The organism is Enterobacter sp. UPMP701 (assembly GCF_053709515.1).
Genome location: NZ_JBSKJN010000004.1, coordinates 230,188 through 287,858 on the forward strand (window position 1 = coordinate 230,188; position 57,671 = coordinate 287,858).

Below are 57,671 nucleotides of genomic sequence, written 5' to 3' on the forward strand. Positions count from 1 at the left end.
CCCACTTAACTTACTGATTATTAACTACTTACTAGTCCATTCATCAATCATATTCGCCCAATCTTGTAGCATCTCAGCCCTCTGCTCACGATATTCTGCCTTGTTATAAACAGCTCGTACCCCTTTTTGTTCATGGGCAAGGCTCTTCTCAATCCAGTCAGTATTGTACCCGGCCTCATGTAGCAAGGTGCTGGCTGTACGCCGTAAGTCATGGGGACCAAACTTAGGCAACAACTCCCCTTCTTTCTGAGCCAGGCGATACGTCAGTGTCAAAACCCGGTTTAAAGTAGCGCTACTCATTGGCGCATCGGAATCGTACCGCGAAGGAAGGATAAAATCAGAGCTACCGGCAAAGGTTTTGAGAGCAATCATAATATCCATTGCCTGTCTGGAAAGAAAAACCAAATGTGGATTACGTCGTTTCATCCTTTCCTTTGGTATCGTCCATAATGCCTCACTAAAATTGATCTCGTTCCAGGTTGCGTTAGTAAGCTCACTTTTACGTACCATCGTTAACAGCAAAAGTTTAACCGCTGCTCTGATTGATGGCGTCGTTCCTACCCGTTCCATGTACCGATACATCAGACCAATTTCAATTGGCGTCAATGCCCTGTCTCGAGGCTCAAATTTCGCTATGCTTGCAGGCCGTACCAGATCAGCTGGATTCTCCACCTTCTGACCGCGCTCAATAGCCCAGCGATAGACTTGCAATACAATCTCTCTGGCGTGTACAGCTGTCGCCGGTGCCCCTCTCTCGACAATGTTATCGGTTAATGCGCGTAAGTCTTCATATGTAATCTCACTAAGTTTCTGCTGGGAAAATTTTGACTTCAACTCCCTTTGATATACCGAACGCCGCATATCACGCGTCGATTCAGCCATTTGATAACCGCGTAACCATTTCTCAGTCCACGCACCAAAAGTCTCCGCATCTTTAATACGCGCTTTATCTCTGGCTTTTTCCCTCGCAGGCGATATTCCACTGGCAACCATTTTTTTGGCTTCATTGAGCCGTTCACGCGCTTCTGCAAGCGTGATCCCTCCAACACCATAGCGGCCAAAAGTAACGGTCTCCTGTCTTCCGTTTATTGAATAGTTATAACGAAATGAAATAGTTCCAGCCGGAGTGACCGCAACATACAGACCATCACGGTCATTAACTTTATAGAGTTTCTCCTTCGGCTTAAGGTGACGCAGCCTGGTGTCAGTCAACATGGTTTATTGTTTTCCTTTATCAAAAATACCATGTTGTAAAAAATTCAGAAAAGTTGTTTAACTCTCTGTTTTTAATTGAGTTATAAAAAATAAATACCATAACTCAACCGAAATTTATCACATGGTACTTTTTCAAACCTGAATTCGAAACCAGAGAGTACCATCAAAAATTCCATTGAAAAAACCGTGCTTCCCGTTGCTAACAGCTGCCAGAAAGTGCCAGACACAAAAACAAAAAAGCCCGCAGTTACGCGGGCTTAGAGGTACTTTACTGCTTTTACGTGCAGGCTGTTGCCAGACGTTAAATCATTCCCACTCAATCGTAGCCGGTGGCTTACCGCTGATGTCATACACCACGCGGGAAATACCGTTCACTTCGTTGATGATGCGGTTAGACACGCGGCCTAAGAAGTCATACGGCAGGTGCGCCCAGTGCGCGGTCATGAAGTCGATGGTTTCCACCGCACGCAGGGAAACAACCCAGTCGTACTTACGGCCATCGCCCATCACGCCGACGGAGCGAACCGGCAGGAACACGGTGAACGCCTGGCTCACTTTGTTGTACAGGTCAGCTTTGTGCAGCTCTTCGATGAAGATAGCGTCCGCGCGACGCAGCAGGTCGCAGTACTCTTTCTTCACTTCGCCCAGCACGCGCACGCCCAGACCCGGACCCGGGAACGGATGACGGTAGAGCATGTCGTACGGCAGACCCAGCTCCAGACCAATCTTGCGCACTTCATCTTTGAACAACTCGCGCAGCGGTTCAACCAGACCCATCTTCATCTCTTTCGGCAGGCCGCCCACGTTGTGGTGAGATTTGATGACGTGTGCTTTACCGGTCGCGGAGGCCGCGGATTCGATCACGTCAGGGTAGATGGTACCCTGCGCCAGCCACTTCACGTCTTCCAGCTTCAGCGCTTCTTCGTCGAACACTTCAACGAACACGCGGCCGATGATCTTACGCTTGGCTTCCGGATCGTTCTCGCCTTTCAGCGCGTCCAGGAAGCGCTGCTCGCCTTCCACGTGAACGATGTTCAGACCAAAGTGGTCGCCGAACATGTCCATGACCTGCTTCGCTTCGTTCAGACGCAGCAGACCGTTATCCACGAAGACGCAGGTCAGGTTTTTGCCGATGGCGCGGTGCAGCAGCATCGCGGTCACGGAGGAGTCCACGCCGCCGGAGAGGCCGAGGATCACTTTGTCATCGCCAACCTGCTGACGGATACGCTCAACGGCGTCGTCGATGATTTTTGCCGGAGTCCACAGGGCTTCACACTGGCAGATGTCACGCACGAAGCGCTCCAGCATGCGCATACCCTGACGGGTGTGGGTTACTTCCGGGTGGAACTGCACGCCGTAGAAGCGTTTTTCTTCGTTCGCCATGATCGCGAACGGGCAGCTTTCGGTGCTGGCAACGGTCACGAAGTCAGACGGGATGGCGGTAACTTTGTCACCGTGGCTCATCCACACGTCCAGCAGCGGTTTGCCGTCTGCGGTCAGGGAGTCTTCGATACCGCGCACCAGGGCGCTGTCGGTGACCACTTCTACCTGTGCGTAGCCAAACTCACGCTCGTTAGAGCCTTCTACGTGGCCGCCCAGCTGCATTGCCATGGTCTGCATACCGTAGCACACGCCGAATACCGGCACACCCGCTTCGAACACGTACTGCGGTGCGCGCGGGCTGTTCGCTTCGGTGGTACTTTCCGGGCCGCCGGAGAGGATAATGCCGCTTGGATTGAATTCGCGAATCTGTGCTTCCGTGACATCCCACGCCCACAGCTCACAGTAAACGCCCAGTTCACGCACGCGACGCGCCACCAGTTGAGTGTACTGAGAACCAAAGTCCAGGATGAGAATGCGATGTTTATGAATGTTTTCCGTCATTGACGCTAATTCCGAGGCAAGTGAAACAAAAACAGAGCGCCCGGCAGAAGCCGGGCGCGGAAACTTATCAGGAGCCCAGACGGTAGTTCGGGGACTCTTTGGTGATCGTCACGTCGTGAACGTGGCTCTCCTGGATACCCGCACCGCTGATGCGTACGAATTCCGCTTTGGTACGCAGCAGGTCAATGGTACCACAGCCGGTCAGACCCATACAGGAGCGCAGGCCGCCCATCTGCTGGTGAATGATCTCTTTCAGACGGCCTTTATAAGCAACGCGACCTTCGATACCTTCCGGTACCAGTTTGTCTGCGGCGTTATCGGTCTGGAAGTAACGGTCAGAGGAACCTTTGGACATCGCGCCCAGGGAGCCCATGCCGCGGTAAGATTTGTAAGAACGGCCCTGGTAGAGTTCGATTTCACCCGGGGATTCTTCGGTACCGGCCAGCATGGAGCCAACCATCACGGCAGCGGCGCCTGCGGCGATGGCTTTGGCGATGTCACCAGAGAAGCGGATACCGCCGTCAGCGATAACCGGAATACCGGTGCCTTCCAGCGCTTCAACCGCGTCAGAAACAGCGGTGATCTGCGGCACGCCCACGCCGGTCACGATACGGGTGGTACAGATAGAGCCAGGGCCGATACCCACTTTCACCGCGCTGCAGCCAGCGTCAGCCAGGGCACGAGCGCCTGCGCCAGTGGCCACGTTGCCGCCAATGATCTGCAGCTCTGGGTATTTCGCACGGGTGTCGCGAATACGTTGCAGAACGCCTTCGGAGTGACCGTGTGAGGAGTCAATCAGCAGCACGTCAACGCCCGCAGCAACCAGCGCGTCAACGCGCTCTTCATTACCGGCACCTGCGCCAACCGCAGCGCCAACGCGCAGACGGCCATGCTCGTCTTTACAGGCGTTTGGTTTACGTTCTGCTTTCTGGAAATCTTTAACGGTGATCATGCCGCGCAGGTGGAAGTTCGCATCCACAACCAGCGCTTTCTCAACGCGTTTTTCGTGCATTTTCGCCAGCACCACGTCGCGGGTTTCACCTTCGCGGACCGTCACCAGACGCTCTTTTGGCGTCATGTAGACGCTGACAGGCTGGTTCAGGTCAGTCACGAAACGCACGTCACGACCGGTGATGATGCCGACCAGTTCGTTGTCTTCAGTCACTACCGGGTAGCCAGCAAAGCCGTTACGCTCGGTCAGGGCTTTCACTTCGTGCAGGGTGGTGGTTGGCAGAACGGTCTGTGGGTCCGACACGATGCCGGATTCATGCTTCTTCACGCGGCGAACTTCTTCCGCCTGACGCTCGATAGACATGTTTTTGTGGATAAAGCCAATGCCGCCTTCCTGTGCCAGGGCGATAGCCAGGCGCGCTTCCGTCACGGTGTCCATTGCCGCGGAGAGCATAGGAATGTTCAGACGAATGGTTTTCGTCAACTGCGTGCTGAGGTCGGCAGTATTCGGCAGAACGGTGGAATGAGCGGGAACGAGGAGGACGTCGTCAAACGTCAGTGCTTCTTTAGCGATACGTAGCATGGGCAATATCTCTGACCTGGGTGGTTAAATATTGCCGTGGCATTATACAGAGCGTAACCGATTGCATCTACACTTTTTTATAAAAAAGCTTGCGATTGCCTCTCAGCAGGTTACTATCGACTGAATAACTTGCTGATTTAGAATTTGATCCCGCTCACATGTTATCCTCTCAATCCCCCTCAATTTATACTGTCAGCCGCCTCAATCAGACGGTGCGTTTGCTGCTTGAGCAGGAAATGGGGCAGGTCTGGATCAGCGGCGAAATTTCTAACTTCACGCAGCCGTCCTCCGGACACTGGTACTTTACCTTAAAAGACGACACCGCCCAGGTGCGCTGCGCGATGTTCCGCAACAGCAACCGTCGCGTGACGTTCCGTCCTCAGCATGGCCAGCAGGTTCTGGTTCGCGCCAATATCACCCTGTATGAGCCGCGCGGCGACTATCAGATCATCGTTGAGAGCATGCAGCCTGCGGGCGAAGGCCTGCTGCAACAGAAGTATGAACAGCTAAAAGCCAGGCTCTCTGCCGAGGGACTGTTCGACCAGCAGTTCAAAAAACCGCTGCCCTCACCCGCCCACTGCGTTGGGGTCATTACCTCGAAAACCGGTGCGGCCCTGCACGATATTTTGCACGTACTGAAGCGTCGCGACCCTTCCCTGCCCGTCATCATCTACCCGACCGCCGTTCAGGGTGACGATGCGCCAGGCCAGATTGTGCGCGCCATTGAGCTGGCCAACGCCCGTCAGGAGTGCGACGTGCTCATCGTCGGGCGCGGCGGCGGCTCGCTGGAAGATTTATGGAGCTTTAACGACGAGCGGGTAGCGCGGGCAATCTTTGCAAGTCAGATCCCCGTGGTGAGCGCCGTCGGTCACGAAACGGACGTGACGATCGCGGATTTTGTCGCGGATCTGCGTGCACCTACGCCGTCCGCGGCGGCAGAAGTGGTCAGCCGCAACCAGCTGGAGCTGCTGCGTCAGATTCAGAACGGCCAGCAGCGCCTTGAGATGGCGATGGACTACTTCCTTGCCAACCGTACCCGCCGCTTCACCCAGCTTCATCATCGCCTTCAGCAGCAGCATCCGCAGCTGCGCCTTGCGCGTCAGCAGACCGTGCTGGAACGCCTGCGTCAGCGCATGAGCGTTGCGGTGGACGCGCAGCTTAAGCGCGCGGTATCGCGCCAGCAGCGCGTGACCCAGCGCCTGAACCAGCAGAACCCGCAGCCGAAAATTTATCGCGCGCAAACGCGGATCCAGCAGCTGGAGTATCGTCTGGCGGAGACAATCCGGGCGCGCCTGAGCACCACCCGCGAGCGTTTTGGCAATGCGGTGACCCATCTTGAAGCGGTCAGCCCCCTCTCCACGCTGGCGCGCGGCTATAGCGTGACGACGGCGACGGACGGCAAAGTGTTGAAGCAAACCAAACAGGTGAAAGCCGGGGATGTGCTTACCACCCGCCTCTCCGACGGCTGGGTGGAGAGTGAAGTGAAAGATATCAAACCGGTGAAAAAGACGCGTCAGCGTAAAACCGGATAATACTTCGCCAGTTAATTACTATACTGCTGCTATTCCCTTTTTTAATAAGGAGAGCAGCATGCCCCATCTTCAGAGCGTTATTCCCCCTTATATTCTTCGTCGTATTATCGAAAGCGGTTCCGAGCCGCAGCAGCGCTGCGCCCGTCAGACCTTAACCCACGTCCAGACGCTGATGGCCCACATGCCCGGCAAACCCGCCGCGCCCCACGTGAATAAAGCCGGACAGCTGGAGCGCGATATTTACGACGCGAAGCAAACCCAGGAGCTGCCGGGTACGCAGGTGCGTTACGAAGGCCAGCCGTCGAACGGCGATGTGGCGGTGGACGAAGCCTACGATTATTTGGGTATTACTCATGATTTCTTCTGGAAAGAATATCAGCGTGATTCGCTCGATAATAAAGGGCTTATTTTGACCGGCACCGTGCATTACGGTCGGGAATATCAGAACGCCTTCTGGAACGGTCAGCAGATGGTATTCGGCGACGGTGACGGGGAAATATTTAACCGCTTTACCATCGCCATCGACGTGGTGGCGCACGAGCTGAGCCACGGCGTGACCGAGACCGAAGCCGGGCTTATCTATTTTGAACAGTCGGGCGCGCTGAACGAATCTCTTTCCGACGTGTTTGGCTCGCTGGTTAAACAGTACCATCTGAAGCAAACCGCCGATAAAGCAGACTGGCTGATTGGTGAAGGACTGCTGGCGAAAGGGATCAACGGCAAAGGGCTGCGCTCAATGTCTGAACCCGGCACCGCCTATGACGATCCGCTGCTCGGCAAAGACCCGCAGCCTGCGCACATGAAAGATTTCATTAAAACGCGTGAGGATAACGGCGGCGTGCATCTTAACTCCGGCATCCCCAACCGGGCATTTTATCTGGCTGCGACGGCGATCGGCGGCTACGCCTGGGAAAAAGCGGGTTATGCCTGGTACGACACGGTTTGCGATCGCAATCTGGCGCAGGATGCGGATTTTGATGCCTTCGCAAAACTGACGATCGCGCACGGGGAGAAACGCTCCGGCAGCGGCGTTGGGGCGGCTATAAAACAAGCCTGGGAACAGGTGGGAGTGCTGTAAATGCAGGTTCCGGAACTGACGGATGACGCCGTGGTTGAGCTGGCCCGGGAAGGCGGCGTCGCTTTTATCCCTAAGCTGAGCGGCCAGCGTACCATCGCGCTCTCTTCGCTTAATGAGGCCCAGCGCCAGCGCCTGGTGAGCATTCTGGAGCAGGCTTTCCCTCGCGGCCAGCCGCCCGGGCAAGCCTCTTCCCCCGGTAGCGGTGACCAGCGCTATTTTCGCATCCAGATTATCTGGACCGGCCAAAATCAGGCGCACTACGCCGATATCATCGTGCTGGTACCCGAGCAGGAAGCGCCCGAGTCGCTGGTAGAGCTATGGAAAAAAGGCGAAGGCTGCGTGTGCGATTAACCTTCGGCCCGAACAAACTCCACGCGTTTTTTAGAGATAAGACCGTGGCCGTTCTGGCAGAAATAGTCCACCGCCCCGCAGGCTTTTAATACCTGGAGTGGCTGATGACACTCCGGGCAACGGGCTTCGAGCGCAATATCTTTATTACAGTTTTCGCAGTGCGCTACCCCGTTCAGGGGCTCCAGCGGCGCCTGGCAATCCGGGCAGGTAATCGTCATGGTGACTCCTTCAAAGCGTTCAGGTCTGCGATAATTTTACCACGTCGCGTTCAGTGCGGGCCACGTAACTGTTGCTGCAAGGTCAGCAGCAGCGTCACCTCCTCGATCCTGCGGCGCGTCGTGCGGCTCACCTCGTGCGGATCGCGTTCAAAGAGACTTTTTGCCCCCAGAATATGCTCTGCAAGACAGTGCTCGTAGATCGTACCGGGAATATGCCAGCGCTGAATATCGTTGCCCTCAATGAGCTCCAGCACATCTTCTGCGCCGCGTCGGTCGTGGCTGACGATACGCCCGTCACGCAAATAGAGGCGTAAGCCCTTTTGCCCACCCGCAGGTCCCGCGTATTTGTTAAGCCAGATGTCCACCGGCACGCCGCTGATGCTTCCCTGCAAATGCGCCTCGCCTTCCGCCGTGGTCAGATCGCCTTTTGCAATATCGCGGCCCAGACGGTCTTTAGCCGTGACGACCTGCAACGTCATATCATCATTCCCGCCCAGATAGCGCACCGTTTCGCGCAGCATCGCCAGCACGTGCGTACCGATATCCAGAATCACGCCATCAGGGTGGCGAAGCGTTCTCGTATCCGGCTCTCCGGTCGCGAAATTGAGCGCGATGGGTTCCCCTGCGGCGTTATATCCGCTCGGCTCCTGCAAAAAGCCCTCGATTCTGGCGATGTCAGAAAAATGGCCGACCAGCGACTGTTTCACCGTTTCGATGCGCGCCATCCAGTGGTCGAGCGCCAGCACACGGGAGGCGACGTCGGAGTTTGCCAGCAGCATGTTGAGCTTTTCGATTTGTGGAAGCGTGGCGACGATCGGTTTTTCAATCACAATCCGCGGAACCGGCGAGGCAATCGCCTGCTCAAGCACCACAAGATGGTGAAGTGATGCGGTGGTGATGAACAGGGTATCCAGCGGGGTGGCTAAAAGCGCCGCAAGCGAGGCGCAGCGCGTAACGCCTTCTGGGTGCTTTGTGGGGAGAACATCAAACCCGAAACAACGAACCGGGCATTCAAACAGGTTACGCAATGCGGGCAGATAGGCTGTTTCCACTACCGCGCCAAGACCAATAAATCCTAACTGCATGGTTTCACCTCAGGAAGTACAGTGCCGGGGCATAACGCCGCCCCGGCAAGTTCGAGGTTTATGAGGCGCTAGCTGCCGGTTTAGTTTGTGCATTTTCCAACATGCGGCGCACCGGAACAATGAGGACGATCAGTACCGCAGCACAAATCAGCAGCGCGATGGAGCAGCGCGCGAAGAGATCCGGCAGCATATCCAGCTGGTCGGCCTTCACGTGGCCGCCAATCAGGCCCGCGGCCAGGTTACCCAGCGCGCTGGCGCAGAACCACAGCCCCATCATCTGGCCGCGCATTCTTTCCGGTGCCAGCAGGGTCATGGTCGCCAGACCGATCGGGCTCAGGCACAGCTCACCCAGCGTCAGCATCAAGATACTGCCCACCAGCCAGAACGGCGACACGCCCGCCCCACCGTTGCTCAGCACGTTCTGCGCTGCCAGCATCATCAGGCCAAAGCCCGCGGCCGCGCACAGAATGCCGATGACAAATTTGGTGATGCTGCTCGGGCGAATGTTCATGCTCGCCAGCTTCGGCCATGCCCAGCTGAACACCGGGGCCAGCAGGATGATGAACAAGGCGTTGATTGACTGGAACCACACCGCCGGGATCTCGAAATCACCGATCATGCGGTTAGTGTAGTCGTTGGCAAACAGATTGAACGAGGTTGGCTTCTGCTCAAACGCGGACCAGAAGAACGCGGCGGAGACCAGCAGAATAAAGCAGACCAGCAGCCTTGCGCGCTCTTTCCGGTTCAGGCCCGCGAAGATGAACAGGTATATGAAGTAGAGGGCAACAGAGGCCGCAATCACATACACCAGTACGCTGGCTACCGCGACCGGGTTAATGACAATTACGCCCTGCGCGATCAGCGTCACGATCGTTGCCACGCCTGCCGCCAGCGCCAGCAGCCAGACGCCCACGCCGTTGCGCTTCACCACCGGGCTGTTCCAGGTTGAATCGAGGCCGACTTCGCTGTCGTAGCGCTTCATCGCCGGAACGGCAAATACGCGGAAGATAATCAGCGCCACCAGCATCCCGATGCCGCCAATACCAAAGCCCCAGTGCCAGCCGTGGGTTTTAATCAGCCAGCCGGAAATCAGCGGGGCGATGAACGAGCCTATGTTGATACCCATGTAGAACAGAGAGAAACCGCCGTCACGACGCGCGTCGCCTTTTTTATACAGGGTGCCGACCATCACCGAGATACAGGTTTTGAACAGACCAGAACCAAGCACGATGAACATCAGGCCGATAAAGAACAGGTTATTGCCCATGATGGCCGACAGCGCGATCGAAAGGTGACCGAGCGCAATCAGGATCGAACCGTACCAGACCGCTCTCTGCTGGCCGAGCCAGTTATCGGCCAGCCAGCCTCCCGGCAGCGCGGCCAGGTACATAGTGCCAGCAAAGATACCGACAATCGCCGAGGCGTTTTCGCGCGCCAGGCCCATCCCGCCGTCATAGACGGTGGCGGCCATAAACAGGATCAGCAGCGGACGGATGCCGTAGAACGAGAAACGCTCCCACATCTCGGTAAAGAACAGCGAGCCGAGCGGATAAGGGTGGCCGAAGAAGGTTCGGCTCTCTTTTTGATTAACAGAGGATTGCATAATTCTCCCGAAAGGTATGTGTCGTGCTTGTAAACACCAGCAAGTACGCCGGCCAGTTACGTATCTGACCGATTTTTTACTTGCGGCGAAAAGTTAGTTAACCATTTGATAACCAGTCGCTAGTTTTGTCTAGTACCGGACCACGGACTTTAAGATGAAAATTCGACGATTGTCTACTTTCTTAGATTTAAACGTGGTTGAAAGTGAATAGTGATTGACATCACACAGAGAGAACCGGCGGTATGACCAGGCAAAAAAAGCCCGCGATAAACGCGGGCTTACGTGAAACAGGTAAAGCTTATTTGCTTTTCTTAATGTGCTTAATCAAACGCTTACGCTTACGCATCTGGTTTGGCGTCAGGGTGTTGCGCTTGTTGGCAAACGGGTTTTCACCTTCCTTAAACTGGATACGGATAGGCGTGCCCATCACGTCCAGTGATTTACGGAAGTAGTTCATCAGATACCGCTTGTAGGAATCCGGCAGGTCTTTCACCTGGTTGCCGTGAATCACCACGATTGGCGGGTTATAGCCACCGGCGTGGGCATATTTCAGCTTCACGCGACGACCGCGCACCAGCGGCGGCTGGTGGTCTTCCGCAGCCATATTCATGATGCGGGTCAGCATGGCGGTGCTCTGACGACGGGTGGAGCTGTCATATGCTTCGCGCACGGATTCAAACAGGTTACCGACGCCGCTGCCGTGCAGTGCAGAGATAAAGTGCACGCGGGCGAAATCGATAAAGCCCAGGCGGAAGTCGAGGGTCTCTTTCACCTGCTCACGCACCTCATTGCTCAGGCCATCCCATTTGTTGACCACGATGACCAGTGAGCGCCCACTATTGAGGATAAAGCCGAGCAGAGAGAGGTCCTGATCGGAAATGCCTTCACGCGCATCAATGACCAGCAGCACCACGTTGGCATCTTCAATCGCCTGCAGGGTTTTGATAACGGAGAATTTTTCCACCACATCGGTGATTTTCCCGCGCTTACGCACCCCGGCGGTGTCAATGAGAACATACTCACGCTCATCGCGCTGCATTGGGATGTAGATGCTGTCACGGGTGGTGCCCGGCATGTCGTAAACGACCACACGCTCTTCACCCAGAATACGGTTAGTAAGCGTAGACTTACCTACGTTTGGACGACCCACGATGGCCAGCTTGATCGGCAGATCCTGCGGGTTGAAGTCGTCTTCAGGCTCTTCTTCTTCGCCCTCTTCACCATCTTCAAACTGCGCCCAGTATTCAGCGTCTTCGTCTACTTCTTCCGGCGGGTTCACTTCATCAACCCACGGCAGCAGAACGGTTTCCAGCAGGCTGGTCACGCCGCGGCCATGTGATGCCGCAATCGGGTAGATTTCACCGAGGCCCAGAGACCAGAAATCCGCGACGGCCTGATCGGCATCGATACCGTCAGTTTTGTTCGCCACCAGGAACGTTGGCTTTTCGCGTGAACGCAGGTGTTTAGCGATTGCGGAGTCCGCCGGCATCAGGCCAGCGCGCGCATCCACCATGAACAGCACGACGTCCGCTTCTTCAATCGCCAGCAGCGACTGTTCCGCCATGCGGGTTTCTACGCCGTCTTCTGTGCCGTCAATACCGCCAGTATCGATACAGATGAACTCGCGTCCTTCCACCTCTGCACGACCGTACTTACGGTCACGCGTCAGCCCCGGGAAATCCGCAACCAGCGCATCACGGGTGCGTGTTAAACGGTTAAAAAGAGTGGATTTTCCAACGTTAGGGCGCCCGACAAGCGCGACCACAGGTACCATGTTTGAAGCCTCATAAAATTCAAATAAACGTCGCTTTCGCGGCGTTTTTAAAAATGTCAAAACGGCTCCTGAGTGAACAGGAGCCGTTTAGTATACTACAACCGCCGGGTAATTAACGCGTGATCGCGTACAGCGTGCCGTCTTTTGCCTGAATCAGCAGTTTGCCGTCAGCCACAACCGGGTCGGTCAGGAAACCAGAGCTGTCGACTTTTTGCTGTGCAACAAAGCGGCCGTTATCCGGATCGATCCAGTGCATATACCCTTCGCTGTCGCCAACCACCAGGCTACCGTTATACAGCACCGGTGCGGTCAGCAGACGGTGCAGCAGATCGCTTTGCGTCCACAGCGTCACGCCACCTTCGGTGCTCAGCGCCAGCAGGCGGTCGTTCTGATCCACCATATAGATGCGGTTACCGTCGACGATGAAGTCATTTACAGAGCCCAGCTCACGTTTCCACATGATCTGGCCGCTGCGCAGATCCAGCGCGGTCAGGTTGCCGTTATACGCCAGCGCGTAAACCACACCGTCAACGATGACCGGGGTCGTATCCACGTCGCTCAGACGGTCAATTTCCGTGGAGCCAGTAGCCTGAGAGATACGCTGCTGCCAGATCATCTGGCCCTGCTGCATCAGCACGGCGCTCACGCGACCGTTGTCACCGCCGACAATGGCAGCACCAAATGCGGTCGCAGGTGCGGATTCACCGCGCAGGGAGAGTGCAGGCATATCCAGGTTCACGGTCCATTTCACCAGACCGTCCGCTTCGTTCAGCGCCTGCAGCTGGCCGTTGCTGGTATGAATCAACACCAGGCCGTCGCTTACGACCGGGCGAGACAGAGACTCACCGGCCACAGTTGTTTGCCAGGCAATGGAACCGTCGCTGCTGTTCAGCGCATATACCTGCGCTTTTTCGCTGCCCACGTAGACGTGACCACCAGAAACGGTCAAACCGCCAGACAGCAGTGCAGGTTTACGTGAGAACCAGCCGTCTTTTTCCGCCAGGTTAACGGACCAGACTTCTTTCCCGTCATCGGCGTTCACCGCTTTCACGGTACCTTTGCGGTCAGCGGCATAGACAACGCTGTCTGCATACGCCGGATGAAGGTTGGAATAGAAATCACCAATCCCACTGCCCACGGAGACATCCCACGCGGTGGAAGGGGTAAACTGGTTTTCAACCGTCGGCAGTGGGGACATTTTCACAACGTCTTCTTCGCCACTGAACAGTGAACAACCACTCAATAACGTAACAGAAAGCAGTCCTGGCAGAAGTAATTTACGCAATTGCATCGGGTCCCTCTCAGACGGACAAATTATTTATTTTCATCTGCATCATTTCGCTCAGCGCAGGTGAAGCTTTGCTCTCTACGCCAGCTTGCCACGCTTTACGCGCGCCCGCTTTATCACCTTTGCTCAGCAGTGCTTCACCGCGCAAATCGGCGACGATGGCCGCAAAACCTTCACCTTTGATGGTATCGAGCGTTTTCAGCGCGTCATCCGCTTTTTTCTGCTGAACCTGAATACGTGCCAGGCGCAGATTGATCACCGCTTTCAGGTTTTCATCGCTTGCGGCAGCAAGGCCCTGAGAGAGCTGAGCAACGGCTTTATCCAGTTCGTTTTTATCAACGTACTGCTGAGCCACTTCCAGCGCAGCCAGTGCACCGTAGGTGTTTTTGTTGTCAGCCGCAAATTTCTCTGCCGCAGCCAGCGTTTGCGGCTGGTCGGCACGAATCGCGCTAACGGTATTTTCATAGGACAGGGACGCGCCGCGCGCGGAATCCGCCTGATGGTTGTTCCAGTAACGCCAGCCCACCAGCGCACCCACACCTAAAATAACCCCAACAACCAGCGCTTTGCCGTTTTCAGCAAAGAAGCGTTTAATCGCGTCGACCTGATCGTGTTCGTTCTCGTACATTTCCACGCCGTCTTTCTCCTTAGCCCAATAGAGTGCGCAAGTGCGCCGCAACGCCGTCCTGCGTTACCGTTGTTTGCTCACCAGAGCGCAGATCTTTCACCACAACTTCGCCGTTAGCCACTTCGGACTCACCCAGCACCAGTGCGATATTTGCGCCCCACTTATCGGCACGAGCAAACTGTTTTTTGAAGTTGCCGCCGCCATGGTTGGTCATCAGCTTAACGCCCGGCAGCGCATCGCGCACACGTTCGGCAAGCTGCATCGCCGCAGACTGCGTTTCCGCGCCTGAAGCCACCAGGTATATATCGACAACGGAATCTGCTTTAAATTCCGGATTAACTGCCTGAACCAGCAAAACAAGTCGCTCAAGACCCATCGCGAAGCCAACAGCAGGTGCTGCACGACCGCCAAGTTGCTCAACCAGACCGTCATAACGACCGCCAGCACACACGGTGCCCTGCGAGCCGAGGCTGGTGGTCACCCACTCAAACACGGTGCGGTTGTAATAGTCCAGACCGCGCACCAGACGCTGGTTCACGGTGTAGGCGATGCCTGCCGCTTCAAGCAGCTTGCACAGACCCGCGAAGTGTTCGCGAGAATCGTCGTCCAGGTAGTCACCCAGCGCAGGGGCATCATTTAACAGCGCCTGCACGTCAGGATTTTTGGAATCAAGCACGCGCAGCGGGTTGCTGTACATGCGGCGCTTGCAGTCTTCGTCGAGCTTCTCTTTATGCTGTTCCAGGAACGCCACCAGCGCATCGCGATAGTTCGCGCGTGCTTCCAGAGAACCGATTGAGTTCAGCTCCAGCGAAACATGCTCAGAGATGCCGAGGGCGCGCCACCAGCGGGCCGTCAGCATAATCAGTTCGGCGTCGATGTCTGGCCCTTGCAGACCAAAAACTTCCACGCCCAGCTGGTTGAACTGGCGATAACGACCTTTCTGCGGACGTTCGTGGCGGAACATCGGGCCGATATACCACAGGCGCTGCTCCTGATTGTACAGAAGACCATGTTCGATGCCGGCGCGTACACAGCCCGCCGTACCTTCCGGACGCAGGGTCAGGCTGTCGCCGTTGCGGTCCTCAAAGGTATACATCTCTTTTTCAACCACGTCGGTCACTTCGCCGATCGCGCGTTTGAATAACGGGGTCTGCTCTACAATCGGCAAACGGATTTCGCTGTAACCGTAGCTGCCGAGCACCTGCTTCAGTGTGCCTTCAATGCGCTGCCAGATGGCGGTTTCGCCAGGCAGGTAATCGTTCATGCCGCGGATGGCTTGAATGTTTTTTGCCACGTTTATTCTCTTTCTATATACAAAAAAAACCCAAAGAATGGGTTCAATCATACATGGGAAGCGGCACGCTTCCCATCACGTTATTTTTCAACCTGCTGAACGTTGATGCGCTGTGTCTCGTCCATCATGGCGGCTTTGGCGCGGATGCGGGCTTCAAGCTGGTCAATCATGTCGCTATTATCCAGACGATCTTTGCGAACGCCATCTTCATAGAGACCACTTTTCTTGTTACCGCCGGTGACGCCCAGGGTTGACACCAGCGCTTCACCCGGACCGTTCACCACGCAGCCGATGATGGAAACATCCATCGGAGTGATGATGTCTTCCAGACGCTGCTCCAGGGCATTGACCGTACCGATCACATCAAACTCCTGACGCGAACAGGTTGGGCAGGCAATGAAGTTGATCCCACGCGAGCGGATACGCAATGATTTCAGGATATCGAAACCGACCTTGATCTCTTCTACCGGATCCGCCGCCAGCGAGACGCGCAGGGTGTCACCGATCCCTTCAGAGAGCAGCAGCCCCAGACCGATCGCAGATTTTACAGAGCCGCTGCGCAGGCCGCCCGCTTCGGTGATCCCGAGGTGCAGAGGCTGGTCGATCTCTTTTGCCAGCAGGCGGTAAGATTCTACGGCAAGGAACACGTCGGACGCTTTTACGCTGACTTTAAACTGATCAAAGTTAAGACGATCGAGATGATCGACATGACGCATCGCGGATTCGAGCAGCGCCTGCGGCGTAGGCTCGCCGTATTTTTCCTGCAGGTCTTTTTCCAGGGAACCGGCATTCACGCCAATACGGATAGGAATATTTTTGTCACGTGCGCAGTCCACCACCATGCGGATACGCTCTTCGTTACCAATGTTGCCCGGGTTAATACGCAGACAATCAACACCGTATTCGGCCACTTTCAGCGCGATACGGTAGTCGAAGTGGATATCTGCAACCAGCGGAACGCTGACCTGCTGTTTGATCAGCTTGAACGCCTCAGCGGCATCCATGGTAGGCACGGAGACGCGAACAATGTCCGCGCCTACACGTTCTAATGCTTTGATTTGCTTGACCGTCGCTTCCACATCGGTGGTGCGCGTGTTGGTCATCGACTGAACGGCGATAGGTGCCCCATCGCCGACTGGCACATTCCCAACGTAAATCCGTTTCGATTTTCTACGTTGAATCGGAGCCTGGTTATGCATGAAAAATCTCCCGCGTTGCCCGTCTGTTACTGTGCTGCTGATTGTTCGGCATTAACGGTAAGACGTGCAACCTGGTTAGTTCTGATAAAGCGGCTCAGGTCGACAGGTTTTCCTTGATACTGAATCTGTACCGCTGCCGGAGCGCCGATTTTAAGTTTGTAAGGTGCCTGACCCGTTAGGTTTAACGTGCCATCTTTCCGCTGCAGACCGCTGAACAGTTTTTTGCCTGTCGCGTCAGTGACTTCCAGCCAGCAGTCGGCAGTAAAGTTCATCACCAGCGCGTTAGGATCGGCTGCAGGTGCAGCGGTGGCCGCCGGGTCGGTCGGCAAAGACGCTGCGGTGTTATCCGCAGGCTGAGTGGCCGCAGGCGCGTTCGTTGCGGTATCCACGTTTGCCTGAGAAGGCGCAACAACCGCGTTTTGATCCTGAGCCTGAGATGCAGCGGTGTTCGCCGTAGCTGCCGGAGCCTGCGCCGCATCGGATGCCGGAGCCGCAGTCTGCGGTTCGCTTGAGGTATCTGCACCGTCAGTATTCAGCGGCACGCTCTGTGCGCCACCATTTCCAGCCTGATTGAGTTCAGCGGAGGATTGATCGGCCATGGTGGTGATCTCTTCCTGCTGCGCCTTGTGGTTTTGCCACCACCATGCGCCGGTCAGGCCGACAACAACAAACAGTACCAGCCAGGTAAAGCTCATCAGCCAGCCATCACGTTTTTTACGACGTTTTCCCAGGGAGAAGGTCTGCATCGGCGCAACTTTGGCTGCACGAACAGGTGCCTGCTTCTCCATCATCGGCAGTAATTCGTCTTCAGGGATGTGCACCAGTTTTGCATAAGAGCGGATATAGCCGCGCAGGAAGGTTGAAGCCAGATCGGCAGGCGCCTTATCTTCTTCAATATCGCGAACCGTGGAAACCTTCAGGCACAAGCGTTCCGCAACGGCTTGCTGGCTAAGTCCGAGTTGTTCACGGGCGTTGCGAAGACGAACGCCAGTGGAGAGTGCTTCATGTTGGTCGTGAGTGGCTTCAGTATTCATTCGCTACAACTACTGGTACGTGAAAAATAAGGGTTCAGGTGCCGGTGAGTCACAATGCCACCCGCACCGCGAAACTTCTGGTCAGTTAACCTTAAACAGACAGTATAAGACTGTCAGCCGGTAGATGACAGTGCAGCTCTGCCCGCCTGGCTAAACTGTTGTTACGTCGTTACATACTGCCCGAAACTCATATGAAACGCACCGTAATTATTAATCAAACATCACGAATCTGACTGATTATTCAGTCAGAATATGCATCACAGCGTAGATAATGCGCCGTGATGCATAATAATCAAACAGCTTTAACCGCAATGGTCTCGCCCTGCATGCGTTTACGCAGGGTACGTTTGGTACGGTCGATGACGTCACCAGCCAGCTGTCCGCATGCAGCATCAATATCATCACCGCGGGTTTTACGCACAATCGTGGTGAAACCGTACTCCATAAGTACCTTGGAGAAACGGTCGATACGGCTGTTCGAGCTGCGGCCATACGGCGCGCCCGGGAACGGGTTCCATGGGATCAGGTTGATTTTGCATGGCGTATCTTTCAGCAGTTCAGCCAGCTGATGCGCATGCTCAGTACCATCGTTAACGTGGTCAAGCATCACGTATTCGATAGTGACGCGGCCCTGGTTCGCGTTGGATTTCTCAAGATAACGACGCACGGCAGCGAGGAAGGTTTCGATATTGTACTTTTTGTTGATCGGTACAATTTCGTCACGAATTTCATCGTTTGGTGCGTGCAGGGAGATGGCCAGCGCAACGTCAATCATGTCGCCCAGCTTATCCAGCGCAGGCACAACGCCTGAGGTAGACAGCGTCACGCGACGCTTGGACAGGCCAAAACCGAAGTCATCCAGCATGATTTCCATCGCCGGCACCACGTTGGTCAGGTTCAGCAGCGGCTCGCCCATGCCCATCATCACCACGTTGGTGATAGGACGCGTTCCGGTGACTTTTGCCGCACCCACGATTTTCGCGGCGCGCCAGACCTGGCCGATAATTTCAGATACGCGCAGGTTACGGTTAAACCCTTGCTGAGCCGTAGAGCAGAATTTGCACTCCAGAGCACAGCCAACCTGAGAGGAGACGCACAGCGTGGCGCGATCTTCTTCCGGGATGTAGACGGTTTCAACGCGCTGATCGCCTACCGCAATCGCCCATTTGATAGTGCCGTCTGCCGAGCGCTGCTCTTCCACGACTTCCGGCGCGCGGATTTCAGCCACTTCTTTGAGCTTGTTGCGCAGCACTTTGTTGATGTCGGTCATCTCATCAAAGTTGTCGCTGCAGTAGTGGTACATCCATTTCATTACCTGATCGGCACGAAACGGCTTCTCACCCATCTCTTTAAAGAACTCGCGCATCTGCTGACGGTTCAGGTCCAGCAGGTTAATTTTTCCATTTTTATTGGGAACCGCAGGAATGGCGACTTCGGAGGTATTCACTAGTTCAGACATAATTTTTTCCGGCCTCGTTGTTACACGTTGTGGCCCATGGAGGGTTGAATAGAAACGCCCCGGAAAGCAGTCTGCTCGTCCGGGGCGTTGCATTGTACAAAGTCTGGCGCAGGGATGCCACGTCTGGACGTGGCATTTACGAAAATAATGTGTAAACGAAACCGTTAAATTAACGGGTACGTGGACACACTTCGCCTTCAGCGAAGAAGAACGCGATCTCGCGGGCAGCAGATTCAACGGAGTCGGAACCGTGGGTGCCGTTCTCGGTGAAGCTGTCCGCGTAGTCAGCGCGCAGAGTACCTGCCAGCGCGTTGTCCGGGTTGGTTGCACCCAGCAGATCGCGGTGACGCTGTACCGCGTTTTCGCCTTCCAGTACGGAAACCACGATCGGACCGGAGGTCATGAATTCAACCAGACCGTCAAAGAATGGACGGCCTTCGTGCTCAGCGTAGAAACCGCGAGCCTGCTCAACGGTCAGGTGCAGCATTTTGGTGCCAACGATCTTAAACCCTGCTGATTCAAAGCGAGCGAAGATGCTGCCAATAACGTTTTTTGCCACCGCGTTTGGTTTGATGATGGAAAAAGTACGTTCAATAGCCATGATAACCTCTGAAAAATGTTCTGTTGTTTTGCATACCTGAGTATGGTGTGGCGCGGATTATAAAGAGCAATAGCGCCATTGCCTATGGTTCTGCATAACATTTTTTTAAAATGAGACGAAGATTAGCAACAGGCCGAATTTCGCATACCGAAGTGATGGTGTAAACAGAGCGGACATTGCTTTTCATCAGACCTGAATGACCAGAAATGGCGGTGACACGTCAGGCAAACTGCTTCATATGCCGGTGTAGCCACGATTTTCGCTGGTCCGTCTGCTTCTGACACTTTTATCGCTTCATGCTGACATACCGCTTCACAGCCACCGCAGCCGGTACAGCGCCCGGTGTCCACCACCAGCGCGGCGTTCTCAAAACGAATCGCGTTTTCCGTGCAGCTTCGCCAGCACGCGCCGCACAGCACGCACCGATCGACGTCGAGAGCGATATCTGACTCGCTAAACGTTAAGAATGCCATGCGCAGCTCACGCGGCCCCGGGGAAACGCGACAGGTTTTCACATCCTCGTGGGGAACGTGCATAAGCGCGCGACGAGCAACATTCACCTCGTTGATCGGTATGAGCTTAAACCCCCACTCCACCTCACCACGTCGACGGAGCGCAAGATTAAGCCGGGCAAGCGCCAGCAACCAGTCAGGATACTGATCTGCGTCGATACTGATAAAACGAACCTGGTGTTGCGCGTGCCACAGCAGCAGCTCATTTACCGTGGGCGCACGTTCTGTAAAAGGCCCAACAAGGGTATCTCCACGCAGAAAGCGTTTTCGCGGTGCGATGCCAGTAATGGCACCGGTCGGGCAGACAAACAGACAGTCACCGCATTCAATACAGCGATTTTCATCAACCGAGACGTCGGTCTCCGTAAAAGAAAACGCCTGCGCAGGACAAACGTCCGCACAGGCGCAACAGGAGGCGCGGCGAAAACGGCGACGGACGCACGCATGCGTCACGTCCATCACCGGGGCAAACGGTAATCCGCCCATCAGCCAATACTGAAGAAAACGAAGCGCAGCATCAGCTCGCCCGCGATCAGCAAGGCGCTACCCAGCAGAAGCGTGCCGCGCACTGCTTTCAGGCCACCAGCAGCAAAGCAGAGCATGCCCGCAACGGAAACGCACCAGCTCAGTAGATTTACCATGCGCAGTTGCTCCAGCATCTGTAGCGGAGCGTGAGGGAACGTCACTGCGGTGTTGTCCATGGCATTCATGTCTGCCAGCCAGACGGGCTGCATCACCAGACGCACAAGCACCAGCAGCGTGATAATGACCACCGCCGCGCGCAAAGTAGTTTTGGATTGCATCCCAACGGCCATGCAGGCTGAACCAATAATCCCTACCGAGCCGATAAACAGTACCAGCGTGTTAATATGCTGCCAGGTCGCTACGGACGTATGCATGTAGATCTGCGCCATGCAGAACACGTCTACCAGACCGACCAGACCCGCCACAGCTAACAGCATCTTCCAGCCTGGCTTTTTGGCAAACATCAGCAGCGTCGCGAGGCCCAGCGCCGCCAGGTAGAGGCTGGCAAAGACGATTTCACGGCTCAGCCAGGAGCTGGAGACGTGGCGTAGCGCGTTCAGGGCATTGAGCGGATACCCCATATGCAGCGCTGAGGCTAGCAGCCCCAGGCTCGCCAGCACAAACGCCCCGGCAGCCGGCAGCAGCGCGCTGCGTTGCGTGCTTCCGAACGCCAGCCACAGCGTAACGCCAACCGATCCTTGCAGGAACAGCGTAAAAATCAGCAGCGGTAACTCATGCATGACGTTTCCCCTCTTTCTCTGCGCCCTGATGCGCTTTGATCACCAGGTTCGGTTTTGTAATCGAGGAATCCGGCAAACCCTTCACGTCACAGACCGCACCGTATTTCGCCCGGAGTTCATCAATCGGCCCGAATTTAATCGCTTCAAGGGGACAAGTTGCCACGCAGACAGGCTGCTCGCCCTTCGCCTGCAAATCCACGCAAAAATCGCACTTGGACATCTGCCCGGTCAGCTCGTTGAGCTGTGGCGCGCCGTAAGGGCATGACCACGCACAGTAGCCGCAGCCAACGCATTTATCCGTATCAACACGTACGATGCCGTCGCCCGGACGCTTGTGCATTGCGGTGGTCGGGCAGTTTTTGGTGCAAATGGGGTCCGCACAGTGGTTACAGGAAATGGAGAGTGTGTAGGCAAAAACGTTGTTGCTGACGCCGCCCTGCCCGGTTGGGATGAAATTCCCGCCGTTGACTTCGTACACGCGTCGGAAACGACGTCCGACCTCAAGATTATTTTTATCTTTGCACGCCACCTGGCAGGCCTTGCAGCCCGAGCAGCGGGAAGAGTCGATGTAGAAACCCAGCTGTTTATCGCTCACCGGCGCGTAGTGTTTAAACTGACTCATGCTTTCGCTACCTCCACCAGCATGGTTTGATGAGAATTCCCTTTCGCAAGCGCGGTAATGCGGGCTGAGCTGAGCACATTCGCGCAGCCGCCTTTATCGATACCCTGCTCGTCCGGCTGCCACCAGGCGCCTGCCTGCATGGCAACCACGCCCGGAATGATGCGCGGCGTGACCTCCGCCGGGATCTCACAGATGCCGCGCGCGTTATGGATACGCACGGTATCTCCCTGCGCAATGCCGCGCTTTTGCGCGTCCTGCGGGTTAATCCACAGCTTTTGCTGCTGAGCTTCAATCAGCCACGGGTTGGCATACTGGGTAGAGTTAGCGCGGTTTTTCCCTTTCCAGGTGATCAGCTGAAGCGGGAAGGTTTTCGCCAGTTCGTCTTCCGGCCCCTCATGGGCAGGCACGTAGTGCGACAGCGCCGGAATTTCCGGGTGCTGCATGTCGTACAGACGCTTCGAGAAGATCTCGATTTTCCCGGACGGCGTCGGGAACGGATGATTTTGCGGATCGCGGATATTGTCCTCGAAAGCGACGAACGGCGCGCTTTTGAAAAGGTGCTGACGCGTCTTCTGTAGCGTCGCGAAGTCCGGCAGATTCTCCTCCGGCATGGACAGCCGCGTCTGTTCCCAGATGTGCTCAATCCACGCTTTTTCATCACGGCCCTCGCTGAACGCTGGCTCAATGCCGAGCTTCGCGGCAACCTCACGCAGCCAGTCGTAATCCGAACGGCGCTCGAATTCAGGTTCAATTAGCTTTTCGGACAGGATCAGATAGCTTGCCGTGCCCCAGGTTTCGCCGATATTCCAGCGTTCCATAAAGCTGGTTTCCGGCAGGAGAAGATCGGCGTATCTGGCGCTCGGCGTCATGAACAGGTCGCTTGCGACGATAAACTCGATTTTCGACTCGTCTTCCAGCACGCGCGTCGCCTGATGTAGATCCGGGTTCTGGTTAGCCAGATAATTGCCCGCCAGCGAGAACAGGATGCGGATATTGCTATCGAGCTTATCCGCATCTTTCAGGCCGTCTACTGGCGTGACCTTAGAGGCATCGTCGGCGGCCTGTACCCAGTTCATCACCGAAATTTTGGCTTTTACCGGGTTATCCGGCATCTCTGGCCCGGCCGCAAATTTGCGGTTTGCGCAGCCGCCATAGCCTGCTGCCCAACCGCCTTTCACCCCGACATTCCCCGTTAACGTGGCCAACAACGTCGAGCCGCGCGCGGTGCGCTCGCCGCAGTTATGGCGCTGCGGCCCCCAGCCCTGGATCAGCGCGGCGGGTTTGGTAGATGCGTAGTCGCGCGCCAGCTGACGAATGGTCTGCGCAGGAACGTGGGTGATTTTCTCAGCCCACTCTGGCGTTTTCGCCACGCCATCTTTTGCGCCGTTCAGGTATGCCATCAGGGATTCATTGGCCGGAACGCCTTCCGGCATGGATGCTTCGTCAAAGCCCAGGGTATAGCGCTCAATAAAGTCGCGATCGTGCAGGTTCTCCGTGACGATCACATACATCATGGCGTCCATCAGGGCGTTGTCCGTTGTAGGAAGCAGCGGGATCCACTGATCGGCCAGGGATGAAACCGTGTCTGAATAGCGTGGATCGACAACGATAAAGCGGGTGCCGTTTTGCTTCATCTTCTGGAAGAAGTAGTTGCTGTGACCAAAGATCGTTTCCGTCGGGTTATGCCCCCAGAGGATGACAAGCTTTGTATCCAGCAGCGTATCCAGAGAGCTGCCACTGGCGGCGGTACCATAGGTATATGGCGTTGCCGCCGCCGTGTTGCCCATACTCACCGAATGATAGCTTTCGAGGTAGCCGCCGGTTAAATTGAGCAGACGACGGACCATCTTATCGCCGGAAAATGTCCCGCCAGAAACCGCCGTACCCACATGAACATAGCGCGAAGCCGCGCCGTATTTTTGCGTAATCGTTATTAATTGGTTCGCAATAAGCGTGGTGGCTTCATCCCAGGTAATACGCTCGAATTTTCCTTCGCCACGTTTTCCTACGCGTTTCATTGGATATTTAAGCCGATCGGGATGATAAACAAATTTCCGGTAAGCCCGGCCACGCACGCAGGCGCGCATAACCGGCATTTGCGGATCCAACGCATTATCCGGACGCGTTGAAATTCGGGTGACAACGCCCTCACTGACATGAGCACGAATATCACACTTACCGCCGCAGTCAAACGTACTACAGGTTTGCACCACCTTTTCTTCAGGCGTCGCGTGTGTTGCCGCCGCACTCTTTGCCTGTGCTTTACCGGTTGTCGCGAAAAAAGGAAGGGCGGCGAGCGCCGACCCTGCCTGAATAAAATGACGCCGGGATAGCGCGGGAATAAGCCCCTCTCCCTGATTTTTATTTTTCTTCATTGCTCGTTCCTTCAAATAAAAACGCATTCTCGTTTTTTTTCAGGAACGAATATTGATAATTATCAAGCTAACTCTTTAAGGGTAATACTTAACGGTCTAATTCAAAATTTACCGTCGCCGTCTGGCCTGTTTCATCCATTACAAGCAATTGGTATTCACCTGGTGAATATAATTTTAATGAATAATTATAATTCCGGCCTTCTAACGGCTCTCCATTTAAAAACCACCAGCGCCCACCTTCTCCTCCTGTCGTAATAACAGAAAGCGTCACATTGCCTTCCCCAGGGAGTCGCTTAATAACAGCCCCCTCTCTGATACCCGAAATCATAAGCGGTGCCACATTATTATTATCCAGCGGTGGACAGACCGTTGATCTCGCAGGGAGACGCGCCGCCCTTTTTTCCGCTGCGGGCAGCCACGGCTCCAGCGGCAGCGGCCAGACATCCAGAACGTTCTCTTTTGCGTTAGGGCAATCTGCCGCAACGCGTTTGCCTTCTTTATCCACCCAGATCGGGAAACGAATGCCGCGAATGCCTTCCTGTTCCGGCAATAGCAGCGTGGGCGGCTCACTCCCTTCCAGCAGCCAGGTCGAGAGGCGGCGTCGACAGTTTTCACTACCTTCCGGCAGCGACTGCCCACCCGGCCAGCAGATGACGCCCCGCCCGACACTTTCCGGGCGCGGATCGCGCGGCAGACGGGCTTCGTCTAACGTAGAACGTGACTGAAGCAGGTTATTAACCTGATTCAGAAGCGGAACCGCACTAGCAAAACCAAATTGCCCCGCTACGGGCGTGCCGTCCGGCCGTCCGGTCCAGATGCCAATCACGTAACGGGCATTCAGACCGATGGCCCAGGCATCCCGGTAGCCGTAGCTGGTTCCCGTTTTCCACGCCAGCGGCGCAATTTGCGGCAGCGCGCTGTCCGGCAGCGGCTGTGCCTCATTCGCCAGAATACGGCGAATAATCCACGCCGAGCCTGGCGATAACAGCGGACGTTCAGTCAGCGGGTCGCCAGGCTGTAAACGTAATCTTCCCGCCTTACCGTGTCGGGCAAAAGCGCTGTAGGCAGCGGCGATATCCGCCAGCCGCGCGCCTGCGCCTCCGAGGATCAGGGAGAGATTGGGCTGCGCGCCCGCAGGCAGGATCAGCGGCAGCCCGGCGTTGCTCAGCATCCCCGCAAAACGTTTTGGTCCGTAGGCTTCCAGCACCTGTACCGCTGGCAGGTTGAGAGAGCGCACCAGTGCTTCACTCATGCTGACCGGCCCGTGGAACCCGCTGTCAAAATTTCCCGGACGATAATCACCGGTTTTTCTGGGGACGTCCTGAAGCAGCGAGGCAGGGTGGATCAGGCCATCGTCCAGCGCCATGCCGTAGATAAAGGGCTTTAATACCGATCCCGGAGATCGGATCGCATTGACCATATCCACATGGCTAAAACGACTGTCATCGTTAATATCTACCGAACCTACCCAGCCGCGTACTTTCATGTCGGTATGATCGACGACGATCATCGCCAGCGAACTGCGCGCAGGCAGGCGGGATTTCCAGTTCAACGCCAGCTCTTCCATCTGCCGCTGCAATCCGGCATCCAGCGTGGTGACAATTTTCGTATCGCGGCTTTTGCCAAGCATCATGCGCGCAAAGAGCGGCGCCAGCTGTGGCATCTGCCGGGGAGCCAGCCATACCGGCTCTTCACGGGACTCCTTCACCTGCTTTGCTGACCAGACACCCTGGGTCATCATGCGGTCGAGCACTTTGTTGCGTGCCGCTTCGGCCCGCTCCGGCCAGCGGTCCGGGCGCAGACGGCTTGGCGCCTGCGGCAGCACGGCCAGCAGCGCCGCGTCGGAATAGCTGAGCTGTGAAGGGGGTTTCCCAAGGTAAGTCCAGCTTGCCGCCCCCACGCCCTGCAGCGTACCGCCAAACGGGGCGCGGTTGAGATAGAGTGTAAGAATGTCGCGCTTAGAGAGGTGCCACTCAAGCTGCATCGCCCGCCAGAGCTGGCGAATTTTGCCGCCAAAGGTGCGCGGGTGCGGATCCAGCAGGCGCGCCACCTGCATGGTAAGCGTACTTCCTCCCGAAACCACTCTTCCGGAGCTGAGATCCTGCCAGGCAGCGCGCAGGACAGAGAGCGGGTTTACGCCAGGATGATCCCAGAACCAGCGATCTTCGTACTGGATCAAAGCCTCAAGATAAAGGGGAGAAACCTCTTCAATGGTCACCGGGTAGCGCCAGATACCTTCGCTGTCGGCAAAACGCCAGAGCGGCGCGCCCTTCTCGTCCACCACGACTCGTGCGGGGTTAACCTCTTTCAGAGGCAACGGCCACAGGCGGTCGGCGACGACAATCAGCCCCCATAAAACGAGAAGCGCTCCCGCCAGCCAAAGCCAGCGGGAGCGTGTCAGACGTGCCATTCGCATATTATGGAACAACAATCAGCGGGCCGCTGGCCGCCCCCGTTGCCCGCCACTGCGGAACATACATAGACTCTACCATCGGAACCGGCACCTGGTAGGTTCCCGGCGTCACGGCACGGGCCAGATAAACCAGCGTAACCGGCTGACCTTCATTTACCGGCACGGCAGCCACAAAGCGGTCGTCGCGGAATTCCATATGCTGAATGTCCGCCTGCTGCATCTGGCTGAGCAGGTTTTGCACTTCGCTGCCGCTGTCCTGCAGGCTGGCGCTGCTGCTCGCCAGGTTCTGGTTTTCAAGCTCCAGACCTGCCGGGAGGAGATCCACCACCAGCGCGTCCGGCACGTTCTGGCTGGCTTTCACTTCAAGCCAGACCAGCACCAACTCACCGCTTTTCAGCGAAGAGAGCGACTTGCTGCTGCCATCGGTTGCCAGGATATGACGTTCAACCTGCAGCACGTTAGAACTCGGCTGAGGGGCATATTCCGGATATCCGGTGCTGTCCAGACGTACCCACAACGGTGCCGTGCCGGTATTGGTTACCTGCAACGCGCCAAGCTGGTCGCCACTTACGTTTTGTACCTGCGCCTTATCCCCGCCGGATGCGGCATCAGACAGAGAGGTTTTCGCCTGCCATGCGCCTGACAGGGTTTGCAGCGAACGTCCGGCCAGGAACAGCGCATTGCTCTCCTGGGTGGACAGCCAGCGCTGGCTAAAGGCCTGTTCAGAAAGAGCATTCAGCAGCGTATTTTGCGCATCCGGCAGCAATTTATACTCCTCCAAAAGGGAGAGCATCAGCGCGTTATCGCGAAGCGGGCTGCCATAATCGGCCATCCAGGTTTTGCTGTCGTTGCGCGGCGTTTTAAGTGCCAGATCCAGCGCCTGCTGGCTGCGCGGCGCATCGCCCATCAGTTTGAGCGCCATACCCAGCTGCATCAGCGGCAGCCCGGAAGCAGCCTGAGCGTGACGGTCCCAAATTTCACGCAGCGCGCCAAGCGGCGCTTTTTGCTGACGCGCCAGCACCAGCGCGGCATACGCCTGTACGGCAAATTTGCTGGCCTGGGTGTCGTCGCTGTAGCGAATAGACATCATGCCCGGATCCTGCAGGTAGCGCAGCAGACGGCTATTGGCGTTGTTCACCGCATCTGCGGGTACGCTGTAGCCCTGCTCGCCCGCGCGTACCAGGAAGTCAGTCACATAGGCGGTCAGCCAGTACTCTTCCGGGCCGTTTTTATCCCACAGCGCAAAACCTCCATCATCACGCTGCATCTGCAGCAGGCGAGAGATCCCGATATCAATGGCAGCACGGCGTTTATCGTCCGTGTCGCCTTTAATGCCAAGCGCCGTTAACTGCGCCGCGTTGGTATAAAGTGACGGGAACAGGCCACTGGTGGTCTGCTCCAGGCAACCATACGGATACGCCTGCAGTTCACGAATATAGCGCGCCAGGTTGAGCGGTGGTTTGCCGCTCAGCAGCAGTTGCCCCTGCAGGGTGGCAGGAGAGAAACCGTTGATATGCTGCGCCGGTGCGGTCCAGGACTCGCCGGGATTCAGCATGGCACCGGTATTCACCGTCTGCGCCGGGAACGCCGGACGCACGCCGATTTTCCAGCTCTTCTGCTGCGGTGCGAAAGTCTCGCCCGGAAGCTGCAGACCGGTCACCTGAGCGGTCACCTCACCGTCACCATAACCCTCCAGCGCGCGCACCGGAATAAACAGGGTGCTGCGTGCGCCAGGCGACAACTTAACCGGCTGCGGCTGCCCGCCTTCCAGCGCCAGTTTGCCTGTCGCGGTCAGTGAGATATTCAGCGTTTGCGGCTTGTCGGTCAGGTTGGTGATGTCCAGCGTCAGCCGTGAGGTGTCCCCACTTGCCAGGAAGCGGGGGGTATTCAGCTCGGTAATGACCGGCGCGGCCACCACTACCTTGCTTTCACTGCTGCCGAAATCATCTTCCGTCCAGGCCTGCGCCATCAGACGCAGCTCACCGTTGAAATCACCAATCGGCAGCGTAATCGTGCCTTCACCGTTGGCATCCAGCGTAACCGGCTGAGCCTGCTGGGCAATAATGGTCACGTGGTTCACCGGCGGTTTGCCGCCGCGCTTGAGTTCATCGCCGTCACCACCGAAGCGCAGCGCGGCCATACGGCCCTGCCCTTCAATGACCTGGCCATAGATATCGTAGATATCCGCGCCGTAACGCTTCTGACCGAAGAAAGCCTGCCACGGATCCGGCGTGACGTAATCGGTAATGTTCAGCACGCCGCTGTCCACCGCCGAGACCAGGACGTTCACTTTCTGCGGAACCGCCCCCTCTTTCACGCTGGCTTTGACCTTCACAGAAAGCGTCTGATTCGGACGCATTTTCTGCGGGTTATCGAGCGCTATGTTCAGACGGCGATTTTCGTCTCCCATCGGCAGATGCAGCAGGCCGACCGCGCGTTTTGGCGTGGCGGATTTGGATTTATCGCCGGGACGAACCACCAGCGTGCTGAGGTAGAGATCGTGACGTTTCCAGGCTTTATCTACAGGAATGGAGAGATCCAGACCGTTTGCCGGCACATCGATCTCTTTCCACCACAGCGGCCCTTCGCTGGATTCGATCATTGCATAGCCTTTGCCTGCGGCTGGCGCTGCAATGTGAAGGTTGATGGTATCGCCTGGCTGATAGGCTGACTTATCCAGTTTCAGCGTCACGCGGTCAGGGCGCGCCGCACCCGTTCCGTCGCTGTTATCCTGCCAGCTGTAACCTGCCCAGAAGCGCACGCTGCTGACCATCTCATCAGGCGCTTTCACTTCCAGACGGTATGAGCCCCACTCCACCGGGAAGGTGACTTTACCGGTTTCATCGGCCTTGAGGCTAAGCTCCTGCTCGCCCTCAACCAGATCTTTTTGATCAAACTGAGACTGCCAGCCTTCGCTCTCAGACCAGTTCCAGAAGTAGTCGCGGCGCTCACGGATCAGACGAACCTGCAAACCGGACACCGCTTTTTTCGCGCCGCTGGCATCGGCATAGACGATGTCGAAGCTGGCGTTGCCGTTCTCGTCGACAATCGGCTGGTTGACGGTGGTATCGGTGCGGTAGTCGTAGACGGCCTTGCTGGCGAATTGCGGACGAATCCCCGGAAGTTCAGCCGCAGGCCAGATAACCTGCTCAGCGCGACGCGTTACCGGACGACCGCCCGACTCCAGCAGGCTGGCCTGCAGGATCAGTTGCAATGGAGAGTGCACCTCTTTCCACTGGCTTTCGGTGGTGACCTGACCACGTCCCTGTTCGTCCAGCGTAAGCTGCACTTCATCCAGGCTACGGCTCAGGTTTTCCTCGGCGATATCACCAAACTGGAAGCCAGGTAGCGCAGCAACCGCCTCACGTAACGGACGCAGGAAAAGCTGGCCCTGCAGCGAGTTGCCGCTGGCAGGCGCGCCGTAGAGGTAGTAGCCCACGACGTTAAAATCCACATCATCCTGCGGGGAAACCGGTGCTTTTTCTCCCGTCAGATTCAGCGCCATGCGTTCAGGCATGAAATCTTCAACGTGGAAGTCCCACATGCGCTGCTGGTTATCGCCCGTGTTGGCGCGGATATGCCACATGCCAGTCTGCGCGCCGCTATCAAGCGGGTAGTTGAAGCGGTAGAGGCCGTTCTCAGGCTGTACAACGACCGTGCGCGCGACCTGACCGTCCGGGCGCAGCACGTCAAGTTTGACTGGCTGGTCGGGAAGCGGTTTCCCGTCGCTGTCGCGCAGCAGGCCGTTGAGGATCACTGTTTCACCCGGACGATAGAGATCGCGCGGGCCAAACATAAAGAATTGCTTGCTGAAGCCGGGGCTACCGGCGATGTCGAACTCCGCCAGATCGAGCGCTGGCAGCTTGAGATCGAGCAGCGTGGTCTGGCCATCTTTGCTCGCCAGGATCAGCGCGGCTTCTTTGTCGGTTTCAAGCTTTGCATGGCCGTCGGCGTCGCTGTTGGCTTCGGCGAGGGTCTGACCTTTGTCATTCAGCAGCGTCACGGTCACACCGGACTGCGCCGCACCGTTTTCCAGACTCTGGGTGAAAATGTCCAGCCGGTTATGATAGCGGTGAGCGGACAAACCGATATCGCTCAGGGTAAAGAGCGTTGCGGCATTGCTGTAGTTGTAGTGCCCGGCCTGATTCATGACGGCGATATAAACGCCGGACTGCTGAAGCGGCTTGATATCTTTAAGCGGCAGCAGCAGTTTCTCACGTGTGTTGCGCGCCGGATTGAGGTCAAAACGACCGGTATAAACCAGTTCCGCCATCTTCAGCAGATTGTCAGATTCCCAGTTAGTCAGCGAGTTACGGTACTCCCACTGGCTGACAAACGAGGCCAGCGATTCCGGCTTCACGCGGTAGAAGTTAACATCCACATTGTTAACGTTAAGCGCCATCACCGGCAGACCTTCCACCACCTTACCCGGCAGCAGCGAGCCGCGGCTGGCAAAACCGACCGTCGGTTCAATATCTCGCGTGGTCAGGGCTTTTTCATAGTCAATGCCAAAGGTCGCCTTATTCAGCGCCTTCAGGCCGCGTTCAACGGTGACGACCAGATTACGGTTTGGCTCCAGATGGCGCAGGCGCAGCTCTTTCAGGTTAGGCGCAAGTTCCCACGCCCCGTCAACCTTACCGCTTTTCTTATCCACGACATGCACCGTCTTCGCGAAATCCTGTTCGGGATCCAGCGGTACAGAGAAGGTGAGCACCAGCGTGGCGGCACCGTCGAGCTGCACTTCAGAGGCATCCAGCAGGGTCAGCGCTTTTCCCTGACTCCGGGCGGCCAGTTTAGCCAGCTTTTCAGCGTCGGGCTTTTCCGCAGCCTTCGGTGTTGATGAGGTGGATGCCGCAGGAGCCGCAGCCTGGGTCTTATCGTCGCTGTTATCACAGCCGACAAGCGTAAACGTGGTGAGCAGCGCGAGAGAGATCGCGGCTAAGCGAAACGGTTTCATCCTTTGTCCCTGGCCTGAGGGGGCCTGTTGGTCGTCGTCCGGATAAGTATTATCCGCAAGTTTCGTTTATACAAAAAGTCTAATTTTAGGATCTGGAAAGCGCCTCGCAGAATGACATCACGCCGTTACACCGGGATGGAACCTCGATCACAGCGCATAACGTCACATGTTACCTTTCACGTCATTTGTTTTTAAAACAAGAAGATAGCTGGATAAACTCGCCTGAGGACTGCTAGTTTTATGACCATGACGCACCCCGAGTGCGCGGTTCAATAAGAGAGAAAGCCATGAAACGAGCCGTGAACGCCCTACAAAATTTCGGAAAATCATTGTACGGACCGGTACTTATCTTACCGATCGTCGGTCTGTTTATTGCCTTTGGTAACGTGCTGGGTAACGGTAATCTCGCAGAATACTTGCCGTTTCTGGGACATCCTCTGATTCAGCATATTGGTCAGCTTATCGCGAAATCTGCCGTGTCGGTGCTGGTTAACCTGGCGCTGGTGTTTGCCGTCGGGATCCCGATAGGTCTGGCGACGCGCGATAAAGGCTACGCGGCGCTGATTGGTCTGGTGACCTTCGTGGTGTTCATAAACGCCATGAATGTGACGCTGCAACTGCAGGGTGAACTGGCCCCGGCTGACCAGATGAAAGCCGCCGGGCAAAGCATGGTGCTGGGTGTTCAGGTGCTGGAGATGGGAGTCTTTGCCGGGATCCTGACCGGCGCGCTTTCCGGATACCTGTACAACAAATACTCCGGCGTACAGTTTAACGGCGCGATGGCGATTTACTCCGGCCACTGCTTTGTCGCGATTGTCATGTTGCCCGTCTCTATGCTGCTCGGCGTAGTAATGAGCGAACTCTGGCCGTACGCTCAGCACGGCATTAGCGCCCTGGCGCTGGCTATTAAAGGGTCCGGCCCGTTCGGCGTAGCCATTTACGGTTTCCTTGAGCGCATTCTGGTGCCAACCGGACTGCACCATCTGGTTTATACGCCGTTCCTCTATACCGAGCTGGGCGGCACGCAGGAGGTGTGCGGCGCAACCTATCAGGGCGCCCGCAATATCTACTTTGCCGAGATGGCCTGCCCGGAAGTGAAGCAGCTCAGCAGTACCGTAGTCTGGGATGCGCGTGGCATCAGCAAAATGTTCGGTCTGCCTGCCGCCGCGCTGGCGATGTACATGACCGCAAAGCCGGAGCGTAAAGCCATTGCGAAAGCGATTTTGATCCCGGCGGCGCTGACCTCGCTGCTGGTGGGCGTGACCGAGCCGATTGAGTTCTCCTTCCTGTTCGTCGCTCCGCTGCTGTTTGTGGTGCATGCGGCGCTGACCGGGATCGGCATGATGCTTTTCTCCCTGTTCGGCGTTCATGCCATCGGTGCCAACGGGATTATCGATTTCATCCTCTACAACCTGCCGCTCGGCACGGAGAAGTCCAACTGGCCGATGTATATCGTGGTCGGACTGATCATGTTTGCCCTCTACTTCGTGGTGTTCCGCTTCCTGATCCTGCGCTTCAACATGAAAACGCCGGGGCGTGAGGATGAGGACCAGGAGACGCGCCTTTACAGCAAGCAGGAGTACCAGGCGAAGGGCAATAACGACGGGCTGGGTGAATCCATCGTCGTCGGTCTGGGCGGTCGGGAAAATATAGAGGTAGTGGATAACTGCTACACCCGCTTACGCGTCACGGTGAAGGACGTTGACATCATCGACGAACCGCGCCTGAAGGCGACCGGCGCGAAAGGGATTATCAAGCAAGGTAATAACGTTCAGGTGGTCTACGGGCTGCATGTCAAAAAAATGCGAGAAGCCGTTGAGACGTTTCTCTGAAAGGAGCTAAAGATGTTTACACCCCTATTCATTTTGTCGATTGCCGGCGGCGGTAGCACCTACACGCCGGGTATTGTTAAGAGCCTGATGGTACGCCTGCAGGATTTCCCGCTGGCCGAAATCCGCCTCTATGACATCGACGAGGCGCGTCAGAACACCATTGCGCCCGTTGTCGAGAAGGTCATTCGCGACCACAGTCAGAGCATTAAATTTACCGTCACCAGCGACCCGGAAGTGGCCTTCAGCGGCGCGCACTTCGTCTTCGCCCAGATGCGCGTCGGCCAGTACAAAATGCGCGAGCAGGATGAGAAGATCCCGCTGCGTCACGGCGTGGTCGGCCAGGAGACCTGCGGCCCCGGCGGGCTGGCGTACGGACTGCGCACGATCCTGCCGATGGTCGAACTTATCGATCTGGTGGATCGCTACGCGCATGATAAAGCCTGGATCGTGAACTACTCCAACCCGGCGGCGATCGTCGCTGAGGGCGTGCGCCGCCTGCGTCCTGACGCTCGGGTGCTGAACATCTGCGATATGCCAGTCGCCGCGATGCGCAATATGGGCGCCATTCTGGGCGTGGATCGCCGCAAACTGGAGGTGGACTACTTCGGCCTGAACCACTTCGGCTGGTTTACTCGCGTGCTGGTGGACGGCGAGGACAAGCTGCCGGAGCTGCGCAAGCATATCGCGAAGTTTGGCCTGCTGACGGAAGATGCGGCCAAAACCGACCCGCAGCATTCCGATCCATCCTGGGTAAAAACCTGGCGCAATATCAAGCCGATTATGGATAACTTCCCGGAGTATCTGCCGAACCCGTATCTGCAGTACTACCTGATGCCGAACCAGATTGTGGAGCATCAGAACCCGGACTATACCCGCGCCAACGAAGTGATGAACGGGCGTGAGAAAAAGCTGTTCGCCGCAGCCGAAGAATATAAGCGCACCGGGATCCTGCCGGATGCCTTCCACGTAGGCGTTCACGGCGAGTTTATCGTTGACGTCGCCTGCTCGCTGGCCTTTAACCTGCGCCAACGACATCTGGTGATGGTGGAAAACCGCGGGGCGATTACTAATCTGCCATACGATGCGGTGGTGGAAGTGCCTGCCTATATCACTTCCGAAGGGCCGGAGCCGGTTCGCATCGGTCAGGTGCCGCTGTTCCATCAGACCCTTTTGCAACAGCAGCTCGCCTCTGAACAGCTGCTGGTGGAAGCAACCATTGAAGGGAGCTATGAGAAAGCCCTGCAGGCGTTTACCCTCAACCGCACCGTGCCGACTATGGAGCATGCGAAATCGATTCTGGATGAGATGATCGAGGCCAACCGCGACTACTGGCCTGCGCTGCAAAAAGCCTGGCAGGACGGCGAAACGGTGAAAAAATAGGGGCTTGCTCGCGAGTTGAACGTGGTTTGCTTGTCGGTGTCAGAAAAAACACCGACAATCCTTTTTTACGGAAAAAAATGGAGGCAACCCATGTCCACCTCATATTTTGTCGCCGCCGACTGGCTGATTGAGCACGGTGACGATCCGGAAGTCCAGATTATTGACGCGCGTATGGCCCCGCCGGGGCAAGAACATCGTGACGTACCCGGTGAATACCGTGCCGGACATCTGCCTGGCGCGGTATTTTTTGATATCGAAGCCCTCTCCGATCATACCTCTCCCCTGCCGCACATGTTGCCGCGCCCGGAAGCGTTTTCTGTGGCGATGCGCGAGCTGGGCGTCAGCAAAGATAAACACCTTGTTGTTTACGATGAAGGTAACCTCTTCTCCGCGCCGCGCGCGTGGTGGATGCTGAAACAGTTTGGCGTGGAAAAAGTCTCGATTCTGGCGGGCGGTCTTGCAGGCTGGAAGCGTGACGAGCTGCCGCTACAGCAGGGCGACGTGAAGCTGCCGGAAGGGGAATTCGATGCCACGTTCGACGCTAACGTGGTGAAGCGCCTGACCGACGTGCTGGTCGTGAGTCACGAAAAGACGGCGCAAATCGTCGATGCCCGCCCCGCCCCGCGCTTTAATGCCGAAGCGGATGAACCGCGTCCGGGGCTGAAACGCGGACATATCCCGGGGGCGCTGAACGTGCCGTGGGGGGACCTGGTGTTTGAGGGCGAGCTGAAAACCACCGACGAGCTGCGCGCCATTTTTGACCGTGCAGGCGTGGATTTACAGCGTCCGGTTATTGCCAGCTGCGGCTCCGGCGTGACGGCCTGCGTGGTGATCCTGGCGCTCGCCACGCTCGGCGCGAACGACGTCACGCTTTACGACGGCGCCTGGAGCGAATGGGGTGCACGTGACGACCTGCCGGTAGAACCCGCGAAATAATGGATAACCGCCTGGCCACGCTGTTAACGCGCGGGGCGTCGCTGACCCGCGCGGAGTATCGCGTCCTCGCCCACCTCACGGAGCATCCGCTGCTGGTGGGCAACATCACGGTGCGCGAGCTGGCGCAGGCGACGTTCGTTTCTACCGCCACCATCATCCGTCTGTGTCAGACGCTGGGGTTCAGCGGCTTTAGCGAATTTATCTGGCACTGCAAGCAGTTGCTCTCCGACACGCCGCATATTGCCGCTCAGGGGCAGTCCCTTCCTGAGCTCCCGGCGCTGTTTAACCAGTTTATCGCTAACTATCAGCACACCTTTCAGTGGGTCACGCAGGAGAAGCGCCAGCAGTTTGCCGACCTGCTGCGCCAGAAAGAGAGCTTCTTTCTCTACGGGGCCGGGTTTTCTTATCTTTTTGCCGAGTACCTGACCAAGAAATTGCAGGTACTGGGTAAAACAGCGTTCATCTCCGGGCCGGGGGACAGCCGGAATATTTTCCTCAGCAACGCCGCGCGCTATCAGGTATTTATCGCCGTTTCGCGCAGCGGCGAAACGGAGCAGGTGCTGGATAAAGCGCGAATTGCCAAAAACGTCGGTATGACGATCGTTGCCTTTACCCGCGCCTCGGCCAATACGCTGGCAGGAATGGCGGACGTGCACTTTGCGCTGTATGACGAAGCGGTGCACTTCGCCGCCGAAGCCGCAGGCGTGACGTCGTTTGAGTCGAATCTGGTGCTGCTGATGGATTTACTGCTGCTGGAAGCAACGGGGTGACATTCACCCCGCCGTAATCAGATGATGCGGTTGGTCTTGAGATCGCGCAGGAAGCCGCCCCAGCGACGCTCGTAGAACGGGGTGATGTGCTCGGTAATAAAGTGGCTGATGCCCTTCTCACCTTTCTTCACCTGGCAGATATCAATGGGCTCATCGCCCGGGAGCGTGTCGGTCGCCACGCTTCCCGCCGCCTGAATAATCTCATCAATATCGCCGTCGGCCTCAATCCCAATCAGCAGAACAGGCTTTTCGTCAGCGCTCTCTTTGATGGAGCAGAGGAACGCGCGTTTTACCGGCTTGATGGTTTTAAACAGCGTGGTCAGGGAGTCAATCATCTGCGCGGGCGGCTCGGCCACTTCAGACAGCAGCAGCGTTTCGCCCCCTTCCAGCACCTCCTGAGTGCTGAGCGGGTTGCCCTCGTCACCAATCAGGTGGCTGATTTCGCGCGGCGTAAACTCTTTCCCGGTCGGCAGTTTGGCGTTGAGGAACAGCGTCTGCCCCAGGGTCATTTCGAACAACGTGCGCACCGGCATCACCACGAACGCCTGTTCGTCTTCTACCGCTTCCTGCAAGGCCTCGAGCGAAGTAAAGAACGGGATCACCGAGGTGCCGTCGTCTTTCTCCCAGTGCAGCAGATCCAGCGCGCTGTCTTCGACAACCTGCTCCCCTTCCGCCGCGGTGCCCGGCACCCAGACGGTGGATTCCAGCAGCGTGCGGAAAAAGGCCGGACGGTGGGCGGGTTCGGTCGCCGCCTGCTCCAGCAGGGTTTCTAATTCGTTTTTGGTTTCTGACATAACAATTCCAGATGATGCATTTCCCCCTCACCCTAACCCTCTCCCCAAAGGGGAGAGGGAATTTGAACACCCTCTCCCCTTTGGGGAGAGGGCTGGGGTGAGGGGCAACGATTACTCAGCCGTCAGCAGGTTCGCCACGGTACGCACGCCCAGACCGGTCGCACCCGCAGACCACTGTTCAACCGCCGCTTTACGGTAGGTTGCGGAGCAGTCAATGTGCAGCCAGCCTTCATGGTAGTTCTCAACGAAGTGAGACAGGAAGCCTGCTGCGGTGCTTGCCCCCGCCGGGTACGCCGCGCTCGCAGTGTTGTTCAGCTCGGCGAAGTTAGACGGCAGCTGGCTGCGGTGGAACTCGGCCAGCGGCAGACGCCAGAACGGTTCGTTTTCCGCAGCGGCGCTTGCCAGCAGGCGTGCGGCCAGCTTGTCGTCGAAGCTGAACAGCGCGTGGTAGTCATTACCCAGGGCGGTTTTCGCCGCGCCGGTCAGGGTCGCCATGTCGATAATCAGCTCCGGCTTCTGGGCAGAGGCGTCGATCAGGCCATCGGCCAGCACCAGACGGCCTTCGGCATCGGTGTTCATCACTTCGACGTTTTTACCGTTGCGGTAGCGAATGATGTCGCCCAGCTTGAAGGCGTTACCGCTCACCATGTTATCCGCACAGCACAGGTAGAGCTTCACGCGCTTGTTCAGACCGCGCGTAATGGCAAACGCCAGCGCGCCGGTGATGGTTGCCGCGCCGCCCATGTCGGACTTCATGGAGTCCATGAACGCGCTCTGCTTCAGGCTGTAGCCGCCGGTATCGAAGGTAATGCCTTTACCCACCAGACAGGCAAAGACAGGTGCTTCTTTATCGCCGGTTGGGTTGTAGTCCAGCGCCAGCAGGACCGGAGGACGCTCAGAACCACGGCCTACGGTATGGATGCCCATGTAGTTCTGCTCGCGCAGGTCTTCACCTTTGGTGATGCGGTAAGACATCTTATCGCCTGCCACGCCGCACAGCAGGTCAACCGCGCGCTGCGCCAGCTGTTCCGGGCCTAACTCTTCCGCCGGGGCGTTGATGGTGTCGCGCACCCAGTCGATAATTTGCAGGCGGCTTTCCAGCTCTTTTTGACCGGCTTCGTCGAGGTTCGCCCACTCAATCTTGCGGGTGCCTTTCGGGCCTTTGTAGCCAGCCCAGAATGCCCAGCTGCGATCGGTGTCCCAGCCTTCGCCTTCCAGAGACACATGCTTAATGCCCAGGCCGTCAATTTTACGCGCGGCGCGCTGGATCAAACCTAAATCATCTTTGCCCGTCAGGTGCAGGGTAATACCGTCGTTGTTGATGCTGTACGTGGCTTTCTCGCCCCAGCGCGCGTCAGCAGGCTGCGTGGAGAGCGTAATCTTCATCGCTTCGGTCATTTTATTTATCCTTATTAGCAAACGGGCCGCCTGAAGGCAGCCCGTTAAGTGATTTACTCTGCTTCATCTAACCAGACTAACAGAATCGCCTCCAGAATTTTTTCATTGGATGCGTTTGGATCGTCGTCGAAATCCTCTAAATCGCAGATCCACTGATGCATGTCGGTGAATCGTACGGTCTTCGGATCGAGATCCGGGTTCGCGTCGTAGAGCGCTTCGCCGATTTCACGGCTGTCTGTCCACTTCAGTCCCATATCAATGCTCGCGTGCGTGGTTGATGGTGTAGCGTGGGAATTCCACAACCAGATCTTCATCGGTCACCGCGGCCTGGCAGCTCAGGCGGCTGTCTGGCTCCAGTCCCCATGCTTTATCCAGCATGTCGTCTTCGTCTTCGGTGCTCTCGGCGAGAGAGTCGAAACCTTCACGCACGATGCAGTGGCAGGTGGTGCAGGCACAAGATTTTTCACAGGCGTGTTCCACTTCGATACCAGCACGCAGGGCTACATCGAGAATGGTTTCACCGGTCTTCGCTTCCAGAACAGCGCCATCCGGACAGAGGTCCGCATGAGGCAAAATAACAATCTTTGGCATATTAAACCTCGTCCACGGACTGGCCTTTCAGCGCGACGCGGACAGATTTGTCCATGCGGCGAGCAGCGAAGTCCTGGGTTTGTTTATCAACGTTTTTAATGGCTTCTTCTATTGCGTCAGCGTCATTGCCTTCGGCGACCTCGCTTAAGCACGCGGCAGCCTCGTCAATGACCTGACGCTCAGCGGCGCTTAACAGCGCGGCATCGGCAGCGAGCGCGCCGTTCAGGCTCTCCAGCACGCGTGCGGCTTCAACCTTTTGTTCAGCCAGCATACGCGCCTTCACATCCTGCTCGGCGTAGCTCATTGAGTCCTGAATCATGGAGGCGATTTCGCCATCGGTCAGGCCGTAGGACGGCTTCACCTGAATGGACGATTCCACCCCGGTCGATTTTTCCATCGCCGTGACGCTCAGCAGGCCGTCCGCATCCACCTGGAAAGTGACGCGAATATGCGCCCCGCCAGCAGGCAGCGCCGGAATACCGCGCAGCGCAAAGCGCGCCAGAGAGCGGCAGTCCTGCACCAGCTCGCGTTCGCCCTGCATCACGTGGATGGACATTGCGGTCTGGCCGTCTTTAAATGTGGTGAACTCCTGCGCGCGCGCCACCGGAATGGTGGTGTTACGCGGGATCACTTTCTCCACCAGGCCGCCCATGGTTTCTAACCCCAGCGACAGCGGAATGACGTCCAGCAGCAGCATTTCGCTGTCCGGCTTGTTGCCGACCAGAATATCGGCCTGGATTGCGGCCCCCACGGCAACCACTTTGTCCGGGTCGATGGAGGTCAGCGGCGTGCGGCCAAAGAATTCGCCCACGCGCTCGCGCACCAGCGGCACGCGGGTCGAACCGCCCACCATGACCACTTCCAGCACCTCGTTAGCCTCAACGCCCGCATCTTTCAGCGCGCGACGGCAGGCCATCAGGGTGCGTTTAACCAGAGGCGCAATCAGTTCGCTGAACTGGTCGCGGGTGATGTCACCCTGCCAGCCCGCAACATTTACGGTAACCGTCTGCGCATCGCTCAGGGCGATTTTGGCGTCGATGGCGGCATCCAGCAGTTCACGCTGCACGCGCGCATCGCTACGATCGCTGATGCCCGCCTGCTCGCGAATGTAGTCCGCCAGCAGATGGTCGAAGTCATCGCCGCCCAGCGCGGAATCCCCGCCGGTCGCCAGCACTTCAAACACCCCGCGGCTTAAGCGCAGGATGGAGATATCAAAGGTACCGCCGCCGAGGTCGTAAACCGCAATCACCCCTTCCTGACCGGAGTCGAGGCCGTAGGCAATCGCCGCCGCCGTCGGTTCGTTCAGCAGGCGCAGCACATGCAGGCCCGCCAGACGCGCGGCGTCTTTGGTGCCCTGACGCTGTGCATCGTCGAAGTAGGCCGGAACGGTGATTACCACGCCGTCGAGATCGCCGCCGAGCGTCGCCGTGGCGCGCGCCGCCAGCGCTTTGAGGATGTCAGCGGAAACGCGAATCGGGTTCAGCAGACCGGCAGACGTCGCGATCATCGGCAGGCCGTTTTCGCTGGCCTGGAGCTGATACGGCAGATGCGGGTAACGGGTCTGGATATCAGCCAGCGAGCGGCCCATCATGCGCTTAACCGAGCTGATGGTATTGGCCGGATCGCGTGCGGCATTAGCGCGGGCATCAAACCCGACCGCGTGACCCTGCTGCTGGTAGTGGACCACGGAAGGCAGCAGATGGCGCCCCTGCTCGTCAGCCAGCGTTTCCGCCTGGCCGCTACGCACGGTCGCCACGAGAGAATTGGTGGTGCCCAGATCAATACCGACCGCCAGACGACGCTGGTGCGGTGCGGCGCTTAAGCCTGGCTCACTAATTTGTAATAAGGCCATAATTGCTTCCGAAATTAAAAATCGAGCAGCTTTTCTTCGAGTTGTTCAGCACTGCTTCGCAGTTTATCGAGAAAACGGAGTTTGCGCACAGTGTCTGCCGCCACGTCCCAGGTCTCGTTGTTCAGTTGCTCCACCATCTGCTGATGGCGGGTATCGAACATGCCCTTTACGCGCGTGATAAAGCTTTCCAGGCGCGCTTCGTCTTTAGCCTGTTCAATTTCATCCAGCTCTTCGCGGAGCTCCAGCTGTTCCATCAGAAACGCGGTGTCGCGCACGGTGTGCTGTTCGCTCGCCAGGTCGAAACCGTGCAGTGAAAGCAGGTACTCGGCACGGCTCAGCGGATGGCGCAGCGTCTGCCAGGCCTGGTTGATGGTTGCGGAGTGTGATACCGCAGCCAGCTGCTCTGCCTGCGTCCCGCTGGCGAATTTATCCGGATGGTACTGACGCTGGAGATCCTGAAAACGGACCGTCAGCGCCTGGAGATCGATCGGGTATTGAGCGGGTAGTCCGAAGAGAGTGAAGTAATCCATAACAATCTCAGGGGTAGCCTGTTAGAACAAACCCCACGCGTGACAAAGCCACGGTGGGGTTTCGGATGACGCGCGGTTAAACGTGGAAGCTTTCGCCGCAACCACACTCGTCTTTGACGTTCGGGTTCGTGAATTTGAACCCTTCGTTCAGGCCTTCTTTAACGAAGTCCAGCTGAGTGCCGTTGAGGAATTGCAGGCTTTTGCCATCGACCACCACCTTCACGCCCTTGTCTTCAAACACGGTGTCATCAGACGCCGGCTCGTCAACAAACTCCAGTACGTAAGCCATACCAGAACAGCCGGAGGTACGTACGCCCAGTCGCAGGCCAAAGCCTTTACCACGGTTCGCCAGAAAAGAGCTTACTCGCGCGGCAGCGCTGTCGCTAAGGGTAATCGACATACTCAAACCTCAATTATTTTGCTTCACGTTTGCTTTTGTAATCCGCAATGGCGGCTTTGATCGCGTCTTCTGCCAGAATTGAGCAGTGAATTTTCACCGGCGGCAGTTCGAGTTCTTCAGCAATATCCGTGTTCTTGATTGCCTGTGCTTCGTCCAGAGACTTGCCCTTCACCCATTCGGTGACCAGGGAGCTGGAAGCGATAGCAGAACCGCAGCCGTAGGTCTTGAAGCGCGCGTCTTCAATGATACCTTCATTGTTGACTTTAATCTGCAACTTCATCACGTCGCCACACGCTGGCGCGCCAACCATACCGCTACCGACAGATTCATCGCTGTTGTCAAAAGAGCCAACGTTGCGCGGGTTTTCGTAATGATCGATGACTTTTTCGCTGTATGCCATGATTGAATTCTCCTTATGTACCGATTAGTGATGTGACCATTCAATGCTGTTCAGATCCACGCCCTGCTTGAACATTTCCCACAGTGGAGAAAGGTCACGCAGACGGCCAATGGAGTTACGAACCAGTTTGATGGTGTAGTCAATCTCTTCTTCGGTAGTAAAACGACCTAAAGAGAAACGGATAGAGCTGTGTGCCAGCTCGTCAGTCATACCCAGCGCGCGCAGCACGTAGGATGGCTCCAGGCTTGCAGACGTACAGGCAGAACCGGAAGAAACGGCCAGGTCTTTCAGCGCCATGATCAGCGACTCGCCTTCAACATAGTTGAAGCTGACGTTGAGGATGTTTGGCGCGCCCTGCTCGAGATCGCCGTTCAGATACACTTCTTCCATATCTTTCACGCCGTCCCACAGACGGTTACGCAGCGTACGCAGGCGTGCCATCTCGGTTTCCATCTCTTCTTTCGCGATGCGATACGCTTCGCCCATGCCCACGATCTGGTGAACAGGCAGCGTACCGGAACGCATGCCGCGCTCGTGACCACCGCCGTGCATCTGTGCTTCGATGCGGATACGTGGCTTACGACGAACGTACAGCGCGCCGATACCTTTCGGGCCATAGATTTTGTGGCCGGAGAAGGACATCAGGTCCACTTTCAGCTGGCTCAGGTCGATAGGCAGTTTGCCCACGCTCTGGGTCGCATCCACGTGGTAGATGATGCCGCGCGCACGGCACATTTCGCCGATGGTTGCGATGTCCTGAACGACGCCGATTTCGTTGTTAACGTGCATGATGGAAACCAGGATGGTGTCATCACGCATGGCCGCTTCGAGCTCTTTCAGGTCGATGATCCCGTTGCTCTGTGGCGCCAGGTACGTCACCTCGAACCCTTCACGCTCCAGCTGGCGACAGGTGTCCAGCACGGCTTTGTGTTCGGTTTTGCTGGTGATGATGTGCTTGCCTTTTTTCTGATAAAAGTTGGCTGCACCTTTGATCGCCAGGTTGTCGGATTCGGTCGCACCGGAGGTGAAAACAATCTCACGCGGGTCGGCACCCACCAGGTCAGCAATCTGATTACGGGCGATATCGACCGCCTCTTCAGCATGCCAGCCAAAACGGTGTGAACGGGAAGCTGGGTTACCAAAGTTTCCGTCCAGGGTCAGACACTGCATCATTTTCTCGGCAACACGCGGGTCCACCGGCGTGGTTGCGGAGTAGTCGAGATAAATCGGTAATTTCATTGCTCTATAAACTCCGTACATCGCTTCAATGCAAGGAATCAGGCAACCGGCTGGATGTACGACCGAGTACGCGGGGTGTTATCACCCCGGCCTGATTCTGAAATACTTATCGTTTTATTACGCGCGTAATTTGACGTCGATAGCGTCCTGCGCGCGGGTGCTGCGTTGTGAATCCTGACTGTGCTGACGACCAGAGACATCCAGAACTTCCTGGTTATTAACCAGTTCACCCAGGGTGATGTTGTTCAGGAAGCCTGTGAGGCGGTCGCTCAGATCGCGCCACAGCGCGTGAGTCAGGCATTTATCGCCGCCCTGGCAGCCGCCTTTACCCTGGCAACGGGTCGCGTCAACGGATTCGTCAACCGCGCTAATGACTTCGCCAACCGCAATACTGCCCGCGTCTTTCCCCAGCAGATAACCGCCGCCCGGGCCACGAACGCTGGACACCAGTCCATTTTTACGCAGTCTGGAGAACAGCTGTTCCAGGTAAGAGAGGGAAATCCCTTGTCGTTCAGAAATATCAGCCAACGGAACCGGGCCCGCTTCAGAGTTGAGCGCAACGTCCAGCATCGCGGTCACGGCATAACGCCCTTTAGATGTCAGTCTCATGTCTTACTTAACCTCAAACTCGCCCCTGCCCGGGGTTTTTTATTGTAAAATGGGGGTATTGCATAGCAGGGCCAAGTCTGACATTCCTGACTAAAATGGTCAACTATTTACTTGACTGTTTTAGTCAGGTATTTAACCTTCCGTGCCGTATTGCCGGGGTGCGGCCTGATGCCCTCACCCCGGCCCTCTCCCACGGGGAGAGGGGGAAATCGACACTACGCTTTATTCTTCTGCTCAATCGACGCCAGAATTCCGCGCAGGATGTTCAGCTCCTGACTTTCCGGGCGCGCGCGGGTAAACATACGGCGCAGCTTGTTCATCACCTGACCAGGATGGCCTTCGCGGATAAAGCCGGTGGCGAGCAACGTCTGCTCCAGGTGACCATAGAAACGCTCAAGGTCGTCCACCAGCGGGTAAGCCGTCTCTTCTTTCGGTTCGACCGGTTTCTCCTGCGTCGCCAGCCACGCCATACGCACTTCATAGGCGATAACCTGCACCGCCATCGCCAGGTTCAGCGAACTGTATTCCGGGTTGGCGGCAATCGCGACGTGGTAGTGGCACTTCTGCAGTTCGTCGTTGGTCAGGCCAACGCGCTCGCGGCCAAACACCAACGCAACCGGCGCCTGCTCTGCTTCTGAGACGCTTTTCAGACCGCATTCACGCGGATCCAGCATCGGCCACGGCAGCGTACGGGAGCGCGCGCTGGTGCCGACAACAAGGCTGCAGCCGGCCAGCGCTTCGTCGAGGGTATCGACGATCTGGGCGTTGCCGATCACGTCGCTGGCACCGGCCGCCAGGGCGATAGCCTGGGAGTCGGGCTTCACCAGCGGATTAACCAGCCACAGGTTCGTTAAGCCCATGGTTTTCATAGCGCGGGCAACGGAGCCCATGTTGCCGGTGTGCGATGTTTCGACCAGCACGATTCGAATGTTTTGCAGCATAATTTTTAGATGTCTGGATTCAGTGTCTGAAGAATATTCGGGCATATTATCATAAACGGGAGACATAATCCGATCCCGCTGCTATACTCTGCGCCGATTTTCCTGTTCTTTAACATCCAGTGAGAGAGACCGATGCATCCGATGCTGACCATCGCCGTGCGCGCAGCGCGCAAGGCGGGTAATGTAATTGCCAAACACTACGAAACGCCAGACTCCGTAGAAACCAGCCAGAAAGGCAGCAATGATTTCGTGACTAACGTCGATAAAGCCGCAGAAGCGATTATTATCGAAACGATCCGCAAATCTTACCCACAGCACACCATCATCACCGAAGAAAGCGGTGAACATGAAGGTACCGATCAGGATGTTCAATGGGTTATCGATCCACTGGATGGCACCACCAACTTCGTTAAACGCCTGCCACACTTCTCTGTGTCAATCGCAGTACGCATTAAAGGCCGTACTGAAGTCGCCGTTGTTTACGATCCAATGCGTAATGAACTGTTCACCGCGACCCGCGGTCAGGGCGCGCAGCTGAACGGCTACCGTCTGCGCTGCAGCAATGCACGCGACCTGGACGGCACGATTCTGGCGACCGGTTTCCCGTTCAAGGCGAAGCAGCACGCGACCACCTATATGAATATCCTGGGCAAACTGTTTACCGAATGCGCCGACTTCCGTCGCACCGGCTCTGCTGCACTGGATCTGGCCTACGTCGCGACCGGCCGCGTTGACGGTTACTTTGAGCTGTCACTGAAGCCGTGGGACTTTGCTGCGGGCGAGCTGATCGCACGTGAAGCAGGCGCCATCGTGTGTGATTTCACCGGCGGCCACAACTATATGTCTACCGGCAATATCGTTGCAGGTAACCCACGCGTTGTTAAAGCCATGCTGGCAAACATGCGTGATGAACTGAGCGATGCGCTGAAGCGTTAATCCCGGTCATTCCCTCTCCCTGTGGGAGAGGGGATCCCAACTAAAACGGCCGCAACCCCCTTCCCACCGGCACCGCGCTTATCCACATCGTGACCGCCGCCGCCAGCAGAATCACCCCGCCCGCCAGCGCCAGTGTCGTCCAGCCCACCTGTCGCCACAGCACCGGCGTTTTATTGCCGCTGAGTTTTACCGCCAGCTGACGGAAGCTGTGAACCAGCAACGCTAAAGACGAAATGGTGAGCGACGTTCCTGCCGCCATCGCCAGCGCCGAGAGCATGCCCCAGCCGAACACGCCTATCACCTTACTGAACAGCAGCACCATGATCGCGCCCGAGCACGGACGCATCCCCATTGAGAGAACAATCATCAGGCGCGCACGCCAGTCGTCACCATTCTGTAATTGTTCCTGCGTCGGCAGATGCTGGTGCCCGCAACCGCAGTGTTCATCATGAACGTGGTGCGGCGTAAAGGACTTGAATTTTGGTTTTTGCAGCAGCACGCGCAGTTTTTTCAGCGCCCGCCAGCAGAGGATGAGCCCCAGCACGCCGACCAGCGCATAGCTGCCCTTCTCCAGCCAGAAGCTGCTCATGTGCAGCTGGCGCGCGGGAAGCTGTAACAGTGAAAGCACTACGATCACCAGCGCAATCGCCACGCCGCCCTGAAGGAGTGAGGAGGCGAGCGTGAGGCAAATGCTCGATTTCAGCTTTGAAGGATGGGTGGCAAGCCAGGTGGTGATGACAATTTTGCCGTGCCCCGGTCCCAGCGCGTGCAATACGCCGTACATAAAGCTGAACGCCAGCAGGGAACCGCCCGCTTTGGTCCGGTTCTCCGCCACCGCCTTCAGCAACCCGCTCATCTGCTGGTTGACCTCACGCTGCCAGATGATGCTTTTCATCATCACCTGCGGCCAGGCCTGCCACAGCCAGAGCGAACCGCCGACGGCAAACAGTAAAAAGAGCGCCAGCGGCCAGAGATGAAGCCAGCGGCGCGGTTTTTGGTGCGAGGAGGAGATCACTGACATTGTAACGTCACCTCCTGCGCAAACTGTTTACCCAGCTCCATGTCCTCCGGTGGTGCATCTTCCTTATCAAGAGAGACAGCAAAATTCAGCGTCTCTTCACTGGGTGTCGGCGTGTGAACCGTAACGTTGCAGGATTTTTGCAACGATGCGGGAAGCTGCACGTCGCTATCCTCGGCGTAGCTCATATCGACATAGTAGGAGGGGTCAAACGTGGAAAACGTATACTTTTGCCCAGCCAGCGGCTGCGGGTGCGCCAGCGGGAGCACGAACGTCAGCACCGCCTGATGACCGTCGCGGGACAGGCCGTATTCTGTCGGACGATTGAGGAACTTCACCTTTTGTCCGTTATGCCAGAACTCGGTGAAATAGTGCTGGCCGAGTACGTTGGCCATCACTTCCGCCGCCAGCTTTTTCCAGATCTCGTCGCCCGGCTTCGCGTTTCCCGCGTCATAAAGCAGATCTGCCGAGGTGATTTCATCCATCGTCCAGCGCATTTTCAGGCCGCTCAGCTGCGTACCATCGGTGACCGGCTCTGTTTTCAGGCTGATAAAACTGTGAGGATGTGCGCTGGCAGTAAAGGTGATAACCGCCAAAAATAACGCCATCGCATTTTGTTTAACTGTCTGCATCAATTCCTCACGTCAAAAATTCTGTGATGTTCCCCAGCAATCCTGAGTGAAAGGGCTGCCGACGCGCTTTTCAGCGCCCATCCTTTAGCTATTCTTATCAAACATTCACACTGGATACCCGACAGATGATGACGACGCTTGAAATTCCATCTGTGCTTTCCAGTTCGCAGCGCCGCTGCCAGGTGCTTTTAATGCTTTACCTGCCCGATGCTGCCGTCACCGCACAGAGCATAATTGCTGCCAACGGCGTGGACGACGCGATGGCACGGCAAGATATAGCCGAGACGCGCGATGAAATCCAGCGCTATCACCGGCTGGATATCATCACGCACCCAGACGGCTGCTATCGAATTGAAGGCTCTGCCCTGAATCAGCGTTTATGTCTGCTGCACTGGCTGCGCAGGGCGCTCCGCCTTTGCCCGCAGTTTGTCTCGCACCAGTTTACGCCTGCCTTAAAAACCGCACTTAAACAGCACGGCATCGCGCGGCCGCTTTATGACGATGCGAACCTGCGGGCGCTGATCAACTTCTGCTCACGCAAGCTGCAGCGTCAGTTTGAGTGCCGCGATGTGCAGTTTTTACAGCTCTATTTGCAATACTGTCTTATCCAGCACCACTTAGGAAATACGCCGCAGTTTTCCCACGCCCAGCGCAGCTGGACCCAGTCGAGGGGAGAGTATTTTACGGCGCAGGAGATCGTCCGCCACTGGCAGCGGCGCGTTCCCCAGGGCGCGCACGTGGATGAGCAACTGTTTCTGGCACTGCTGTTTATGATGCTCCGCACGCCCGATCCTGTGCTGGATAAGCACCAGCAGGACCAGCGCCTGCGCCGCGCCATCGTACGCATGGTGGCCCGTTTCCGCTCGCAGACCGGGATGAATTTTAGCGACGAGCAGGGGCTGACCGATCAGCTGTATATCCATCTGGCTCAGGCGCTGGACCGCTCGCTGTTTGAGATCAGTATCGACAATAGCCTGCCCGAGGAAATCCACCGTCTCTATCCGCGGCTGTTACGCACCACGAAAGAGGCACTGTTTGAGCTGGAAGCCGAATTTGGGCTGCGGTTCTCCGATGAAGAGATGGCCCTGGTGGCGGTCATTTTTGGTGCCTGGCTGATGCAGGAGACCGATCTGCATGAAAAACAGGTGGTGCTGCTGACCGGGGAGGATAAATCCTGTGAGGAGGTGATTGAACAGCAGCTGCGCGAATTAACCCTGCTGCCGCTCAATATTCGCTATCTGACGCTGCAGGCGTTCCAGAAAGAGGGGGCACCGCGCGAAGCCGCGCTGGTTGTCACCCCCTATCCTACCGCGCTGCCGCTGTTCTCGCCGCCGCTCATCCACGCGGTTGAATCACTGAACGCGCAGCAGCAGGAACATATTCGCGCGATGCTGGAATCGTAGCTACGCGCGCGCGGCCACTTTCGGTCGGACAAACATCGCCGGGAACGCCACCAGCGCCATGACCCAGAATACGCCATGCCCCAGGTGCTGATACAGGAAGCCCGCAAAGACCGTCATCACCGCAATGCTGCCGCCCATCGCCACCGCAGAGTAGACCGCCTGCAGACGGATCACATCCCCGCCCTCGCGCGCCGCGATATAGCGCATCGCCGCCAGGTGGCACACGGTGAACGTGCCGCAGTGAAGGATCTGCGCCACAATCAGCCACGGCAGTTCGGTCGTCCAGCCCATAATCCCCCAGCGCGCCACGCCGCAGACCGCGGAAAGCAGCAGCAGATCGCGCGCGCCGAAGCGGCGGAACAGCTTTTTACTGAGCGCAAAGATGATCACTTCCGCAACCACGCCGAGCGACCAGAGATAACCCACCGCTGAGGCTGAGTAACCCGCCCCCTGCCAGTAGATAGCGCTGAATCCATAATAGGCCGCATGCGCCCCCTGAAGCAGGCACACGCACGCCAGAAAACGCCAGCTCTGCGCTACCAGGCTCCGCCAGGCGGGCCAGCCCGCGCGCTCCTGATGGCGACTCTCCCCTTGCGGCATCACCGACGGGCGCAGCAGCATCCCCAGCAGCATAGATGCAATACCGATACTCAGCAGCGCCAGAATCGCCCGGTAGTCGTAGAGGCTAACCAGTTTCCCCACCAGCGCCGAGCCAATCACGAAGGCGATCGATCCCCACAGACGCACGCGGCCATAGTCCATGGTGATCTGCTTCTGCCAGGTGTTTGCCAGCGCGTCCGTTAAGGGCACCAGCGGCGAGAAGAACAGGTTAAAGCCGACCATCACCACCATCAGCCAGGCAAACTGGTGGCTGACCCAGAAGCAGGCAACAAAGACCAGCGTCAGCAGCGCCAGAATACGCACCGCCTTTATCAGTAGGGAGGGATCGCTGACGCGGGGGGCAATCAGCAGGCTACCGAGGAAACGTGCCACCAGCCCCGCGCCAAGCAGGACGCCGATGGTCTCTGGTGTGAGGCCGATTCCCTTGAGCCAGACGCTCCAGAAAGGCAGAAAAATACCGTAGCTAAAGAAGTAGGTAAAGTAGCTGAGCGCCAGCCAGCGTGTGGAATGCAAGACCATGAATCCCTCCCGAAATGGAGGCGATAGTCTGGCGTTTATCCTGCACTTTAGCAAGTCGTTAGCGCGCTATAAATTAACGATAAATTAACATCATGGACAGCCGGTCGGCGTATGGCGAGAGCGGCAAAATTGTATTACGTTTAAAAGACATCGCCTGAAGAGGTCGTTTGCCATGAACAGCTTACGTTATTTCGATTTCGGCTCCTCACGCTCCTTCCTGTTATTGATTGCCCGTATCGCTATTGTTGTCCTGTTTATTATTTTTGGTTATCCCAAGCTGACGGGGTTTAGCGGCACCGTTCAGTATATGACGTCGCTCGGTGCTCCCATGCCGATGCTGGCGGCGATTATTGCGGTGGTGATGGAGGTCCCTGCCGCGATCCTGATCGTGCTCGGCTTTTTCACCCGCCCCCTCGCGGTGATCTTTGTTTTCTATACGCTGGGAACGGCGGTGATTGGTCACCATTACTGGGATATGACGGGTGATGCCGTCGTGCCCAATATGATTAACTTCTATAAGAACGTGAGTATCGCTGGCGCGTTTATTTTGCTGGCAATTACCGGGCCGGGGGCCATCTCCCTCGACCGACGTTAGCCCATAAAAAAAGGCCGCAAGCGCGGCCTTTTTATTTCTGCAACGCAGAGGAATTATGCGTATACCGGGAAGCGGGCGCAGATGTCCAGTACTTTACCTTTGACGCGCTCGATAACCGCGTCGTCATTGATGTTGTCCAGAACGTCACACATCCAGCCAGCCAGCTCTTTCACTTCCGCTTCTTTGAAGCCGCGGCGAGTAACGGCCGGAGAACCGATACGGATACCGGAGGTCACGAACGGGCTCTTCGGATCGTTTGGCACGCTGTTTTTGTTCACGGTGATGTTGGCGCGACCGAGGGCTGCGTCAGCTTCTTTACCGGTCAGGTTCTTATCAACCAGGTCCAGCAGGAACAGGTGGTTTTCAGTACCGCCAGACACCACTTTGTAGCCACGGTTCAGGAACACTTCCACCATCGCTTTGGCGTTCTTAGCAACCTGCTGCTGATACACCTTGAACTCTGGCTCCATCGCTTCTTTCAGCGCCACCGCTTTTGCCGCGATAACGTGCATCAGCGGGCCGCCCTGCGCGCTTGGGAATACAGCGGAGTTCAGTTTTTTATACAGCTCTTCGTCACCGCCTTTCGCCAGGATCAGGCCACCGCGTGGGCCCGCCAGGGTTTTGTGGGTGGTGGTGGTCACAACGTGAGCGTGAGGAACCGGGTTCGGGTAAACGCCAGCGGCGATAAGACCCGCCACGTGCGCCATGTCAACGAACAGGTATGCGCCGATGCTGTCTGCGATTTCACGCATTTTTGCCCAGTCAACGATACCGGAGTAAGCCGAGAAGCCACCGATGATCATCTTCGGCTTGTGCTCTTTGGCCTGCTTAGCCATGTCTTCGTAGTCAATTTTACCTGACTCATCAATACCGTAAGGGATGATGTTGTACAGTTTGCCGGAGAAGTTAACCGGAGAGCCGTGAGTCAGGTGGCCGCCCTGCGCCAGGTTCATACCCAGAACGGTATCGCCCGGCTGCAGCAGCGCGGTGTAGACCGCGAAGTTAGCCTGAGAGCCGGAGTGCGGCTGGACGTTCGCGTAGTCAGCGCCGAAGAGTTCTTTCGCACGGTCGATAGCCAGCTGCTCAACGATATCAACGTATTCGCAGCCACCGTAGTAGCGCTTGCCCGGGTAACCTTCAGCGTATTTGTTGGTCAGCTGAGAGCCCTGCGCCTGCATGACGCGCGGGCTGGTGTAGTTTTCGGAGGCGATCAGTTCGATGTGCTCTTCCTGACGTACTTTTTCCTGCTCCATAGCCTGCCACAGTTCGGCATCATAATCGGCAATGTTCATTTCACGCTTTAACATCCGCATCTCCTGACTCAGCTAACAAGTAAAATTTTGGCCTGAAAAGGCAGTCCTGTTGGACGACGGGCAACAGTATAACTGAATAGTTCTGTGATAACAGGTCTTGACAAACGATTTTACGCAAACGTTTTCCTTCACGCCACGCAAGGGTTTGAGGAATAAAGCTCTCATCATTTTCAACGGATTTCTTTTCAGGTTTGTGATGCATATTTTTCACGATGCAAAGAACCATTTACATTGCAGGGGTATTTTTATAAGATGCATTCAAAATACATCATTAAAGTAACATCAGAAGGATGCGCTCATGCTCGACGCCCAAACCATCGCTACCGTGAAGGCCACAATTCCCCTGCTGGTTGAAACGGGTCCTAAACTGACCGCCCATTTCTACGATCGCATGTTCACGCATAACCCGGAGCTCAAAGAGATTTTCAACATGAGCAACCAGCGTAACGGCGATCAGCGTGAAGCGCTGTTCAACGCTATTGCCGCCTACGCCAGCAACATCGAAAACCTGGCGGCATTGCTGCCTGCGGTGGAAAAAATCGCGCAGAAACACACCAGCTTCCAGATCAAACCCGAGCAGTACAACATTGTCGGCGGCCACCTGCTGGCAACCCTGGACGAAATGTTCAGCCCGGGTCAGGAGGTGCTGGACGCCTGGGGTAAAGCCTACGGCGTGCTGGCAAACGTATTCATCAACCGTGAAGCGCAAATCTACAGCGAAAACGCCAGTAAGAACGGCGGCTGGGAAGGCACACGCGCCTTCCGCATCGTTGAGAAAACCCCTCGCAGCGCATTGATCACCAGCTTTGAGTTCGAGCCAGTGGACGGTCAGCCGGTTGCCGATTACCAGCCGGGCCAGTATCTGGGCGTCTGGCTGAAGCCTGAAGGCTTTCCTCACCAGGAGATTCGCCAGTACTCCCTGACCCGCAAGCCAAATGGTAAAGGCTACCGCATCGCGGTGAAACGCGAGAACGGCGGTCAGGTATCCAACTGGCTGCATAACGAAGCCAACGTGGGCGACGTGGTCCATCTGGCCGCCCCGGCGGGCGACTTCTTTATGGCCGTTGAAACGAATACTCCGGTCACGCTGATCTCTGCGGGCGTCGGCCAAACGCCAATGCTGGCGATGCTGGACACGCTGGCGAAAGCAAACCACGGCGCGCAGGTCAACTGGTTCCACGCCGCGGAAAACGGTGACGTACACGCCTTTGCAGATGAAGTAAAAGCGCTCGGAGCGACCCTGCCGCGTTTCACCGCGCACACCTGGTATCGCCTGCCGACAGATGCAGACCGAGCAGCTGCACGCTTTGACAGCGAAGGTCTGATGAATTTAAGCCAGCTGGAAGGGGCGTTTAGCGCGCCGGAAATGCAGTTCTACGTGTGTGGACCGGTGGCGTTTATGCAGTATGCCGCGAAGCAGTTGGTTGAGCTGGGCGTAAATAAAGACAACATTCATTACGAATGTTTCGGGCCGCATAAAGTGCTGTAATGAAAAAAGCCCCTCGCTCGAGGGGCTTTTTTTTTGCCAGGTGGCGGCTACGCCATACCCGACCGACAAAATTTGTTAAATCGCCGCGTCGTCTTCTTCGCCGGTACGGATACGGATCACGCGCGCCACGTCAAAGACGAAGATTTTCCCGTCGCCAATTTTTCCCGTCTGCGCCGTGCGGATAATGGTATCAACGCAGGTATCGACGATATCGTCGCTGACCACGATTTCAATTTTCACTTTCGGCAGAAAGTCGACCATGTACTCTGCGCCACGATAAAGCTCGGTGTGGCCCTTCTGACGACCAAAACCTTTCACTTCCGTCACGGTCATCCCGGTGATGCCCACTTCCGCCAGCGCTTCACGTACATCATCCAGTTTGAAAGGTTTAATAATCGCATCAATCTTTTTCATGGTGGGTCCTTAAACTCTTGCCTGTAAGCTGCCTCGTAATCGATTGCTCACAGTACCATACGGCATTACTCTTTAAAATCGTTTGCTTCCAGCTCGTGGCGTGAGAGCAGCTTATAGAATTCGGTACGGTTGCGTCCGGCCATTCGCGCCGCGTGGGTCACGTTACCTTTGGTTATCTGCAGCAGCTTGCGCAGATAGTTCAGCTCGAACTGGTTACGCGCTTCCGCAAACGTCGGTAAGGCCGTGTTTTCCCCTTCCAGCGCCTGCTCCACCAGCGCGTCGCTGATAACCGGCGACGACGTCAGCGCCACGCACTGCTCAATCACGTTCACCAGCTGGCGCACGTTACCCGGCCAGCTTGCGGCCATCAGCCGTTTCATCGCATCGGTGGAAAACGCGCGCACGAACGGTTTATGACGATCGGCCGCCTGGCGCAGCAGATGGTTCGCCAGCAGCGGAATATCTTCCGCGCGTTCCGCCAGCGCCGGGATCTTCAGGTTCACCACGTTCAGACGGTAGTAGAGATCTTCACGGAACTCGTTGCGCGCCATCACTTTGGGCAAGTCGCGGTGGGTGGCGGAGATAATTCGCACGTTGATGTCGATGTCGCGGTTGCTGCCCAGCGGGCGCACTTTGCGCTCCTGAAGCACGCGCAGCAGTTTAACCTGCAGCGGCGCGGGCATGTCACCAATCTCGTCCAGGAACAGCGTGCCGCCTTCCGCGGCCTGGAAAAGCCCTTCACGGCTGCTTACCGCGCCGGTGAAGGCGCCGCGGGCATGACCAAACAGTTCAGATTCGAGCAATTGTTCCGGCAGCGCGCCGCAGTTGATGGCGATAAACGCGTTTTTACTGCGCGGGCTGGCGTTATGGATCGCCTGGGCCAGAATCTCCTTCCCGGTACCGCTCTGGCCGTTGATGAGCACGCTGACATCGGACTGCGCCACCATCCGCGCCTGCTCAAGCAGACGTAGCATAACGGGGCTGCGGGTGACGATGGATTCACGCCAGGCGTCGTCGCCGGACGGTGCGGCGTGCTCCAGGGCGCTGTCGATAGCCTTATAGAGCGCGTCTTTATCCACCGGTTTAGTCAGGAAGCTGAACACTCCTTGCTGGGTTGCGGCGACGGCATCCGGGATTGACCCGTGTGCCGTGAGGATAATCACCGGCATACCCGGCTGCTGCTTCTGGATCTCCGCAAACAGCTGCAGGCCATCCATTTCATCCATCCGCAGGTCGCTGATCACCAGGTCTATCTTCTCGCGGCTGAGGACTTTAAGCCCCTCCTGCCCGCTCTCGGCGGTCACCACGCTGTAACCTTCACTCACCAGACGCATCCCCAGCAGCTTTAGCAGACCGGGATCGTCATCCACCAGTAAGAGATGGGCGGGTTTACGGCTCGTCATGCTTCACATCCTCTTGTTTCTGCGTGTCGCTGTCCGGTGCAGCGGATGAGCTACCAGGCTGATATTTACGCGACGAAAGCTGTCTTTCAATATCGGTCAGGTTTTCCAGCTTACGGGTCGTGGTATCCAGCTGAGTCCGTAAATGTTGCTGCTGTTGACGCAGCGTATCAAGCTCGCTGTCGGTAGACTGCTGTAGCTTGCTGTAGCGGGAGCGCTCTTCAGACAGCTGAAGCTGCAGCGTCTGCCCATCACGCCAGAGTTGATAAACCGGGCGAACCTGTACCGGAAGATTGACCACAAACGTGTCCAGCCGGGTCAGGTTTGCCCGGCGTTCGACGGGGGTAATTTTCGCATCAGCCAGTAATATCCCGCGTTTGAAAGCGTCCTGCCAGGTATCGTCATCCAGCAGCGCCGCTTTCGAGCGGGCGTCGACCGGCGCAAGCCGCTGGGCGCAATCTATCCCGCGCAGCCAGAACAGGGGATTATTTTCGACATCATGTCCTGACAGGTTCCAGATGTCGTCACAGCGGGTGGAGAGAAAATCAGCCAGCTGGTTATCTGGCCATTTATCTTCCTGTTTATCGCTTATCGCACTTTGCGGAACATGGGACACACACCCCACCAGGACTAAACAGGGCAGACTCAGAAAACGCGTTTTGCTGGAAAACACCGCGCGTACGGCGCGGAAAAAGACGTGTGACATACTCACCAGATATAGATTCATTTTATTAATTTTTCCGGCTCAGGGGCAGTTCAATACGGAAGCAAACATCCGAACGTTCATCCGTGGCAATGTTTAGCTCACCCTGCATGCGTCGTATGCAGTCCCGGGCGATGCTTAAGCCCAGACCACTTCCTTTTACCGCACCTTTCCGCTGATGACTTCCCTGGAAAAAGGGTTCGAAGATCATGGTTTTTTCGTCATCGGGGATCGGGGTGCCGGTGTTAGCGACGTCAATAAACACCCGGGAATCCTTCGTATAGCTTCGGATATAAATGTTACCGGATTCAGTACCATAGTGCACCGCATTGGAATAAAGATTATCCAGAACGCTCATCAATAACATGGGTTCAGCCAGGCAGGTCGGCGCACTCAACTCCACCCCGGTATGCATCATTTTAGCTCGTGCCGGCAAGCTATGGGCGGAGATCACCATATCCACCAGCGGCTCAATCTCGACGGTTTCCAGCACCACCGCCCCATCAGCCAGCTTGCGGTTGTAATCCAGAAGCTGCTCAATGAGCTTTTGCAGATTGCGGCTGCTGGCATCAAGAATCTCGACGATCTCTTTCTGCTCCGGCGTCAGCGGCCCTGCCACTTCATCTGCCAGCAGCTCCGTTCCTTCACGCATGCTGGCCAGCGGCGTTTTCAGTTCATGGGAAATATGGCGCAGAAACTGGTGGCGCTGAGATTCGAGCCACGCCAGGCGCTCAGACAGCCAGATAATGCGCTGGCCGACGGATCGCAGCTCGCGCGGGCCTTTAAAGGCGACCGTATCCCCGAGTGATTTTCCCTCCCCCAGGCGGTTGATCATACGCTGGATGCCCTTCACCGGGCCGATGATCATGCGGGTAAAGAGCAGCACCAGCCCGAGGCTTACCAGGAACAGCACCAGCGCCTGCCAGCCGAAGAACTGGCCGCGCTCGGCAATCTCCTGCTGTAGCTGCTGCCCGCGAGAGAAAATGACCGTGCGCGTAGACTGAACCATCTCGGTATTGGCGGCGGCGAACGCCT

General features: G+C 56.8%; 50 protein-coding genes (1 of these 50 running past the window's edge). 11 read left to right on the forward strand and 39 right to left on the reverse strand.

Translation table 11 applies throughout. From position 1 onward, the window contains the following. Nucleotides 1–24: 24 nt before the first annotated feature. The 3 genes from ACWKXT_RS12625 to guaB all read right to left on the reverse strand — a co-directional run bounded on the left by ACWKXT_RS12625 (nt 25) and on the right by guaB (nt 4,633). Nucleotides 25–1,215, reverse strand: a complete 1,191-nt coding sequence (locus ACWKXT_RS12625) for a tyrosine-type recombinase/integrase (protein ID WP_083020837.1) — start codon at nt 1,213–1,215, stop codon at nt 25–27. A 306-nt stretch (nt 1,216–1,521) separates the two neighbouring features. Then, on the reverse strand, nt 1,522–3,099 hold the full coding sequence (gene guaA, locus ACWKXT_RS12630; RefSeq protein ID WP_028014050.1) for a glutamine-hydrolyzing GMP synthase: 1,578 nt from the start codon (nt 3,097–3,099) through the stop codon (nt 1,522–1,524). 67 nt (nt 3,100–3,166) lie between these two features. Next, entirely contained in the window at nt 3,167–4,633 is a 1,467-nt protein-coding gene (gene guaB, locus ACWKXT_RS12635) for an IMP dehydrogenase (RefSeq protein WP_153656521.1), read from the reverse strand. A 158-nt stretch (nt 4,634–4,791) separates the two neighbouring features. Here guaB and xseA point away from each other — a divergent pair, with 158 nt between their 5' ends. Genes xseA through ACWKXT_RS12650 form a run of 3 tightly spaced genes read left to right on the forward strand, consistent with a single transcriptional unit; the run spans nt 4,792 to nt 7,594 of the window. Further along, the gene (xseA, locus tag ACWKXT_RS12640; RefSeq protein WP_454532572.1) at nt 4,792–6,165 is read left to right on the forward strand and encodes an exodeoxyribonuclease VII large subunit; all 1,374 of its coding nucleotides are present in this window, start codon (nt 4,792–4,794) and stop codon (nt 6,163–6,165) included. 58 nt (nt 6,166–6,223) lie between these two features. Next, nucleotides 6,224–7,243 (forward strand): M4 family metallopeptidase, encoded by a 1,020-nt coding sequence (locus ACWKXT_RS12645; RefSeq protein WP_454529284.1) that lies wholly within the window; start codon nt 6,224–6,226, stop codon nt 7,241–7,243. Next, a complete protein-coding gene (locus ACWKXT_RS12650; protein WP_024908659.1) occupies nt 7,244–7,594 on the forward strand; it encodes a protealysin inhibitor emfourin in 351 nt (116 codons plus the stop codon). On the opposite strand, the gene ACWKXT_RS12655 is transcribed toward ACWKXT_RS12650, so the two are convergent. From ACWKXT_RS12655 to ACWKXT_RS12735, 17 genes are all read right to left on the reverse strand, one after another. Continuing rightward, entirely contained in the window at nt 7,591–7,812 is a 222-nt protein-coding gene (locus ACWKXT_RS12655; RefSeq protein WP_126544256.1) for a zinc ribbon domain-containing protein, read from the reverse strand. The genes ACWKXT_RS12650 and ACWKXT_RS12655 overlap by 4 nt on opposite strands. A gap of 50 nt (nt 7,813–7,862) precedes the next feature. Next, nucleotides 7,863–8,897 (reverse strand): oxidoreductase, encoded by a 1,035-nt coding sequence (locus ACWKXT_RS12660; RefSeq protein WP_454532573.1) that lies wholly within the window; start codon nt 8,895–8,897, stop codon nt 7,863–7,865. Between the two features lie 58 nt (nt 8,898–8,955). Beyond that, on the reverse strand, nt 8,956–10,500 hold the full coding sequence (locus ACWKXT_RS12665) for a peptide MFS transporter (RefSeq protein ID WP_454532574.1): 1,545 nt from the start codon (nt 10,498–10,500) through the stop codon (nt 8,956–8,958). Nucleotides 10,501–10,798: 298 nt separating this feature from the next. After that, the gene (der, locus tag ACWKXT_RS12670) at nt 10,799–12,274 is read right to left on the reverse strand and encodes a ribosome biogenesis GTPase Der (RefSeq protein ID WP_045399786.1); all 1,476 of its coding nucleotides are present in this window, start codon (nt 12,272–12,274) and stop codon (nt 10,799–10,801) included. 112 nt (nt 12,275–12,386) lie between these two features. After that, nucleotides 12,387–13,565: an outer membrane protein assembly factor BamB gene (gene bamB / locus ACWKXT_RS12675; RefSeq protein WP_454532575.1), complete on the reverse strand. Its 1,179-nt coding sequence runs from the start codon at nt 13,563–13,565 to the stop codon at nt 12,387–12,389. 10 nt (nt 13,566–13,575) lie between these two features. Continuing rightward, on the reverse strand, nt 13,576–14,196 hold the full coding sequence (locus ACWKXT_RS12680; RefSeq protein ID WP_080328423.1) for a YfgM family protein: 621 nt from the start codon (nt 14,194–14,196) through the stop codon (nt 13,576–13,578). A gap of 13 nt (nt 14,197–14,209) precedes the next feature. Then, nucleotides 14,210–15,484, reverse strand: a complete 1,275-nt coding sequence (gene hisS, locus ACWKXT_RS12685) for a histidine--tRNA ligase (protein WP_454532576.1) — start codon at nt 15,482–15,484, stop codon at nt 14,210–14,212. A gap of 80 nt (nt 15,485–15,564) precedes the next feature. Beyond that, nucleotides 15,565–16,683, reverse strand: coding sequence for a flavodoxin-dependent (E)-4-hydroxy-3-methylbut-2-enyl-diphosphate synthase (ispG, locus tag ACWKXT_RS12690; RefSeq protein WP_454532577.1), 1,119 nt, complete (start codon nt 16,681–16,683; stop codon nt 15,565–15,567). 26 nt (nt 16,684–16,709) lie between these two features. Further along, nucleotides 16,710–17,717, reverse strand: a complete 1,008-nt coding sequence (rodZ, locus tag ACWKXT_RS12695; RefSeq protein WP_454532578.1) for a cytoskeleton protein RodZ — start codon at nt 17,715–17,717, stop codon at nt 16,710–16,712. 292 nt (nt 17,718–18,009) lie between these two features. After that, the gene (locus ACWKXT_RS12700; RefSeq protein ID WP_454529290.1) at nt 18,010–19,176 is read right to left on the reverse strand and encodes a bifunctional tRNA (adenosine(37)-C2)-methyltransferase TrmG/ribosomal RNA large subunit methyltransferase RlmN; all 1,167 of its coding nucleotides are present in this window, start codon (nt 19,174–19,176) and stop codon (nt 18,010–18,012) included. 169 nt (nt 19,177–19,345) lie between these two features. Beyond that, the gene (gene ndk, locus ACWKXT_RS12705) at nt 19,346–19,777 is read right to left on the reverse strand and encodes a nucleoside-diphosphate kinase (protein ID WP_003860625.1); all 432 of its coding nucleotides are present in this window, start codon (nt 19,775–19,777) and stop codon (nt 19,346–19,348) included. A 122-nt stretch (nt 19,778–19,899) separates the two neighbouring features. Continuing rightward, complete coding sequence (locus tag ACWKXT_RS12710; protein WP_454532579.1) at nt 19,900–20,775, reverse strand: 4Fe-4S binding protein; 876 nt, start codon at nt 20,773–20,775, stop codon at nt 19,900–19,902. Next, nucleotides 20,775–21,554 (reverse strand): dimethyl sulfoxide reductase anchor subunit family protein, encoded by a 780-nt coding sequence (locus ACWKXT_RS12715; RefSeq protein ID WP_454529292.1) that lies wholly within the window; start codon nt 21,552–21,554, stop codon nt 20,775–20,777. Before ACWKXT_RS12715 ends, ACWKXT_RS12710 begins: the two co-directional genes overlap by 1 nt. After that, nucleotides 21,547–22,176 carry a DMSO/selenate family reductase complex B subunit gene (locus ACWKXT_RS12720; protein ID WP_454529293.1) on the reverse strand — a complete coding sequence of 210 codons (630 nt, stop codon included), beginning with the start codon at nt 22,174–22,176 and terminating at the stop codon, nt 21,547–21,549. Before ACWKXT_RS12720 ends, ACWKXT_RS12715 begins: the two co-directional genes overlap by 8 nt. Continuing rightward, nucleotides 22,173–24,551, reverse strand: coding sequence for a DMSO/selenate family reductase complex A subunit (locus ACWKXT_RS12725; RefSeq protein ID WP_454532580.1), 2,379 nt, complete (start codon nt 24,549–24,551; stop codon nt 22,173–22,175). The genes ACWKXT_RS12720 and ACWKXT_RS12725 overlap by 4 nt, the downstream gene beginning before the upstream one ends. Nucleotides 24,552–24,639: 88 nt before the next feature. Continuing rightward, nucleotides 24,640–26,967, reverse strand: coding sequence for a peptidoglycan glycosyltransferase PbpC (pbpC, locus tag ACWKXT_RS12730; RefSeq protein WP_454532581.1), 2,328 nt, complete (start codon nt 26,965–26,967; stop codon nt 24,640–24,642). Between the two features lies 1 nt (nt 26,968). Next, nucleotides 26,969–31,921 (reverse strand): alpha-2-macroglobulin family protein, encoded by a 4,953-nt coding sequence (locus tag ACWKXT_RS12735; RefSeq protein ID WP_454532582.1) that lies wholly within the window; start codon nt 31,919–31,921, stop codon nt 26,969–26,971. Between the two features lie 287 nt (nt 31,922–32,208). On the opposite strand from ACWKXT_RS12735, the gene ACWKXT_RS12740 reads away from it, so the two are divergent. The 4 genes from ACWKXT_RS12740 to ACWKXT_RS12755 all read left to right on the forward strand — a co-directional run bounded on the left by ACWKXT_RS12740 (nt 32,209) and on the right by ACWKXT_RS12755 (nt 36,839). Further along, on the forward strand, nt 32,209–33,753 hold the full coding sequence (locus ACWKXT_RS12740; RefSeq protein WP_454529297.1) for a PTS transporter subunit EIIC: 1,545 nt from the start codon (nt 32,209–32,211) through the stop codon (nt 33,751–33,753). Nucleotides 33,754–33,765: 12 nt separating this feature from the next. Then, entirely contained in the window at nt 33,766–35,133 is a 1,368-nt protein-coding gene (locus ACWKXT_RS12745) for a 6-phospho-alpha-glucosidase (protein WP_454532583.1), read from the forward strand. A 90-nt stretch (nt 35,134–35,223) separates the two neighbouring features. Beyond that, a complete protein-coding gene (gene sseA, locus ACWKXT_RS12750) occupies nt 35,224–36,069 on the forward strand; it encodes a 3-mercaptopyruvate sulfurtransferase (RefSeq protein ID WP_454532584.1) in 846 nt (281 codons plus the stop codon). Continuing rightward, nucleotides 36,069–36,839 (forward strand): MurR/RpiR family transcriptional regulator, encoded by a 771-nt coding sequence (locus tag ACWKXT_RS12755; protein ID WP_454532585.1) that lies wholly within the window; start codon nt 36,069–36,071, stop codon nt 36,837–36,839. The genes sseA and ACWKXT_RS12755 overlap by 1 nt, the downstream gene beginning before the upstream one ends. Nucleotides 36,840–36,856: 17 nt before the next feature. Here the strand turns inward: ACWKXT_RS12755 and sseB are convergent, their stop codons facing one another. From sseB to trmJ, 11 genes are all read right to left on the reverse strand, one after another. Beyond that, nucleotides 36,857–37,633, reverse strand: a complete 777-nt coding sequence (sseB, locus tag ACWKXT_RS12760) for an enhanced serine sensitivity protein SseB (protein ID WP_023325069.1) — start codon at nt 37,631–37,633, stop codon at nt 36,857–36,859. A gap of 111 nt (nt 37,634–37,744) precedes the next feature. Further along, on the reverse strand, nt 37,745–39,031 hold the full coding sequence (gene pepB / locus ACWKXT_RS12765) for an aminopeptidase PepB (RefSeq protein ID WP_061097387.1): 1,287 nt from the start codon (nt 39,029–39,031) through the stop codon (nt 37,745–37,747). Nucleotides 39,032–39,084: 53 nt separating this feature from the next. Further along, complete coding sequence (iscX, locus tag ACWKXT_RS12770; protein ID WP_003860650.1) at nt 39,085–39,285, reverse strand: Fe-S cluster assembly protein IscX; 201 nt, start codon at nt 39,283–39,285, stop codon at nt 39,085–39,087. A 1-nt stretch (nt 39,286) separates the two neighbouring features. Continuing rightward, on the reverse strand, nt 39,287–39,622 hold the full coding sequence (fdx, locus tag ACWKXT_RS12775) for an ISC system 2Fe-2S type ferredoxin (protein WP_003860652.1): 336 nt from the start codon (nt 39,620–39,622) through the stop codon (nt 39,287–39,289). Nucleotide 39,623: 1 nt separating this feature from the next. Next, nucleotides 39,624–41,474, reverse strand: coding sequence for a Fe-S protein assembly chaperone HscA (gene hscA / locus ACWKXT_RS12780; RefSeq protein ID WP_454532586.1), 1,851 nt, complete (start codon nt 41,472–41,474; stop codon nt 39,624–39,626). 14 nt (nt 41,475–41,488) lie between these two features. Next, nucleotides 41,489–42,004 carry a co-chaperone HscB gene (gene hscB / locus ACWKXT_RS12785; protein ID WP_454532587.1) on the reverse strand — a complete coding sequence of 172 codons (516 nt, stop codon included), beginning with the start codon at nt 42,002–42,004 and terminating at the stop codon, nt 41,489–41,491. A gap of 76 nt (nt 42,005–42,080) precedes the next feature. After that, entirely contained in the window at nt 42,081–42,404 is a 324-nt protein-coding gene (iscA, locus tag ACWKXT_RS12790; protein WP_003860659.1) for an iron-sulfur cluster assembly protein IscA, read from the reverse strand. A 13-nt stretch (nt 42,405–42,417) separates the two neighbouring features. Then, nucleotides 42,418–42,804 carry a Fe-S cluster assembly scaffold IscU gene (gene iscU, locus ACWKXT_RS12795; protein ID WP_003860661.1) on the reverse strand — a complete coding sequence of 129 codons (387 nt, stop codon included), beginning with the start codon at nt 42,802–42,804 and terminating at the stop codon, nt 42,418–42,420. A gap of 24 nt (nt 42,805–42,828) precedes the next feature. Beyond that, a complete protein-coding gene (iscS, locus tag ACWKXT_RS12800) occupies nt 42,829–44,043 on the reverse strand; it encodes a cysteine desulfurase (RefSeq protein WP_003860663.1) in 1,215 nt (404 codons plus the stop codon). 117 nt (nt 44,044–44,160) lie between these two features. Beyond that, complete coding sequence (gene iscR / locus ACWKXT_RS12805) at nt 44,161–44,652, reverse strand: Fe-S cluster assembly transcriptional regulator IscR (RefSeq protein ID WP_024908641.1); 492 nt, start codon at nt 44,650–44,652, stop codon at nt 44,161–44,163. Between the two features lie 215 nt (nt 44,653–44,867). Then, entirely contained in the window at nt 44,868–45,593 is a 726-nt protein-coding gene (gene trmJ, locus ACWKXT_RS12810; protein ID WP_454532588.1) for a tRNA (cytosine(32)/uridine(32)-2'-O)-methyltransferase TrmJ, read from the reverse strand. Between the two features lie 132 nt (nt 45,594–45,725). Between trmJ and suhB the strand changes: the two genes are divergently transcribed. Beyond that, nucleotides 45,726–46,529: an inositol-1-monophosphatase gene (suhB, locus tag ACWKXT_RS12815; protein ID WP_003860668.1), complete on the forward strand. Its 804-nt coding sequence runs from the start codon at nt 45,726–45,728 to the stop codon at nt 46,527–46,529. A gap of 40 nt (nt 46,530–46,569) precedes the next feature. On the opposite strand, the gene ACWKXT_RS12820 is transcribed toward suhB, so the two are convergent. Together ACWKXT_RS12820 and ACWKXT_RS12825 are read right to left on the reverse strand one after the other, a co-directional pair. Further along, nucleotides 46,570–47,550: a nickel/cobalt transporter gene (locus ACWKXT_RS12820; protein WP_454532589.1), complete on the reverse strand. Its 981-nt coding sequence runs from the start codon at nt 47,548–47,550 to the stop codon at nt 46,570–46,572. Beyond that, nucleotides 47,541–48,179 (reverse strand): DUF1007 family protein, encoded by a 639-nt coding sequence (locus tag ACWKXT_RS12825; RefSeq protein ID WP_454532590.1) that lies wholly within the window; start codon nt 48,177–48,179, stop codon nt 47,541–47,543. Before ACWKXT_RS12825 ends, ACWKXT_RS12820 begins: the two co-directional genes overlap by 10 nt. Nucleotides 48,180–48,304: 125 nt before the next feature. Between ACWKXT_RS12825 and csiE the strand changes: the two genes are divergently transcribed. Next, the gene (gene csiE / locus ACWKXT_RS12830; RefSeq protein ID WP_454532591.1) at nt 48,305–49,582 is read left to right on the forward strand and encodes a stationary phase inducible protein CsiE; all 1,278 of its coding nucleotides are present in this window, start codon (nt 48,305–48,307) and stop codon (nt 49,580–49,582) included. Here the strand turns inward: csiE and ACWKXT_RS12835 are convergent, their stop codons facing one another. Continuing rightward, nucleotides 49,583–50,722 (reverse strand): 3-phenylpropionate MFS transporter, encoded by a 1,140-nt coding sequence (locus ACWKXT_RS12835; RefSeq protein WP_454532592.1) that lies wholly within the window; start codon nt 50,720–50,722, stop codon nt 49,583–49,585. A gap of 172 nt (nt 50,723–50,894) precedes the next feature. On the opposite strand from ACWKXT_RS12835, the gene ACWKXT_RS12840 reads away from it, so the two are divergent. Next, nucleotides 50,895–51,317, forward strand: coding sequence for a DoxX family protein (locus ACWKXT_RS12840; RefSeq protein WP_454532593.1), 423 nt, complete (start codon nt 50,895–50,897; stop codon nt 51,315–51,317). A 53-nt stretch (nt 51,318–51,370) separates the two neighbouring features. Here ACWKXT_RS12840 and glyA read toward each other — a convergent pair whose 3' ends face one another. Then, nucleotides 51,371–52,624 (reverse strand): serine hydroxymethyltransferase, encoded by a 1,254-nt coding sequence (gene glyA, locus ACWKXT_RS12845; RefSeq protein WP_003860678.1) that lies wholly within the window; start codon nt 52,622–52,624, stop codon nt 51,371–51,373. 304 nt (nt 52,625–52,928) lie between these two features. Here glyA and hmpA point away from each other — a divergent pair, with 304 nt between their 5' ends. Beyond that, a complete protein-coding gene (hmpA, locus tag ACWKXT_RS12850) occupies nt 52,929–54,119 on the forward strand; it encodes an NO-inducible flavohemoprotein (RefSeq protein WP_454529312.1) in 1,191 nt (396 codons plus the stop codon). 75 nt (nt 54,120–54,194) lie between these two features. Here hmpA and glnB read toward each other — a convergent pair whose 3' ends face one another. The 4 genes from glnB to qseE form a co-directional block, all read right to left on the reverse strand. Continuing rightward, complete coding sequence (gene glnB / locus ACWKXT_RS12855; protein ID WP_003860685.1) at nt 54,195–54,533, reverse strand: nitrogen regulatory protein P-II; 339 nt, start codon at nt 54,531–54,533, stop codon at nt 54,195–54,197. A 65-nt stretch (nt 54,534–54,598) separates the two neighbouring features. After that, entirely contained in the window at nt 54,599–55,936 is a 1,338-nt protein-coding gene (gene glrR / locus ACWKXT_RS12860) for a two-component system response regulator GlrR (RefSeq protein WP_454529313.1), read from the reverse strand. Continuing rightward, nucleotides 55,923–56,660 carry a two-component system QseEF-associated lipoprotein QseG gene (gene qseG, locus ACWKXT_RS12865; protein WP_454529314.1) on the reverse strand — a complete coding sequence of 246 codons (738 nt, stop codon included), beginning with the start codon at nt 56,658–56,660 and terminating at the stop codon, nt 55,923–55,925. Before qseG ends, glrR begins: the two co-directional genes overlap by 14 nt. A gap of 4 nt (nt 56,661–56,664) precedes the next feature. Continuing rightward, nucleotides 56,665–57,671, reverse strand: the 3' portion of a protein-coding gene (gene qseE, locus ACWKXT_RS12870) for a two component system sensor histidine kinase QseE/GlrK (RefSeq protein ID WP_454532594.1). 418 nt of this gene lie beyond the right edge of the window; 1,007 of the gene's 1,425 nt are visible here — the last part of the coding sequence; its start codon lies beyond the right edge, outside the window; the stop codon is at nt 56,665–56,667.

What these genes read in the sequence shown, in the direction of transcription:
- ACWKXT_RS12625 (WP_083020837.1), bottom strand. Translation starts at nt 1,215, where the DNA reads ATGTTGACTGACACCAGGCTGCGTCACCTTAAGCCGAAGGAGAAACTC.
- guaA (WP_028014050.1), bottom strand. Translation starts at nt 3,099, where the DNA reads ATGACGGAAAACATTCATAAACATCGCATTCTCATCCTGGACTTTGGT.
- guaB (WP_153656521.1), bottom strand. Translation starts at nt 4,633, where the DNA reads ATGCTACGTATCGCTAAAGAAGCACTGACGTTTGACGACGTCCTCCTC.
- xseA (WP_454532572.1), top strand. Translation starts at nt 4,792, where the DNA reads ATGTTATCCTCTCAATCCCCCTCAATTTATACTGTCAGCCGCCTCAAT.
- ACWKXT_RS12645 (WP_454529284.1), top strand. Translation starts at nt 6,224, where the DNA reads ATGCCCCATCTTCAGAGCGTTATTCCCCCTTATATTCTTCGTCGTATT.
- ACWKXT_RS12650 (WP_024908659.1), top strand. Translation starts at nt 7,244, where the DNA reads ATGCAGGTTCCGGAACTGACGGATGACGCCGTGGTTGAGCTGGCCCGG.
- ACWKXT_RS12655 (WP_126544256.1), bottom strand. Translation starts at nt 7,812, where the DNA reads ATGACGATTACCTGCCCGGATTGCCAGGCGCCGCTGGAGCCCCTGAAC.
- ACWKXT_RS12660 (WP_454532573.1), bottom strand. Translation starts at nt 8,897, where the DNA reads ATGCAGTTAGGATTTATTGGTCTTGGCGCGGTAGTGGAAACAGCCTAT.
- ACWKXT_RS12665 (WP_454532574.1), bottom strand. Translation starts at nt 10,500, where the DNA reads ATGCAATCCTCTGTTAATCAAAAAGAGAGCCGAACCTTCTTCGGCCAC.
- der (WP_045399786.1), bottom strand. Translation starts at nt 12,274, where the DNA reads ATGGTACCTGTGGTCGCGCTTGTCGGGCGCCCTAACGTTGGAAAATCC.
- bamB (WP_454532575.1), bottom strand. Translation starts at nt 13,565, where the DNA reads ATGCAATTGCGTAAATTACTTCTGCCAGGACTGCTTTCTGTTACGTTA.
- ispG (WP_454532577.1), bottom strand. Translation starts at nt 16,683, where the DNA reads ATGCATAACCAGGCTCCGATTCAACGTAGAAAATCGAAACGGATTTAC.
- rodZ (WP_454532578.1), bottom strand. Translation starts at nt 17,717, where the DNA reads ATGAATACTGAAGCCACTCACGACCAACATGAAGCACTCTCCACTGGC.
- ACWKXT_RS12700 (WP_454529290.1), bottom strand. Translation starts at nt 19,176, where the DNA reads ATGTCTGAACTAGTGAATACCTCCGAAGTCGCCATTCCTGCGGTTCCC.
- ndk (WP_003860625.1), bottom strand. Translation starts at nt 19,777, where the DNA reads ATGGCTATTGAACGTACTTTTTCCATCATCAAACCAAACGCGGTGGCA.
- ACWKXT_RS12710 (WP_454532579.1), bottom strand. Translation starts at nt 20,775, where the DNA reads ATGGGCGGATTACCGTTTGCCCCGGTGATGGACGTGACGCATGCGTGC.
- ACWKXT_RS12715 (WP_454529292.1), bottom strand. Translation starts at nt 21,554, where the DNA reads ATGCATGAGTTACCGCTGCTGATTTTTACGCTGTTCCTGCAAGGATCG.
- ACWKXT_RS12720 (WP_454529293.1), bottom strand. Translation starts at nt 22,176, where the DNA reads ATGAGTCAGTTTAAACACTACGCGCCGGTGAGCGATAAACAGCTGGGT.
- ACWKXT_RS12725 (WP_454532580.1), bottom strand. Translation starts at nt 24,551, where the DNA reads ATGAAGAAAAATAAAAATCAGGGAGAGGGGCTTATTCCCGCGCTATCC.
- pbpC (WP_454532581.1), bottom strand. Translation starts at nt 26,967, where the DNA reads ATGCGAATGGCACGTCTGACACGCTCCCGCTGGCTTTGGCTGGCGGGA.
- ACWKXT_RS12735 (WP_454532582.1), bottom strand. Translation starts at nt 31,921, where the DNA reads ATGAAACCGTTTCGCTTAGCCGCGATCTCTCTCGCGCTGCTCACCACG.
- ACWKXT_RS12740 (WP_454529297.1), top strand. Translation starts at nt 32,209, where the DNA reads ATGAAACGAGCCGTGAACGCCCTACAAAATTTCGGAAAATCATTGTAC.
- ACWKXT_RS12745 (WP_454532583.1), top strand. Translation starts at nt 33,766, where the DNA reads ATGTTTACACCCCTATTCATTTTGTCGATTGCCGGCGGCGGTAGCACC.
- sseA (WP_454532584.1), top strand. Translation starts at nt 35,224, where the DNA reads ATGTCCACCTCATATTTTGTCGCCGCCGACTGGCTGATTGAGCACGGT.
- ACWKXT_RS12755 (WP_454532585.1), top strand. Translation starts at nt 36,069, where the DNA reads ATGGATAACCGCCTGGCCACGCTGTTAACGCGCGGGGCGTCGCTGACC.
- sseB (WP_023325069.1), bottom strand. Translation starts at nt 37,633, where the DNA reads ATGTCAGAAACCAAAAACGAATTAGAAACCCTGCTGGAGCAGGCGGCG.
- pepB (WP_061097387.1), bottom strand. Translation starts at nt 39,031, where the DNA reads ATGACCGAAGCGATGAAGATTACGCTCTCCACGCAGCCTGCTGACGCG.
- iscX (WP_003860650.1), bottom strand. Translation starts at nt 39,285, where the DNA reads ATGGGACTGAAGTGGACAGACAGCCGTGAAATCGGCGAAGCGCTCTAC.
- fdx (WP_003860652.1), bottom strand. Translation starts at nt 39,622, where the DNA reads ATGCCAAAGATTGTTATTTTGCCTCATGCGGACCTCTGTCCGGATGGC.
- hscA (WP_454532586.1), bottom strand. Translation starts at nt 41,474, where the DNA reads ATGGCCTTATTACAAATTAGTGAGCCAGGCTTAAGCGCCGCACCGCAC.
- hscB (WP_454532587.1), bottom strand. Translation starts at nt 42,004, where the DNA reads ATGGATTACTTCACTCTCTTCGGACTACCCGCTCAATACCCGATCGAT.
- iscA (WP_003860659.1), bottom strand. Translation starts at nt 42,404, where the DNA reads ATGTCGATTACCCTTAGCGACAGCGCTGCCGCGCGAGTAAGCTCTTTT.
- iscU (WP_003860661.1), bottom strand. Translation starts at nt 42,804, where the DNA reads ATGGCATACAGCGAAAAAGTCATCGATCATTACGAAAACCCGCGCAAC.
- iscS (WP_003860663.1), bottom strand. Translation starts at nt 44,043, where the DNA reads ATGAAATTACCGATTTATCTCGACTACTCCGCAACCACGCCGGTGGAC.
- iscR (WP_024908641.1), bottom strand. Translation starts at nt 44,652, where the DNA reads ATGAGACTGACATCTAAAGGGCGTTATGCCGTGACCGCGATGCTGGAC.
- trmJ (WP_454532588.1), bottom strand. Translation starts at nt 45,593, where the DNA reads ATGCTGCAAAACATTCGAATCGTGCTGGTCGAAACATCGCACACCGGC.
- suhB (WP_003860668.1), top strand. Translation starts at nt 45,726, where the DNA reads ATGCATCCGATGCTGACCATCGCCGTGCGCGCAGCGCGCAAGGCGGGT.
- ACWKXT_RS12820 (WP_454532589.1), bottom strand. Translation starts at nt 47,550, where the DNA reads ATGTCAGTGATCTCCTCCTCGCACCAAAAACCGCGCCGCTGGCTTCAT.
- ACWKXT_RS12825 (WP_454532590.1), bottom strand. Translation starts at nt 48,179, where the DNA reads ATGCAGACAGTTAAACAAAATGCGATGGCGTTATTTTTGGCGGTTATC.
- csiE (WP_454532591.1), top strand. Translation starts at nt 48,305, where the DNA reads ATGATGACGACGCTTGAAATTCCATCTGTGCTTTCCAGTTCGCAGCGC.
- ACWKXT_RS12835 (WP_454532592.1), bottom strand. Translation starts at nt 50,722, where the DNA reads ATGGTCTTGCATTCCACACGCTGGCTGGCGCTCAGCTACTTTACCTAC.
- ACWKXT_RS12840 (WP_454532593.1), top strand. Translation starts at nt 50,895, where the DNA reads ATGAACAGCTTACGTTATTTCGATTTCGGCTCCTCACGCTCCTTCCTG.
- glyA (WP_003860678.1), bottom strand. Translation starts at nt 52,624, where the DNA reads ATGTTAAAGCGTGAAATGAACATTGCCGATTATGATGCCGAACTGTGG.
- hmpA (WP_454529312.1), top strand. Translation starts at nt 52,929, where the DNA reads ATGCTCGACGCCCAAACCATCGCTACCGTGAAGGCCACAATTCCCCTG.
- glnB (WP_003860685.1), bottom strand. Translation starts at nt 54,533, where the DNA reads ATGAAAAAGATTGATGCGATTATTAAACCTTTCAAACTGGATGATGTA.
- glrR (WP_454529313.1), bottom strand. Translation starts at nt 55,936, where the DNA reads ATGACGAGCCGTAAACCCGCCCATCTCTTACTGGTGGATGACGATCCC.
- qseG (WP_454529314.1), bottom strand. Translation starts at nt 56,660, where the DNA reads ATGAATCTATATCTGGTGAGTATGTCACACGTCTTTTTCCGCGCCGTA.